Annotated in this window: 42 protein-coding genes and 2 pseudogenes; 18 read left to right on the top strand and 26 right to left on the bottom strand. The window is 72.8% G+C overall.

The window, feature by feature from the left end; all coding sequences use genetic code 11:
• Nucleotides 1–747 (bottom strand): hypothetical protein (locus L0P92_RS11985; protein WP_234762587.1); only part of this gene is annotated, 747 nt, incomplete at its 3' end.
• A 394-nt stretch (nucleotides 748–1,141) separates the two neighbouring features.
• Here L0P92_RS11985 and purB point away from each other — a divergent pair.
• Nucleotides 1,142–2,584 (top strand): adenylosuccinate lyase, encoded by a 1,443-nt coding sequence (gene purB, locus L0P92_RS11990; RefSeq protein WP_234762547.1) that lies wholly within the window; start codon nucleotides 1,142–1,144, stop codon nucleotides 2,582–2,584.
• A gap of 13 nt (nucleotides 2,585–2,597) precedes the next feature.
• Complete coding sequence (mug, locus tag L0P92_RS11995) at nucleotides 2,598–3,143, top strand: G/U mismatch-specific DNA glycosylase (protein WP_234762548.1); 546 nt, start codon at nucleotides 2,598–2,600, stop codon at nucleotides 3,141–3,143.
• A 123-nt stretch (nucleotides 3,144–3,266) separates the two neighbouring features.
• Here the strand turns inward: mug and L0P92_RS12000 are convergent, their stop codons facing one another.
• The 3 genes from L0P92_RS12000 to L0P92_RS12010 are packed head-to-tail and all read right to left on the bottom strand — an operon-like array spanning nucleotide 3,267 to nucleotide 5,389.
• Nucleotides 3,267–3,698: a hypothetical protein gene (locus L0P92_RS12000; protein ID WP_234762549.1), complete on the bottom strand. Its 432-nt coding sequence runs from the start codon at nucleotides 3,696–3,698 to the stop codon at nucleotides 3,267–3,269.
• Between the two features lie 41 nt (nucleotides 3,699–3,739).
• Nucleotides 3,740–4,465, bottom strand: a complete 726-nt coding sequence (locus tag L0P92_RS12005; RefSeq protein WP_234762550.1) for an ABC-2 transporter permease family protein — start codon at nucleotides 4,463–4,465, stop codon at nucleotides 3,740–3,742.
• 3 nt (nucleotides 4,466–4,468) lie between these two features.
• On the bottom strand, nucleotides 4,469–5,389 hold the full coding sequence (locus L0P92_RS12010) for an ATP-binding cassette domain-containing protein (protein WP_234762551.1): 921 nt from the start codon (nucleotides 5,387–5,389) through the stop codon (nucleotides 4,469–4,471).
• Nucleotides 5,390–5,497: 108 nt separating this feature from the next.
• On the opposite strand from L0P92_RS12010, the gene L0P92_RS12015 reads away from it, so the two are divergent.
• The 3 genes from L0P92_RS12015 (at nucleotide 5,498) to L0P92_RS12025 (ending at nucleotide 8,624) form a co-directional block, all read left to right on the top strand.
• Nucleotides 5,498–6,667 carry a sensor histidine kinase gene (locus L0P92_RS12015; protein ID WP_234762552.1) on the top strand — a complete coding sequence of 390 codons (1,170 nt, stop codon included), beginning with the start codon at nucleotides 5,498–5,500 and terminating at the stop codon, nucleotides 6,665–6,667.
• A 14-nt stretch (nucleotides 6,668–6,681) separates the two neighbouring features.
• Complete coding sequence (locus L0P92_RS12020; protein ID WP_234762553.1) at nucleotides 6,682–7,344, top strand: response regulator transcription factor; 663 nt, start codon at nucleotides 6,682–6,684, stop codon at nucleotides 7,342–7,344.
• Nucleotides 7,345–7,466: 122 nt separating this feature from the next.
• Nucleotides 7,467–8,624, top strand: coding sequence for an ROK family transcriptional regulator (locus L0P92_RS12025; protein WP_234762554.1), 1,158 nt, complete (start codon nucleotides 7,467–7,469; stop codon nucleotides 8,622–8,624).
• A 77-nt stretch (nucleotides 8,625–8,701) separates the two neighbouring features.
• Here L0P92_RS12025 and L0P92_RS12030 read toward each other — a convergent pair whose 3' ends face one another.
• Entirely contained in the window at nucleotides 8,702–9,463 is a 762-nt protein-coding gene (locus L0P92_RS12030) for a GntR family transcriptional regulator (RefSeq protein ID WP_234762555.1), read from the bottom strand.
• Between the two features lie 171 nt (nucleotides 9,464–9,634).
• Nucleotides 9,635–10,519, bottom strand: a complete 885-nt coding sequence (locus L0P92_RS12035) for an RNA polymerase sigma-70 factor (RefSeq protein WP_234762556.1) — start codon at nucleotides 10,517–10,519, stop codon at nucleotides 9,635–9,637.
• Between the two features lie 228 nt (nucleotides 10,520–10,747).
• On the opposite strand from L0P92_RS12035, the gene L0P92_RS12040 reads away from it, so the two are divergent.
• A complete protein-coding gene (locus L0P92_RS12040; RefSeq protein ID WP_234762557.1) occupies nucleotides 10,748–11,578 on the top strand; it encodes an alpha/beta fold hydrolase in 831 nt (276 codons plus the stop codon).
• 75 nt (nucleotides 11,579–11,653) lie between these two features.
• On the opposite strand, the pseudogene L0P92_RS12045 reads toward L0P92_RS12040, so the two are convergent.
• Nucleotides 11,654–12,526: pseudogene (locus L0P92_RS12045) on the bottom strand (DMT family transporter); the annotation flags it as partial.
• 14 nt (nucleotides 12,527–12,540) lie between these two features.
• Here L0P92_RS12045 and pdxR point away from each other — a divergent pair.
• The 5 genes from pdxR to L0P92_RS12070 all read left to right on the top strand — a co-directional run bounded on the left by pdxR (nucleotide 12,541) and on the right by L0P92_RS12070 (nucleotide 21,555).
• Nucleotides 12,541–14,001, top strand: a complete 1,461-nt coding sequence (gene pdxR / locus L0P92_RS12050; protein ID WP_234762558.1) for a MocR-like pyridoxine biosynthesis transcription factor PdxR — start codon at nucleotides 12,541–12,543, stop codon at nucleotides 13,999–14,001.
• Nucleotides 14,002–14,134: 133 nt separating this feature from the next.
• Complete coding sequence (locus L0P92_RS12055) at nucleotides 14,135–15,709, top strand: alkaline phosphatase D family protein (protein ID WP_234762559.1); 1,575 nt, start codon at nucleotides 14,135–14,137, stop codon at nucleotides 15,707–15,709.
• A gap of 145 nt (nucleotides 15,710–15,854) precedes the next feature.
• Nucleotides 15,855–17,267, top strand: coding sequence for an SWIM zinc finger family protein (locus L0P92_RS12060; RefSeq protein ID WP_234762560.1), 1,413 nt, complete (start codon nucleotides 15,855–15,857; stop codon nucleotides 17,265–17,267).
• Nucleotides 17,264–19,924, top strand: a complete 2,661-nt coding sequence (locus tag L0P92_RS12065; protein WP_234762561.1) for a DUF7824 domain-containing protein — start codon at nucleotides 17,264–17,266, stop codon at nucleotides 19,922–19,924. Before L0P92_RS12060 ends, L0P92_RS12065 begins: the two co-directional genes overlap by 4 nt.
• 179 nt (nucleotides 19,925–20,103) lie before the next feature.
• Complete coding sequence (locus L0P92_RS12070) at nucleotides 20,104–21,555, top strand: GNAT family N-acetyltransferase (RefSeq protein ID WP_234762562.1); 1,452 nt, start codon at nucleotides 20,104–20,106, stop codon at nucleotides 21,553–21,555.
• A gap of 11 nt (nucleotides 21,556–21,566) precedes the next feature.
• On the opposite strand, the gene L0P92_RS12075 is transcribed toward L0P92_RS12070, so the two are convergent.
• Nucleotides 21,567–22,778 (bottom strand): trans-sulfuration enzyme family protein, encoded by a 1,212-nt coding sequence (locus L0P92_RS12075; protein WP_234762586.1) that lies wholly within the window; start codon nucleotides 22,776–22,778, stop codon nucleotides 21,567–21,569.
• Between the two features lie 94 nt (nucleotides 22,779–22,872).
• On the opposite strand from L0P92_RS12075, the gene L0P92_RS12080 reads away from it, so the two are divergent.
• A complete protein-coding gene (locus L0P92_RS12080; protein WP_234762563.1) occupies nucleotides 22,873–23,379 on the top strand; it encodes an Lrp/AsnC family transcriptional regulator in 507 nt (168 codons plus the stop codon).
• 63 nt (nucleotides 23,380–23,442) lie between these two features.
• Nucleotides 23,443–25,131: a DUF885 domain-containing protein gene (locus L0P92_RS12085; protein ID WP_234762564.1), complete on the top strand. Its 1,689-nt coding sequence runs from the start codon at nucleotides 23,443–23,445 to the stop codon at nucleotides 25,129–25,131.
• Here L0P92_RS12085 and L0P92_RS12090 read toward each other — a convergent pair whose 3' ends face one another.
• From L0P92_RS12090 to L0P92_RS12100, 3 genes are all read right to left on the bottom strand, one after another.
• Nucleotides 25,132–25,965, bottom strand: a complete 834-nt coding sequence (locus L0P92_RS12090) for an SDR family oxidoreductase (RefSeq protein WP_234762565.1) — start codon at nucleotides 25,963–25,965, stop codon at nucleotides 25,132–25,134.
• 139 nt (nucleotides 25,966–26,104) lie between these two features.
• Nucleotides 26,105–26,626, bottom strand: coding sequence for an immunity 21 family protein (locus L0P92_RS12095; protein WP_234762566.1), 522 nt, complete (start codon nucleotides 26,624–26,626; stop codon nucleotides 26,105–26,107).
• Nucleotides 26,627–26,682: 56 nt separating this feature from the next.
• Nucleotides 26,683–27,177 (bottom strand): rhodanese-like domain-containing protein, encoded by a 495-nt coding sequence (locus L0P92_RS12100; RefSeq protein ID WP_234762567.1) that lies wholly within the window; start codon nucleotides 27,175–27,177, stop codon nucleotides 26,683–26,685.
• A 94-nt stretch (nucleotides 27,178–27,271) separates the two neighbouring features.
• Between L0P92_RS12100 and L0P92_RS12105 the strand changes: the two genes are divergently transcribed.
• A complete protein-coding gene (locus L0P92_RS12105) occupies nucleotides 27,272–27,718 on the top strand; it encodes an Lrp/AsnC family transcriptional regulator (RefSeq protein ID WP_062723023.1) in 447 nt (148 codons plus the stop codon).
• Nucleotides 27,719–27,725: 7 nt separating this feature from the next.
• Here L0P92_RS12105 and L0P92_RS12110 read toward each other — a convergent pair whose 3' ends face one another.
• The 4 genes from L0P92_RS12110 to L0P92_RS12125 form a co-directional block, all read right to left on the bottom strand.
• Complete coding sequence (locus L0P92_RS12110) at nucleotides 27,726–28,130, bottom strand: hypothetical protein (protein ID WP_234762568.1); 405 nt, start codon at nucleotides 28,128–28,130, stop codon at nucleotides 27,726–27,728.
• Nucleotides 28,131–28,209: 79 nt separating this feature from the next.
• Nucleotides 28,210–28,821, bottom strand: coding sequence for a DUF6000 family protein (locus L0P92_RS12115; RefSeq protein WP_234762569.1), 612 nt, complete (start codon nucleotides 28,819–28,821; stop codon nucleotides 28,210–28,212).
• A 212-nt stretch (nucleotides 28,822–29,033) separates the two neighbouring features.
• Nucleotides 29,034–30,407, bottom strand: a complete 1,374-nt coding sequence (locus L0P92_RS12120) for a hypothetical protein (RefSeq protein WP_234762570.1) — start codon at nucleotides 30,405–30,407, stop codon at nucleotides 29,034–29,036.
• A 60-nt stretch (nucleotides 30,408–30,467) separates the two neighbouring features.
• A complete protein-coding gene (locus L0P92_RS12125; protein ID WP_234762571.1) occupies nucleotides 30,468–32,348 on the bottom strand; it encodes a hypothetical protein in 1,881 nt (626 codons plus the stop codon).
• A gap of 107 nt (nucleotides 32,349–32,455) precedes the next feature.
• Between L0P92_RS12125 and L0P92_RS45460 the strand changes: the two genes are divergently transcribed.
• The 3 genes from L0P92_RS45460 to L0P92_RS12140 are packed head-to-tail and all read left to right on the top strand — an operon-like array spanning nucleotide 32,456 to nucleotide 37,469.
• A complete protein-coding gene (locus L0P92_RS45460; protein ID WP_234762572.1) occupies nucleotides 32,456–35,938 on the top strand; it encodes a CHAT domain-containing protein in 3,483 nt (1,160 codons plus the stop codon).
• Entirely contained in the window at nucleotides 35,935–36,504 is a 570-nt protein-coding gene (locus L0P92_RS12135) for a hypothetical protein (RefSeq protein WP_234762573.1), read from the top strand. The genes L0P92_RS45460 and L0P92_RS12135 overlap by 4 nt, the downstream gene beginning before the upstream one ends.
• 2 nt (nucleotides 36,505–36,506) lie before the next feature.
• Nucleotides 36,507–37,469, top strand: a complete 963-nt coding sequence (locus tag L0P92_RS12140; RefSeq protein ID WP_234762574.1) for a hypothetical protein — start codon at nucleotides 36,507–36,509, stop codon at nucleotides 37,467–37,469.
• Nucleotides 37,470–37,505: 36 nt separating this feature from the next.
• Here the strand turns inward: L0P92_RS12140 and L0P92_RS12145 are convergent, their stop codons facing one another.
• The 11 genes and pseudogenes from L0P92_RS12145 to L0P92_RS12195 all read right to left on the bottom strand — a co-directional run bounded on the left by L0P92_RS12145 (nucleotide 37,506) and on the right by L0P92_RS12195 (nucleotide 52,441).
• A complete protein-coding gene (locus L0P92_RS12145; protein WP_234762575.1) occupies nucleotides 37,506–38,009 on the bottom strand; it encodes a hypothetical protein in 504 nt (167 codons plus the stop codon).
• Between the two features lie 47 nt (nucleotides 38,010–38,056).
• Nucleotides 38,057–41,046: pseudogene (locus L0P92_RS12150) on the bottom strand (AAA family ATPase).
• Nucleotides 41,043–42,206: an exonuclease SbcCD subunit D gene (locus L0P92_RS12155; protein ID WP_234762576.1), complete on the bottom strand. Its 1,164-nt coding sequence runs from the start codon at nucleotides 42,204–42,206 to the stop codon at nucleotides 41,043–41,045. Before L0P92_RS12155 ends, L0P92_RS12150 begins: the two are co-directional and overlap by 4 nt.
• 253 nt (nucleotides 42,207–42,459) lie before the next feature.
• Nucleotides 42,460–44,310 carry a serine/threonine protein kinase gene (locus L0P92_RS12160; RefSeq protein ID WP_234762577.1) on the bottom strand — a complete coding sequence of 617 codons (1,851 nt, stop codon included), beginning with the start codon at nucleotides 44,308–44,310 and terminating at the stop codon, nucleotides 42,460–42,462.
• Nucleotides 44,307–46,361 (bottom strand): vWA domain-containing protein, encoded by a 2,055-nt coding sequence (locus tag L0P92_RS12165; RefSeq protein WP_234762578.1) that lies wholly within the window; start codon nucleotides 46,359–46,361, stop codon nucleotides 44,307–44,309. The genes L0P92_RS12160 and L0P92_RS12165 overlap by 4 nt, the downstream gene beginning before the upstream one ends.
• Nucleotides 46,358–47,650, bottom strand: coding sequence for a KH domain-containing protein (locus L0P92_RS12170; RefSeq protein ID WP_234762579.1), 1,293 nt, complete (start codon nucleotides 47,648–47,650; stop codon nucleotides 46,358–46,360). The genes L0P92_RS12165 and L0P92_RS12170 overlap by 4 nt, the downstream gene beginning before the upstream one ends.
• A complete protein-coding gene (locus L0P92_RS12175) occupies nucleotides 47,647–49,170 on the bottom strand; it encodes a hypothetical protein (protein WP_234762580.1) in 1,524 nt (507 codons plus the stop codon). Before L0P92_RS12175 ends, L0P92_RS12170 begins: the two co-directional genes overlap by 4 nt.
• 83 nt (nucleotides 49,171–49,253) lie before the next feature.
• A complete protein-coding gene (locus L0P92_RS12180; protein ID WP_234762581.1) occupies nucleotides 49,254–50,378 on the bottom strand; it encodes an FHA domain-containing protein in 1,125 nt (374 codons plus the stop codon).
• Between the two features lie 138 nt (nucleotides 50,379–50,516).
• Nucleotides 50,517–51,143, bottom strand: a complete 627-nt coding sequence (locus L0P92_RS12185; protein ID WP_234762582.1) for a YigZ family protein — start codon at nucleotides 51,141–51,143, stop codon at nucleotides 50,517–50,519.
• 39 nt (nucleotides 51,144–51,182) lie between these two features.
• Nucleotides 51,183–51,725, bottom strand: coding sequence for a SixA phosphatase family protein (locus L0P92_RS12190; protein WP_234762583.1), 543 nt, complete (start codon nucleotides 51,723–51,725; stop codon nucleotides 51,183–51,185).
• Nucleotides 51,722–52,441, bottom strand: a complete 720-nt coding sequence (locus tag L0P92_RS12195) for a hypothetical protein (RefSeq protein ID WP_234762584.1) — start codon at nucleotides 52,439–52,441, stop codon at nucleotides 51,722–51,724. The genes L0P92_RS12190 and L0P92_RS12195 overlap by 4 nt, the downstream gene beginning before the upstream one ends.
• Nucleotides 52,442–52,599: 158 nt before the next feature.
• On the opposite strand from L0P92_RS12195, the gene L0P92_RS12200 reads away from it, so the two are divergent.
• The gene (locus L0P92_RS12200) at nucleotides 52,600–53,007 is read left to right on the top strand and encodes a CoA-binding protein (RefSeq protein WP_234762585.1); all 408 of its coding nucleotides are present in this window, start codon (nucleotides 52,600–52,602) and stop codon (nucleotides 53,005–53,007) included.
• Nucleotides 53,008–53,071: the final 64 nt, after the last annotated feature.

The raw sequence follows: 53,071 nt of genomic DNA on the forward strand, positions 1-53,071 counted from the left end.
CGGCTTGTGCTCGTGGGGCGGCGGGGTGGGCTCGCCGGGCGATTCCTCGCCGTAGCCGTACCCGTAGCCGTCCTCCTCGGCACCGTAGCCGTGGCCGCCGGACTCCTCCTCGCCGTAGCCGTACCCGCTCGACTTCTCGTCGCCGTAGCCGTAGCCGTGGTCCCTCGGCTCGTCGTCGCCGTAGCCGTACCCGTATCCGCTCGACTTCTCGTCGTCGCGGCCGTACCCACTCGGCTCTTCCGCGCCGTAACCGTGATCCTTCGGCTTCTCGGAGCCGTAGCCGTCGTCCTTCGGCTTCTCCGAGCCGTACCCCTGGTCGCTTGGCTTGTCCGCGCCATAGCCCTGGTCGCTCGGCTTCTCGGTGCCATAGCTCTGCTTGGCCGGCTCTTCGGTTCCGTAGCCGGAGTTGCCAGATCCGGAGGCGCCATATCCGGGGGTGCTGTTTTCAGAAGTCGGCTGCGACGCACCCATGTGGCTGAATTTTTCGTTCAGCGCACCGAATTTGTCCTGCATCTCGCCGATTCTCTCGTGCATCCTGCCGAATTTGTCGTGCATGTTGGCGATTTTGTCGTCCAGCTCGTCCAGCCCGTCCGAGCCCCATGGATCCGTACGGCCCGACAGTGCGGAGGCGGAGTTCACCACGGTCCCCTGCACGCGTGGGGCCGAGGACGCGCATGTGCCGTACAGAGAAAGGGCGCTCGTCGTGGCGGCGGCCACAATCAATCCCCTGGTCAGGGCCTGTCGCATTCTCGTTTTCTCTCTCTCGGGCGGAATGGGGAAGCCGACGGTCGGTCATTGACGCGATGCCGTCGATTGCCGGGATTCACGAGGTCGTCGCAGGAGCAGTGATGCCGCACGTTCACAATCGCCACGACGTGCAGACTATGAACGAGAAAGGGAGGTCCCAGGAAGCGAGGACGCGACCACGAGCAGGGAATTCACCCGATCGCCCGCCCACATCGGCGCCCACGGGACCAAATCGCGTCGGGACCGGCGTCCGTCCCGCGGCGGCCTCGCGGTCCGATGGACGGACGGTATGCGGAGCCGTATGTGGAGCTGTATGTGGAGCGCCTCTGACCTGGGGTGCTCAGCGCTGGACGGCCGACCGGTGCCCGCCGGGCGACGGGTAAACTCCGTACACGTGACTTCTGCGCCCGCCAAGCCCCGCATCCCGAACGTCCTCGCCGGACGCTACGCCTCCACCGAGCTCGCCACGCTCTGGTCCCCCGAGCAGAAGGTGAAGCTGGAGCGGCAGCTCTGGCTCGCCGTGCTGCGGGCCCAGAAGGACCTCGGCATCGAGGTGCCGGACGAGGCGCTCGCCGACTACGAGCGTGTCCTGGACACCGTCGACCTGGCCTCCATCGCCGAGCGCGAGAAGGTCACGCGGCACGACGTGAAGGCGCGGATCGAGGAGTTCAACGACCTCGCCGGGCACGAGCACGTGCACAAGGGCATGACGTCCCGCGACCTCACGGAGAACGTCGAACAGCTCCAGATCCGGCTCTCGCTCGAGCTGATGCGCGACCGTACGGTGGCCGTGCTGGCGCGCCTGGGCAAGCTGGCCGGTGAGTACGGCGAGCTGGTCATGGCCGGCCGCTCCCACAACGTCGCCGCGCAGGCCACGACGCTGGGCAAGCGGTTCGCGACGGCCGCCGACGAGCTGCTCGTCGCGTACGGCCGTGTCGAGGAGCTGCTCGGCCGCTACCCGCTGCGTGGCATCAAGGGCCCGGTCGGCACGGCGCAGGACATGCTGGACCTGCTCGGCGGGGACGCGTCGAAGCTGGCGGACCTGGAGGACCGGATCGCGGGCCACCTGGGCTTCTCCCAGGCGTTCACCTCCGTCGGCCAGGTCTACCCGCGCTCGCTGGACTACGAGGTCGTCACCGCGCTGGTGCAGCTGGCGGCCGCGCCGTCCTCGCTGGCCAAGACGATCCGGCTGATGGCCGGGCACGAGCTGGTCACCGAGGGCTTCAAGCCGGGTCAGGTCGGCTCCTCCGCGATGCCGCACAAGATGAACACCCGCTCCTGCGAGCGCGTCAACGGCCTCATGGTCATCCTGCGCGGCTATGCCTCGATGACCGGCGAGCTGGCGGGCGACCAGTGGAACGAGGGCGACGTGTCCTGCTCGGTGGTGCGCCGGGTGGCCCTCCCGGACGCCTTCTTCGCACTGGACGGTCTGCTGGAGACGTTCCTGACCGTGCTCGACGAGTTCGGCGCGTTCCCGGCGGTCGTGGCCCGTGAGCTGGACCGCTACCTGCCGTTCCTCGCCACCACCAAGGTGCTGATGGGCGCGGTGCGCGCGGGCGTCGGCCGTGAGGTCGCCCACGAGGCGATCAAGGAGAACGCCGTCGCCTCCGCGTTGGCGATGCGCGAGCAGGGCGCCGAGCGCAACGAACTGCTCGACAAGCTGGCCGCCGACGAGCGCATCCCGCTCGACCGCGCCGCGTTGGACGCGCTGATGGCCGACAAGCTGTCCTTCACGGGCGCCGCCGCCGACCAGGTCGGTGTCGTGGTCGGCCGGGTCGAGGAGATCGTGAAGCAGCGTCCGGAGGCCGCCGGTTACACGCCCGGGGCCATCCTCTAGCGCGTCGTACGGCATGCCGCGCTTCACCGCCGAGCAGTTGGAGGCCGCTCGCGACCGTCTGGTGCCGGACGTCGTCGCGGACGGTCTCCATGTGCTGTTCTGCGGCATCAACCCCGGACTGATGACGGCCGCGACCGGCCACCACTTCGCCCGCCCCGGCAACCGCTTCTGGCCGGTCCTGCACCTGTCCGGTTTCACGCCGAGGCTCTTGAAGCCCTCGGAGCAGGGCGAGTTGCCGTCCTACGGCCTCGGCATCACGAACGTCGTCGCGCGGGCGACCGCACGGGCCGACGAGCTGAGCGCCGAGGAGTACCGCATGGGCGGGCGGCTGCTGGCGGCGAAGGTGGCGCGGCTGCGGCCGCGTTGGCTGGCCGTCGTGGGGGTGACCGCCTATCGGGCGGCTTTCGACGACCGCAGGGCCCAGGTGGGACCGCAGGAGCGGACGATCGGGGACACCCGCGTGTGGGTGCTGCCGAATCCGAGTGGGCTGAACGCGCACTGGACGGCGGCGACGATGGCGGAGGAGTTCGGGCGGTTGCGGGCCGCGTCCGAGGCCTGACCGATCACGCCGGACCTGGCGAATCACGCCGGGATCTGACGAATCATGTCGAGACCTGGCGGATCAAGCCGAGGTCCGCAGGGGCACGCCGAGGTCCGCAGGGGCACGCCGAGGTCCGCAGGGTCACGGCGGGTCGATCTCCGTGACCACGCCGAGCAGCTTCACGTCGTCGGCCTGGTCCTGGTCGGCGACGACGACCGCGACCCAACGGCCCGTCCCCTCCGCTTCCCAGACGCAGGCCACGCGGGCGCGTGCGCTGAGCGAGGCCCAGGGATCGGGTATCTTCTCCCGCTCGGTACGCAGCGAGAGGGTCTGGAGGTTGTAGGGAGCTGTCTCTCTCCAGCGGGCCGAGAACTGCTCGTCCAGCGCGTCGCGGTACTTCTCGTACTGCTCAACGGTCTCCGCACGCGTCCCACCGTCGCCGTGACTGCTCTCTAACACCACGACGTGGTAGCCGGGGCCGCTCTTTTCGCCGTCCGACGAGGTGTGCTCCGCCGCCGCGAACGGTCGGAAGCACAACTCGTCGACGAGGGCGATGTGCCGTGCGATGTTCATGCGTTCCAGTAAACCCGCCGCCACTGACAATTGGCGTGCCGTCAGGCGTCCCTCCGCCGCACGCTCCACGCCCCCGCCAGCAGGGCCGCCGTCGTCCACAGCGCGGTCACCGCCAGGCCGGACCACGGGCCGAGGGTGCCGTCGTATGTCTGGTGCAGGACGATCTGGCCGGCCTTGTCGGGCAGGAAGTCGGCCACGGTGCCCGCGGCGTCCCCGATCACGAAGGAGACCACCAGGATGAACGGGATCAGGAGCGAGAGCGTGGCCACTCCACTGCGGAACACCGCGGTCAGGCCCGCCGCGAACAGAGCCATGAGCATGAGATAGATCCCGCAGCCCAGGACGCCGCGCACCTCCTCGCCCGTCGTGATCCCGTTCGCCGCCGAACCCAGCCCCGCTCGCGCCACGACGTACGCCGTGCAGGCGGTGACGAGACCGACGAGCAGCGCCGGCACGGCGATGGCAGTCACCTTGGCGGCGAACCACCGACCGCGCTGCGGTACGGCGGCGAGCGTCAGCCGGAGCGCACCCCCGTGGTACTCCGACGACACGGCCATCGCGCCGAACGAGATGGCCGCGATCTGGCCGGGCAGCACCCCGGACAGCGCGGTGAACAGCGGGTCGAAGTCGGGATCGGAACTTCCGTCGGAGCCTGCCAGCGCGGAGAACGCGGTGGTCGCGGCGAACAGTGCGAGCAGCGCTCCCGGCAACGAGCGCAGCGTACGGATCTTGAGCCACTCCGAGTGGAGCACGGGTGTGAATCCCATGGTTCAGGCCTCCTGGCGCTGTGCGGTGAACTCGGTCTCGGACGCGGTCAGGTCGAGATAGGCCTGTTCCAATGTGGCTTCCTCCGCGGCGAGTTCGAGGAGGGGGACACCGGCCTGCGAGGCGATGCGGCCGATGTCGTCCACGCGCGCGTGGCGCACGGTCCAGTGGCCGTCCTCGTGCTCGACGGCGTCGTGACCGTGTCGGTCGAGGGCCGCCTTGAGTGCGGTGACGTCCGTGGTGCGGACGCGGACGCGGGGTTCCACGCGTGCGTCGATGAACTCGCGCATCGGGGTGTCGGCCAGCAGGCGTCCCCGGCCCAGGACCACCAGGTGGTCGGCGAAGGACGCGGTCTCGTTCATGAGGTGGCTGGAGACCAGGACCGTGCGCCCCTCCCCCGCGAGGCGGCGCAGCAACGCGCGGATCCAGATGATGCCCTCGGGGTCGAGGCCGTTGGACGGCTCGTCGAGCATGACCACCTCGGGGTCGCCGAGGAGGGCCGCCGCGATGCCGAGCCGCTGGCGCATTCCGAGGGAGTACGTCTTCACCCGGCGGCGCGCGACCGAGGTGAGCCCGGTCTCCTCCAGCACCTCGTCGACCCGGCGGACGGCGACGCGGTTGCTCACGGCGAGGGCGCGCAGGTGGTCGCGGGCTGTGCGGGAGCCGTGTGCGGCCTGGGCGTCCAGCAACGCGCCGACGTGGCGCAGGGGTTCGTTCAGGGTCGCGTAGGCGCGGCCGCCGATCGTGGCGGTTCCGGACGTCGGCCGGTCGAGGCCGAGCACGAGGCGCATGGTGGTGGACTTTCCGGCGCCGTTGGGTCCGAGGAAGCCGGTGACACGGCCGGGGAGGACGGTGAAGGTGAGGTCGGCCACGGCTCGGCTGGTGCCGTACTCCTTGGTGAGGGCTTGGACTTCGATGCTGGTCATGGCAGCAGCCTGGCCGTCGAGGGCGGGTCCGGCCCTCCCCCGCCGGTGGAGATCGTCTCCCCCGTGCGGGGGAGGCTCGTTGTCAGTGGCGGCTGGCACGATGGCGAAATGGTCCGCTTGCTGCGCCCGTTCGGCCGGGCGGTGACGTACACACGACTGCTGCATCTGTGCATCTCCATCGTGTGGCCGTCGATGCTGCTGTTCATCGAGGAGGCGTGGTGGACCTGGGTGTCGGCGGCCGTGCTGCTCGCGCCCGTGGGGCTCGTGCCGGCGATGCGCACCGTGGAGGGGCTGCAGGCGAGGCTGCTGCTGACCGGTCACCGGCATGACGGCGGAAGCACCGACATCGTCGTCACCCCGTCCGCCTCCTGGGGCGACCGGGGGCGGCTCGTGGTGTGGCTGGAGGCGCGGCTCCTGCTCGGCTGCGCGACCTCGTTGCTCACCGTCCAACTGCTGCTCACCTCGGTGGACCTGGTGTCGTCGGCGTTCGGCCGGAACGTCGAGGAGGGTGTGTTGCTCCTCCTCGACGGCCACCACTGGTGGCACGTTCTGCTGGCGCCCTTGTCGCTGGGGGCGCTGGCGTTGACCGTGCTGGGCTCCGGTCACCTCATCGCCGCCCTCGCCCACCGTCTCCTGGGCCCCTCCCCCGCCGAGCGCCTCGCCGCCTTGGAGGAGCGAACCGAGCAACTCCTGGAACGCACCCGCATCGCCCGTGAGCTCCACGACTCCATCGGCCACGCGCTGACCGTGGCCGTCGTCCAGGCGGGCGCCGCCCGGGCCGCCGGTGATCCGGACTTCACCGACCGTGCCCTGGTCGCCATCGAGGAGACCGGCCGGGCGGCCCTGGAGGACCTGGAGCGGGTTCTCGGCGTCCTGCGCGAGTCCGGGCGGCCGGTCGGCAGCCGGCCGACGCTCACGGACGCCGATCGCCTGCTGGAGTCCGCGCGGGCCTCCGGCACCAAGGTCGACGTCGACATGACCGGGCCGTTGGACACCGTGCCCGGGCCGGTCTCCCGGGAGGGCTATCGCATCCTGCAGGAGTCGCTGACCAACGTGCTGCGGCACGCCGGTTCCGTCCCCGCGCGCGTCCGTGTCGCCGTCGCGGACGGCACGCTCACCTTGGAGGTCCGCAATCCGCTGACCGACGACATACCCGGGCCCGGCAGGGGCAGCGGCCTGCGCGGTATCCGCGAACGCGCCGCACTGCTGGGCGGACAAGCGCGAACCGGCCCGGACCAGGGTGACTGGCAGGTACATGTTGAGCTGCCGTTGAGTTGATCTAGGCTGGCCGGATGCCGGTCACCGTTCTCCTCGTCGACGACGAACCCCTCGTACGCGCGGGTCTGCGGGCCGTCCTGGAGGCGCAGCCCGACATCGAGGTGGTCGGGGAGGCGGCCGACGGGGCGGCGGTGATTCCGCTGGTGCGGCGGCTGCGGCCCGACGTGGTCGCCATGGACGTACGGATGCCGCTGCTGGACGGGATCGAGGCCACGCGCGCGGTGCTGCGGACGGTGGACGCGCCGCCGAAGATCGTCGTCATCACGACCTTCGAGAACGACGAGTACGTGTACGAGGCGCTGCGGGCCGGTGCCGACGGCTTCCTGCTGAAGCGGGCGAGGCCTGCCGAGATCGTGCACGCGGTGCGGCTGGTCGCGGAGGGCGAGTCGCTGCTGTTCCCCGCGTCGGTTCGGCAGCTCGCCGCACAGTACGGCGACGACGGCGGGAACCGGGCGGCGCGGGCGGTCCTGGAGCGCGCCCGGCTGACCGACCGGGAGGCCGAGGTGCTGCGGCTGATGACACGCGGCCTGTCGAACGCGGAGATCGCCGCCCGGCTGGTGGTGGGGACGGAGACGGTGAAGTCCCATGTGAGTGCCGTTCTGGCGAAGCTGGGGGCGCGAGACCGCACACAGGCGGTGATCACGGCGTACGAGTCGGGGTTCGTGGCACCGGGGTGACCGTCGGCGGGGACAAGGGCGGTCCGACCGACCAGTAGGTCGTCGGGGTGCCCGCCTCTCGCCGGGGTGCGCCGCGGCGAGTACCATCCGCCCAACATGCGCACGAGCTGGGAGGACGGACGTTGGGGCAGCTGACCGGCGGGGATCCCTCGCTGCTGCGAAGGATCAACTCCGCGGTGGTGCTGCACGCGCTGCGTGCCACGGACGCCGCCACACTGACGGAGATCACCCGGGTGACCGGACTGTCCCGGCCGACCGTCGAGGGCGTCGTCGAAGGGCTCATCGAGGCGGGGTACGTCGTCGAGAAGGCGGCCGACGAGAGTGTCGTGCGGCGCCAGGGCCGGCCCGCGCGGCGGTTCCGGTTCCGCGCCGAGGCGGGTCATCTGCTGGGCGTGGACGTCGGCGCGCACCGTGTGGCCGCGCTCCTCGCCGACCTGGACGGCCGGGTGCTGGGCGCCATCGACAAGGACGTCGACGAGACGGCTCCGGCCGACGAGCGGCTGGAGCGGGTGCGTACGGCGGTCGCCGAACTGCTGCGCCGGGCGGGGGTGGCGCGCGGCTCGCTGCGGGCCGTCGGCGTCGCGACGCCGGGCATCGTCGAGGCCGACGGGACCGTCAGGCTGGGCGCCGCGCTGCCCGAGTGGACGGGGCTCAGGCTGGGCGAGCGGTTGAGCCGTTCCTTCAAGTGCCCTGTCCTGGTGGAGAACGACGCCAACGCGGCGGCGGTCGCCGAGCACTGGAAGGGTTCCGCGACCGAGTCCGACGACGTGGTGTTCGTGCTGGCCGGGCTGAGCCCGGGCGCCGGTTCGCTGATCGGCGGTCAGCTGCACCGGGGCTTCGGCGGCGCGGCCGGTGAGATCGGCGCGCTGCATCTGCTGGGCCGCGAGGCGACGCCGGAGACCCTGCTGTCCACCACGGACGAGCCGCTGCGCCCGCTCGACGAGCGCGCGGTCGCCGAGGTCTTCGCCCAGGCCCGCAAGGGCGACCAGCGGGCCCTGGCGGCCGTCGACCGTTTCATCCAGCGCCTCGTCCACGACGTGGCCGCCCTCGTCCTCGCCCTCGACCCCGAGCTGGTCGTGGTCGGCGGCTGGGCCGCCGGTCTGGACGGCGTGCTGGAGCCGCTGCGGCGCGAGCTGGCCCGCTACTGTCTGCGCCCGCCGAAGGTCGCCCTGTCCCTCCTCGGCGAGGCGGCCGTGGCGACGGGCGCGCTGCGGCTCGCCCTCGACCATGTGGAGGAGCAGCTGTTCGCGGTGGAGGGGACGGTGACGGGGCGGCGCTGACGACGCACCGTCCGCGTCGGTGAACGCGACGCGCCCCGGAGTGGCTCCGGGGCGCGCGGCATGTGCGGGTACGGCGGTCAGGACGCCTGGCGTTCCGGGTCCTGGTGGATCTCCACGCGGCCGGAGTCGCCGAAGGTCAGCCGGCAGGTGTCCGCGCGGTACGTGGCGACGGAGAGCGCGGCGGTGCGGCCCTCGGCGAGGTAGCGGGTGGTGACGACGAGGACTGGGGCCCCGGGGAGGCGGTCCAGCTCCTTGGCGTCGTCCGCGCGTGCCGAGCCCAGCTCGACGGCGCTCTCCTGGCCCTCCAACTCCAGGTGCTGAAGCTCGCGCAGCACGGCACGCGCGCGTGCCGCTCCGGACGGGGCGTCGATGGCGGAGAGGTCGGGCACCGACGACTGCGGGATGTAGAGCAGCTCGGCGGCGACGGGCTGGCCATGCGTCACGCGGGAGCGGCGCACGGTGTGCACGGCCTCGTCCCGGCCGCTGTCCAGGGCGTCGGCGACGGACGCGGGCGGCACCGCGGGCGTGCAGTCCACGGGCTGCCAGACGTCGTCGGGCGCTCCCGGCCAGGCGTGCTGCTCGCTGCCGACGGACACGCCCACGCGCGGCGGCGCCACGGTCGTACCGACACCGCGGCGGCGCTGGAGCCTGCCCTCCAGTTCGAGCTGTTCCAGTGCCTGGCGGAGCGTGGCCCTGGCGACGCCGAAGCGGGCGGCCAGGTCGCGTTCGTTGGGCAGAATCTCGCCCACGGTGAATTCGGAGTCCAGTGCTTCACTGAGCACGGTCCTCAGGTGCCAGTACTTCGGTTCCGGCACCGATTCGAGCTGCGTGGTCCCCACCCTGTCCTCCGCAATCGCCGTGGCCCAGCGGCGTTTTAGCGCCCTTGTTTATTAAAGGTTGTTGCACTTATCAGCGACCATAGGGCGGCCCTCACCCTTGGTCAATACCAATGGCCGGGAACGTTCACGGGACGGGCCCGGGCCGCCGCGCCCATGGCGCGGCGGCGGGAGCTACGCCGTTGCCAGCGACGTCAGCTTGTCGGGGTTGCGGATGATGTAGACCGCCTGGATCCGGCCGTCCAGGACGTCCAGCTGGAAGACGCTGTCGGGCTTGTCGCCGGAGCGCACCAGCACCGCGGGTCCACCGTTGACCTCCAAGAACCGGAAGGACACGTCGGCGACGCCCTTCTGTGCGGCGCCGACGAGGAAGCGGCCCACCTTGTCGGCGGTCTCCAGGACGCGTACCGGCGCCTTGGCCTTGCCGCCGCTGTCGCCGACGAGGCGGACGTCCGGGGCGAGCAGGGACATGAGCCCCTCCAGGTCGCCCTCCGCCGCCGCGGCCAGGAACCGTTCGGTGAGATCGCGTCGCTGGACGGGGTCGACCTCGTACCGGGGCCGCCGCTCGTCGACGTGCTTGCGGGCCCGCCCGGCGAGCTGGCGCACGGCCGCCTCGCCGCGGTCGAGCATGGCGGCGATCTCGGCGTACGGGTAGCCGAAGGCCTCCCTGAGGACGAACACGGCCCGCTCCAGCGGTGACAGCGACTCCAGGACGACGAGGACGGCGAGGGAGACGGAGTCGGCGAGCACGGCCCGCTCTGCGGTGTCCGGGACGGCGTCGCCGAAGTCGGTGACGTACGGCTCCGGCAGCCAGGGGCCGACATAGGTCTCGCCCCGCGCCTTGACCTGGCGCAGCCGGTCGATGGCGAGCCGGGTGGTGACGCGCACCAGGTAGGCGCGCGGTTCGCGCACCTCGGACCGGTCGGCGTTGGACCAGCGCAGCCAGGCCTCCTGCACCACGTCCTCCGCGTCGGCCACGCGGCCGAGCATGCGGTAGGCGACTCCCAGGAGGACGGGGCGGTGCTCTTCGAAGACGTCGGTCTCGGTGTAGGTGGTCACTGTTCCATCCCATCCGACGCGTCCGGCCGTGTCCAGGCGAAATCGAACAGCCCCGGGCGCATGGCGCTCAACCCCGAGGCACGCGGGACCGGTTGAGGACCCCACCCTCGTCGAGGATCACGGGCCACCGAGGTCTACCCGTCGGTAGCAATTGCTGACAAGCTGTCTACGGCCGTCCCGCCGGCGTGTCCCAGACTCCGTCAGTGTGTCCCAGACGAGGAGCACCACATGTCCGCCACCGTCTCCTTCCAGGTCGACTCTCCGCACGGCCCGCAGAGCGTGAGCGTCGACTACGCGCGCGTGGGCAACGGCGAACCGCTGCTCCTGCTGCACGGGATCGGTCATCACCGGCAGGTCTGGGACCCGGTGGTCGACATCCTCGCGGCCGAGCGCGACGTGATCTGCGTGGACCTGCCCGGCTTCGGGACGTCCCCCGGCCTGCCCGACGGTCTCGCCTACGACCTGGCCACGACGACGGCCGTGTTCGGTGCCTTCTGCGAGGCCATGGATCTGGAACGGCCGCATGTGGTGGGCAACTCGCTGGGCGGTCTGATCGCGCTGGAACTGGGCCGCGAGAAGCTGGCGCGGTCCGTGACCGCCCTCTCCCCGGCCGGCTTCTGGTCCGAGGCCGAGCGGCGCTACGCCTTCGGTGTGCTCCTCGCGATGCGGCACATCTCGCGACGGCTGCCGCTGCCGCTGGTGGCGCAGCTGTCCCGGTCGGCGGCCGGCCGTGCCGTCCTGACCAGCACGATCTACGCCCGCCCCGGCCGCCGGTCACCCGAGGCCGTGGTCGCCGAGACGCTGGCCCTGGCGCGGGCCACGGGTTTCGACCAGACCCTCGGCGCCGGTCGGACCGTCCGCTTCACCGACGACATCCCCGGGATCCCGGTCACCGTGGCCTGGGGCAGCAGGGACCGGCTGCTCGTGCGCCGTCAGGGTGTGCGCGCCAAGCAGATCATCCCGCGGGCCCGCCTCGTCCGGTTGCCCGGTTGCGGCCACTGCCCCATGAACGACGACCCGGCCCTGGTCGCGCGCGTCATCCTCGACGGCAGCCGCTGAGCCGCGTGGGGTAGGCACGCGTGGGGTGCGCCCGCGCGGGGCGCGCTTCAACGCGCCGGAGCCCAGCGCGACTCCGACGCCGACCAGGGCACTGCCGAGGGCCTGGACGGCGCCGTAGGAGCCGGTTCCGACGAGCGGGGCGGTGCAGGCGGCGGCCACCGGGATGAGGCCGGAGAAGAGCGTGGCGCGCTCGGCGCCGATCCGCTGCATGCCGATGTACCAGCACACGAAGCCGACGACGGTCACGATCACGGCCTGCCACAGCAGAGCCAGCGTCTCGACGGTGTCGGGCCGGCGCAGCCACCCGGTGCCGTCGAGGAGCAGCCCGGCCGCCGCCGACTCCACGGCGGCGATCCCGCACACCACGGCGGACAGCAGCCGCGGGCCCAGAGGGCGCAGTACGGGCACGGCCAGGACCGCGAAACCGACCTCGCCGACCAGCGCGCACACGGAGAACGCGATGCCGGCGCCGTCCGTGCGTCCCCAGCCCTGAACCGTGAACGCGCCGACCGCGACGAGCGACGCCCCGTACAGGACCGTCCGTTGCGGCCGCCGCCGCCCGTCCAGCAGGGGCACGACCACGGCCACCACCACCGGCGCGCAGCCGACGAAGACACCAGGAACCGCCGGTTCCGCTGTCCGCTCGGCGGCGATGACGGCCAGGTTGAAGCCGACCATGCCGACGGCGGCGAGGACGACGAGGCGGGCCCACTGACGCGTGGCGAGCGCGCGCAGCTGGGCCGCCGCGTACCGCCCGGCGAGGGGGACGAGCAGGAGACAGGCGAGGCCGTAGCGCAGGAACTGGCCGCCGGCGTACGGGTAGTCGCCGAGGAGGCTGTTGGCGGTGAAGGATCCTCCGACGAGGACGCAGGCGAGCGCGGCGAGGAGGGCTCCGCCCGTGGTGGTGGCGTTCATGGGAGCGACGCTAGGAACTAGTGCGGCCCGCATTAAGGTCCACTTTCATGACGTCATCGGAGACCAATCCGGCCGGGGGCCCGGAGCGGCAGGTGGGCTCCGCCGCCTGGGAGTTGCTTCTGCCGGCCGCTTCGGCGCCCGCACGCACGCGTGGACGTTCGCTGCAGGCGGCGTTGCGTGAGGCGGTGCGATCGGGGCGGCTGACGCCGGACACGCGGCTGCCGTCGAGCCGGGACCTCGCGGCCGACCTCGGCGTGTCCCGCGGGTTGATCACCGAGGCGTACGAGCAGCTGACGGCGGAGGGCTATCTGCGCAGCGGCAGGGGTGCCGGGACCTGGGTGGGCGGCGCCGTGCGGTCGGCCCGGCCACGCGCGCGTGACCTCGCGCCGCGAGCCACCGATGCCCGCGCCGACTTCGTTCCCGGTACGCCGGACCTGTCGATGTTCCCGCGCGCCGCGTGGGCGGCCGCGCAGCGCGGGGTGCTGGCCGAGCTGCCGCACCACGAGCTCGGCTACCCCGACCCGCGCGGACTGCCGCGACTGCGTACAGCGCTCGCCGAGCTGCTGGCACGCCGCCGGGGTGTGGTCGCGGATCCCGAGCGTCTGGTGGTCGTCTCCGGGGTGGCGCAGGCGACGACGCTGCTCGGTTTCGTGCTGCACGCGCGCGGGCTGCGCGAAGTCGGCGTCGAGAACCCCGGAAGTCCGCAGCACGACGCCCTCTACGCCGCCGCGGGCGTCATGACGGTGCCACTGCCGCTGGACGACGAGGGGCTGGTCATGGAGCCGCTGCGGGAGTCGGGCGTACGGTCCGTGGTCACGACACCGGCCCACCAGTTCCCCACCGGCATCGCCTACTCCGCGCGCCGCCGTACCGAGTTGCTCGACTGGGCGCGGTCCGTCGACGGTTTCGTCCTGGAGGACGACTACGACGGCGACTTCCGGTACGACCGCGCGCCCGTCGGCGCGCTTCAGGGCCTGGACCCTGAGCGCGTCGCCTACGCGGGCTCGGTCAGCAAGTCCCTCGCTCCAGGGCTGCGGCTCGGCTGGCTGCTCGTACCGGAGGCGCTCGCCGAGGACGTCGTCGAGCGCAAGCGGACCATGGACCTCGGGCACCCCACGCTCGACCAGGCGCTGTTCGCCAGGTTCGTGGAGCGCGGCGACTACGACCGCCAGCTGCGTCGGTGCCAGCGCGCGTACCGGGAGCGTCGCGACGCCCTCGTCTCGGCGCTGGAGGAGCACTTCCCGGGCGCGGAGGTGACGGGGATCGCGGCAGGCCTGCATGTCATCGCCGCCTTGCCGGAACGGTACGGGCCGCGGGAGCGGTTCCTCGCGCGCGTGGCCGCGGCCGGTGTGGCGGTGCGCCCGCTGGCGGACTACGCGCACGTGCATGGCAGGGAGGACGGGCGGCAGGGCCTGCGGCTGGTGCTGGGGTACGCGCACCTGCCGCCGACCCGGATCCGGGCGGGCGTACGGCTCATGGCGGAGGCCGCCGCAGCTGGTCACCGCTGAGCACGACTCGCCGATGGCGCGCCGGTTCCCTTGCGGATGCGGTCAGTTGTTCACTTGTGGTTTCCGTGTGCGCTGCGGCGCACCAGTAGTTGTGGCACTGCACACTGGCCGGATCCCGCCCCTGGAGGCCTCCATGTCACACCGTTCGTTCCCGGGTCGTCGCAGCGTTCTGCGCGGCTCGCTCGCCGCTTCGGCGGCGCTCACCCTGCCCACGGCGCTCGGCTCGGCACCGGTGTTCGCCCTGTCGGGGCGGCCCAGGGCGGGATGGGGCGTACAGACGGGCGACGTGACCTGCGACTCGGGGCTGGTGTGGGTGCGGTCCGACCGTCCGGCCCGGATGATCGTGGAGACCTCCGCCACCGAGTCGTTCCGCGCACCGCGCAGATGGCACGGCCCGCTGCTCGGCGCGGACACGGACTTCACCGGCACGACCCGGCTGCGCGGCCTGCCGTCCGGCGAGCAGATCCACTACCGCGTGCTGCTCGCCGACCCGGACGACCCGCGCCGCACCGGCGAACCGGTCACCGGCACCTTCCGCACGGCCTCCGCGCGGCGGCGCGACGGGGTGCGCTTCGTGTGGTCGGGCGACCTCGCCGGTCAGGGCTGGGGCATCAACCCGGACTTCGGCGGCTACCGGATCTACAACGCGATGGCCGCGCTGGACCCGGACTTCTTCCTGTGCAGCGGTGACAACATCTACGCCGACGGCCCGATCTCGGCCTCGGTGGCGCTGCCCGACGGCAGCACGTGGCGGAACATCACCACCGAAGAGAAGTCCAAGGTCGCCGAGACCCTGGCCGAGTTCCGCGGGAACTTCCGCTACAACCTGCTCGACGACAACCTCAAGCGGTTCAACGCCCAGGTCCCGTCCATCATCCAGTGGGACGACCACGAGGTGACCAACAACTGGTACCCCGGCGAGATCCTGGCCGACGCCCGCTACACCGAGAAGAACGTCGACGTCCTGGCCTCGCGCGCCCGGCAGGCGTTCTCGGAGTACTTCCCGATCTCGACGCTGCGCCGCCCCGACGGCCGGGTCTACCGCGTGGTCAACCACGGTCCGCTGCTGGACGTGTTCGTGCTGGACATGCGCACCTACCGCAACGCCAACTCCACGGACGACCAGGCCACCGACGCGCAGGGCATCCTCGGCGCCGAGCAGCTGCGGTGGCTCAAGCGCGAGCTGGCCCGCTCCCGGGCGGTGTGGAAGGTGATCGCCTCGGACATGCCGCTGGGCCTGGTGGTGCCGGACACCGGCGACGGCAAGCCGAACGTCGAGGCCGTCGCGCAGGGCGACCCGGGGGCACCGCTCGGGCGGGAGCTGCAGATCGCGGAGCTCCTGCGGTTCATCAAGCACCGCGGGATCACCGGCACGGTGTGGCTGACCGCCGACGTGCACTACACCTCGGCCCAGCACTACCAGCCGTCGCGGGCGGCCTTCACCGACTTCGAGCCGTTCTGGGAGTTCGTCTCCGGTCCGCTGAACGCGGGTGCCTTCCCGGCGAACACGCTGGACAACACGTTCGGTCCGGACCGGGTGTTCATCAAGGCGCCGACGACCGCGAACGTCTCGCCGGCCGGCGGCTACCAGTTCTTCGGCGAGGTCGACATCGACGGCGACAGCGGCGAGCTGACGGTCCGGCTGCGCGAGTCCGACGGCACCGTGCTGTTCACCCAGGTCCTGCAACCGGGCCGGGTCGGTCAGTAACTCCCGTAGCCTGGACCTCGTGCCGCGTACCGGTGTCATCCCCCGGTGCGCGGCACGGTCGTACCCGGCCTGCCGAACTCCCCGTCCGTGAGCCCGTTTTCGCAGGTCAGAACTGATTGTCAGTGGTCGCCTCTACGGTTTTTCCATGACGCGATCTTTGCAGGCCGTGGCCTATTGCCGACCCTCCGTGCTGGAGTCCGCAGCGGACGGACAGCGCCTGGGACTCGAGACCTCCCGGGGCGTGACGCCCTCGGGTGTCGAGGACCATCCGCGGTTCTTCGCGGGCTTCCTGACGTCCCCTCAGGTGGCCTCGGCCGGCCTGCTCGCGGTGGCCGACGTGGCGGCAGCGCGGTACTACCAGCGGCAGCTGCGCGCCTCCCTCGACCCGGTCGTGACCGGCAACGGCGACCGGCTGCGCTTCGAGTCGTTCTCCGGCTGCTGCGGGGTGTACGCCCGCCTGGACGTGCTGGAGCCGGGCCTGGACGGCGGCGAGGTGGGACACGGCACGACGAACGTCGACGTCAACAACCCGCTGCGCGAGGCACTGTCCAGGATGGGCGCGGACGATCCGCTGCATCTGCGCGTGGGTCCGCAGGAGATGGCGGTGACCACGCTGGACGGTCCGGTCGTGGAGAAGAAGGTGCCGCTCCCGGACCGCTGGCTGCGGGGCTTCGCGGAGGCGCAGGTCATAGCGGCGGGCTTCGATCTGCGGGCCGAGCTGTCGGCCGCGGAGGCCGTGCGGTTCCTGCGGGCGCTGCCGCGCGGTGGGGCGCGCGGCGCGTCGGTGGGCGCACGGTGGGTGGTGCCGTCGGGGAGCGGCGGGCTGCGGCCGACCACGCGCGCGGTGCCCGGCGCGGTGTGTCTGCCTGGGCCGGAGCGGCTGGTCGCGCTCCAGCGGGTGCTGCGGCATGCCACGGCCCTGCGGGTGTACGGCCCCGCGGTCACCGGCGGCGCGGCCGCAACGGCCAGTGCCTGGGAGGTGGTGCTGCCGGGCATGCGGCTGACGCTGACCCTGTCGCCCGACGCCTCGCGCGGCTTCTCCGGCGAGGGCGGCGTCCTCGACGCGCTGGCCACCGACGAGGCCGCCGAGGACGCGGAGCTGATCGCGGTGCTCCTCGCCTGGGAGCCCCGTGTCGACGTGGCCGACCTCGCAGCCGCGTCGGGCCTCACGGCCGAACGCGTGAGGGCGGCCCTGGTCCGCCTGGGCACGTCGGGGCGGGTCGGGTACGACACGGCGGAGGCGGCGTACTTCCACCGGGAGCTGCCGTACGACGCCGAGCGCGTGGAGCGGCACAACCCGCGGCTGCGTTCGGCCCGGGCGCTGGTGGCGGCGGGCGCGGTGACGTTGGACGGCGCCGTCGGGACGGTGACGGCGGAGGACGGGCATGTGCACCGGGTGCGCGACGAGGCGGGCGTGCTCAGTTGCAGCTGTCTGTGGTGGGCGAAGTACCGGGGTGGGCGCGGGCCGTGCAAGCACGCGCTGGCGGTACGGATGGTGCGGCGTGGCATCGCCGCGGCGGAGCGGGACATGGCACGAGTCGACGGGGGTGCGCGATGAGTTCTCTGATGGACGCGGTAAGGGCCGGGCGGACGGCCGAGGCGGTGAGTCTGCTGGACGGGATGACGGACGCCGAACGGCGGGCGTGTTTCCCCGAGTTGAAGGCTCTGCGCAAGGAGCTGAGGGCGGACCAGTGGACGTCTCAGGCCCGCCGCGCCTATCCCGCCCTGCATGCGGCGGGGACCGCGTGTCAGACCGGTGCGGCCGGCGTGGCGAGCTGGCTCGCGGCGTCCGACATGCGCTGGTGGCCCGCGTCACCGGGGGTGCTGATCGACCTCCTGGGCGACCGCTCCCCCGGCTGGCTCGGTGACGTGGTGCACCGCCTGGCCGAGCGTCCCGTCAGTTCGCGGGTGCCGTATGAGCTGATGGCGGGCCTGGTGAGGCTCTCCGGCTGCCCGGTACCGACGACGGAGGCCTATGTCCACGGGTGGGTGGAGCACGTCGGCCACGTCTGGCAGCGCGGCGACACGGTCCTGGACCGGTTGCGCAAGGATCCGCACCTGGGGCGGCTCGCGGCGGCGCTCTTCGAGACGAACGACATCGGCGGCAGGCTGGCCTGGACCGCCGCCGAAGGTCCGGACAGCTGGACGGAGTCGCTCGCGCGGCTCACCGTCGAAGGTGTCCTGGATCGCAAGGCGACGGTCGACGCGTGTCTGGCGCGGCTGCTGCGGGGCGGCCCGGCCGCCGACCACCGGGTGTTCCTGCGCATGCTGAAGGCCTTCGCCCTCACCCGTGACGAGGAGCTGGAACACGCGGCAGACTGGCTGGCGCTGGCCTCCGACGCCGCGTCCGTCGTGGCGGCGCACGCCCAGTCGGTGCTGGCGTCGCTGGCTCTGGACGGTGAACTGACCGCACGTCAGCTGGCCGAGATGTCGGGCGCCGTCCTCTTCCGCACCGAGAAGAAGCTCGTGCGGGCCCAGCTGGTCCTGCTGGGCAAGGTGATCGCCCGGGACGCGTCCACGGCCGACGAGTTGCTGCCCGCCGTGGCCCAGGCCTTCGGGCACGAGGACTCGGACGTGCAGGAGCGGGCGCTGAAGCTGGTGGAACGGCATGTCCGAAAGGCCGGCACCGCCGAGGTGCGGGAGGAACTCGCCATGGCGGCCGGACAGTTGATCCCCACCCTGCGGACGCGGGCGGCCCAGTGCCTCGGTGCCGCCCCGGTGGGAGCGGAGCCGGTGACGTACGAGGAGGTCCTGCCACCCGCACCGGAACCGGTGCGTCTGCCGCCCGCGCCCGAGTCGGCGACGGAACTCACCGAGGAAATCGGGGCGCTGCTGGCCACGGACGGTGACGTGACGGCGTTCGAGCGGGCCCTGGACGGACTCGTGCGGCATGCGTACCGCGACCGGGACACGCTGCTTCAGGCCCTGGAACCGGTCGTCGCGGGCCGCTGGTGGGACCGACGGGATCCGCAGCACGGGTTCAGCGCGGACGACCATTTCACCCGGAACCACGGCCTGATCAACGCGGCCCACGCGCTGGAGTTCCTGCTCGCGACACTGCGGGGAAAGCTGCTGACCGCCACACTCCACAAGGCCCTCCGACGCTGGACGAACACCACCGGCTGCGGTCACAGCCCGCTCTCCCAGGCCTTCGAGGCCCGCATCTGGGAGATCGCCTACCGGATCCGCACCGAGCCGCTGCCGTTCCTGTTGTCCACGCCCACCTGGGGCACGGGTCTGCTGGAGCCGGACGAGCTGGTGGCACGGCTGGACGAGTACCGGCGCCTCGGGGCACGGGTGTCGGAGGCCGACTTCGCGCAGGCGCTGCTGCGGGTGCGACGCGGCGACCGCGCGGCGGCCGAGGCGGCTGCGGCTCGGGCGGTGGCGCTCGGCACTCCGGAGGGGACGCGGCTCGCCCAGTGGCTGGCGTCCGGAGCTCCCGCCATGCCGACGTTCCGGCGGCGGACGGCGGAGAACCGCATACTCGTGGAATCAGCCGAAGTGGCCGAGTTGCAGGGGGACTTCCCGCCCGCCTTCCGCCCGTTGGGGCGGCCCGTGACCGTCTACCGGGATCGCTGGCACTGCTACCACTGGAGCGACGGTATGCGACAGCACTGGCTGGCCCTGCTCCCCGAGCAGCGCGAACTCGTGGCGGTCAGGATGCTGAGCGACTTCTCGGCGGTCGCCGTCCACGACACCCGAGGCGATGCGGCGGTCCTGCCTCTGCTGGCCGAGTCGGGCGGCGAGGCCGGTGAGGCGGTCCATCTGTCCGTGGCGTACGGGCTCGGAGCACGGCATCCGGAGGACCGGCTCGCCGCTGTGGACGCCCTGCTGGTGCTGGCGGCGCGCGGCCAGCTCGACGGGGAACGGATGGGCGCGGATCTGGGGCAGTTGGTGCGACTCGGGGCCGTGAAGCCGTCGCGGCTCGTGGAGTCGATGCGGACGGCGGCGGCCACGGGGGCGAACGCCACCCTATGGGGGATGCTCCGGCACACCGTGCCCGTGCTGCTCGCGGACCTGACGACCGGAGGTGCTGCCGCTCCGGCCCGGGGACTCGCGGATCTGCTGGCCGTCGCCGCGGAGTGTGCCGAACGGACGGGGGCGCGCGAGGAGATACCGCACCTGGCGCGGACGGCTGAGCGCCGTGGCTCGTCCCGGCTGGTGACCCAGGCCAGGCGACTGCACAGCGCGCTGGCGGAGGGGGTGGCCGCCTGACGAGACCCGTCACCGTCCCGGCCGGCCACCAGCCTCGCGCCGGCCCACCACACCCCGCCGCACCCCGCCGGGCACCGGGCAACATAATTGAAGAGACGACAAACCCGGCATAAGCCTTCTTTACCGCCCGGTCACAATGCGTTCGTGATCACGCAACACCCTTCCTTCACAGTGGCTGCATGAGTCGAGACATATCTGATGTGACGCGGGCGAAGCACGGGCGCCCCGTGCACCACTGGCGACGCAACGTCATCCACCTGGCCGCCGTGCTCACGGCGGTGGCCGTGGTCGACGGCGTGACGCACCTGACCGGGAAGGGGCCTCACGGGGCGGCGGCGTTGCTGCTGGTTTCCGCGACGATACTGGTCGCCGCGGCGGGGTTGCGCTCATGGTGGTCACGCCGCCACGGTCACGCGCCGCCGACGAGCGATACCGATGCCCGGCCGCCCTCCGCAGAGCAGGCCGGGCCGTCGGAGCAGTCGCGGGAGCCGTCCGCGACAGTGCCCGAGGAGAGCGCGCTGTGGCGGATGCGGACGACGGTGAAGGACGCGCCGGGGTCGCTGGCGGCGCTGTGCACGGCGCTCGCCGGGCTGCGGGTGGACATCCTCAGCCTCCAGACCCATCCGCTGGCCGAGGGCACGGTGGACGAGTTCCTGCTCCGTGCGCCCGGTGGGCTCACGGCGGCCGAGCTCACGGAGGCGGTGTCGGTGGCCGGCGGTGCCGGGACCTGGATCGAGCGGGCCGACGCCCATGACCTGGTGGACGCGCCGACCCGGGTGCTGGGCCTCGCCACCCGCACCGCCCTGGACGCGGCGGAACTCCCGCTGGCCCTGCGGCAGTTGCTGGGACGCTGCACCATCCGTTCGCTGCCGGCGGCGCCCGCAGGGGGCGGCCGGGGACCGAAGGCGGTGCCGGTGGAAGGAGCGCTGGAGGACACCGTGATGCGGCTGCGGGCGCCGGAAGGTGGAGTGATCACCGTGGAGCGGCCGTATCTGCCGTTCACGCCGACCGAGTTCGCGCGGGCGCGGGCCCTGGTGGAGCTGGACGCCCGGCTCGGTCCGCGGGTGCCGCGCAGCCAGGACGTGCTGACACTGCCCGAGGGCCATGACATCACCGTGCGCCGCGCGGACACCGGTGACCTTCGGGCCGCGAAGGAGATGCACGAGCGGTGCTCCGCACGGACGCTCGGGATGCGGTACCACGGGCCGGTCGGTGACGCCGACCGCTATCTCGGTCACCTGCTCAGCCCGAGGTTCGGGCGGACGATCGCCGTGCAGACCGCGTCCGGGCGCATCGTCGGGCTCGGTCATCTGCTGTGGGACGGGGACGAGACGGAGGTCGCGCTGCTCGTCGAGGACGCGTGGCAGCGACGTGGCATCGGGGCCGAGTTGCTGCGCAGGCTGGTGGGGATGGCGGTGGAGGCGGGGTGCGCGAGTGTGTACGCCGTGACGCAGTCGTCCAACACCGGGATGGTCGCGGCGATGCGGGGGTTGGGACTCCCCCTCGACTATCAGGTCGAGGAGGGGACCCTCGTCATCACGGCGCGGTTGGCTCCGCCGGTTCGGCCGGAGGACGGCGCGGTCGAGGTTACGGAGCGAGTGTCGAGCGTCGGTGAGCCGGGGAAGGCCTGAACGTCGTAGGGCTAGTGCCGGGCGGCTGCCGCGGGTTCGTTGTGGCGGGTCGCGCGGTTCCCCGCGCCTCTTTCGGGGCGCGCTCCCAGTGCCTCATCCAGGTCGGCCCACAGGTCCTCCACGTCCTCCAGGCCCACCGACATCCGCAGCAACCGGTCGCTGACCCCGGCGCCCCGCCTGTCGTCCGCGTCCACGATGCGGTGGCTGATGGACGCCGGGTGCTGGATGAGGGTGTCGACGCTGCCGAGGCTCACGGCCGGGGTGATCAGGCGGACGCCCGCGATGGCCTCGTGCGGGTCGCCGTGGACCTCGAAGGCGATCATGGCGCCGCCGATGCGCGGGTAGTGGACGCGGGCGACGCGCGGGTCGGCGGTGAGGCGGCGGGCGAGTTCGGCGGCGGTCTCCGAAGCGGCCCGGACGCGGACGGGGAGAGTGGAGAGGCCGCGCAGCAGGAGGTAGCCGGCCAGCGGATGCAGGACGCCGCCTGTGGCGAACCGTATCTGCCGGAGCCGTCCGGCGAACTCCTCGTCGCAGGCCACCACGCCCGCCATCACGTCCCCGTGCCCGCCGAGGTACTTGGTGGCGCTGTGCAGGACGAGCCGTGCACCGTGCTCGGCGGGGCGCTGGAGTACGGGCGTGGCGAAGGTGTTGTCCGCGAGCAGCGGCACGGATCCGCAGTCGTGGGCCACCGCGCGCAGGTCCACCTCGGCGAGCGTGGGGTTGGCCGGGGACTCGACCATCACCAGGCCGGTGTCCGGACGCAGCGCCTCCGCGATGCCGGCCGGGTCGGTCCAGGTGACCTCCGAGCCCAGCAGCCCGGCGGTGAGCAGATGGTCGCTGCAGCCGTACAGGGGACGTACGGCGACGACGTGGCGCAGGCCCATGGAGGCCCGTACGAGAAGGACCGCGGTCAGTGCCGCCATGCCGCTGGCGAAGGCGACCGCGGCCTCGGTGCCCTCCAGGCGGGCCAGGGCGGTCTCGAAGCGGGCGACGGTCGGGTTGCCGAGGCGGCCGTAGACGGGCGGGCCGTCCGGTTCGGCGCCGGTGGTCGCGAAGGCGTCGATGCGGGCGGCCTCGCCGCGGCTGTCGTAGGAGGGGTAGGTGGTGGACAGGTCGATCGGTGGGGCGTGCAGTCCCTGCCGGGCGAGGTCGTCGCGGCCGGCGTGGACGGCCTCGGTGGCGAGTGCTCTGGATGCGGTGCGTACCTCGTCGTACCCGTGCATACCGGCGTATGCCTCCCTGCTCGCTGGGTCCATGCAGCGGAAGACTGAACAGTGAGCGGGCCTCGCGGGTCGGACTCCGTGTTACGTTCGGCACATGGCCGAATCTGTCGTACTGGATCCGGTGGACCTGCATCTGCTGCGGCTGCTGCAGAACGACGCCCGGACCACGTATCGCGACCTCGCCGTGCAGGTCGGGGTGGCGCCGTCGACGTGTCTGGACCGGGTGACCCGGCTGCGACGTTCGGGCGTGATTCTCGGCCATCAGCTCAGGCTGGACCCGGCCAAGCTGGGCCGCGGGCTTCAGGCGCTGCTGTCCGTGCAGGTCAGGCCGCATCGGCGGGAGTTGGTGGGGCCGTTCGTGGAGCGGATCCGGGCGCTGCCGGAGTCGCTGACCGTGTTCCATCTGACCGGGCCGGACGACTATCTCGTCCATGTCGCGGTCGCGGACATGGCGGATCTCCAGCGGCTGGTGCTGGACGAGTTCACCTCCCAGCGTGAGGTGGCGCGTGTGGAGACGCGGTTGATCTTCCAGCAGTGGGACTGCGGGCCGCTGCTGCCACCCGGCGCGCCGGAGAACAAGCCCTCAGCGAAATCCGGCTGACGCGGGCGGGCACCGGCGAAACCGGGCTGACGCGGTGGCGGTCGCCGTACGAGGATGGCCCGTATGTCTGATACCCACAGCCCGCTGCCCCGTGAGGTCGCCGACGCGTATGTCGACGAGCTCATCGCCCTCGATCCGATCACCGGCACGTACCTCGGTGTGAAGGAGAGTTCGAGCCGGCTCCCCGACCTCTCGCCCGCGGGCCAGGAGGCACTCGCGGAGCTCCAGCGGGCCACTCTCGCGCGACTCGACGAGGCCGAGCGCGCGCCCGGCGCGGACAGTGACAGCGAGCGCCGGTGCGGGCGGCTGCTGCGCGAGCGGCTCACCGCGGAGCTCGCGGTGCACGAGGCCGACGAGGGCCTGCGCTCGGTCGGCAACATGGCCACGCCCGCCCACTCCATCCGTGAGGTCTTCACCGTCACGCCGAGCGGGACCGACGAGGACTGGGCCGCCATCGCCGAGCGGCTGCGCGCGGTGCCGACCGCGTACGCCGGGTATCGCGAGTCGCTCGCCCTGGGGCTGGAGCGCAAGCTGTACGCGGCCCCTCGGCCGACCGCCACCTTCGTCGAGCAGCTCACCGAGTGGTCCGACACGGGTGAGGGCCACGGCTGGTTCGAGGACTTCGTGTCGGCCGGTCCCGAGGCGCTGCGCGCCGAGCTGGACGAGGCCGCCCGCGGTGCGACGGCCGCGGTGGCGGAACTGCGGGACTGGATGCGCGACGTGTACGCGCCGGCGATCGAGGGCGCGCCGAACACGGTGGGCCGTGAGCGGTACGCCCGCTGGGCGCGCTACTTCAACGGCACGGACCTCGACCTCGACGAGGCGTACGCGTACGGCTGGGCCGAGTACCACCGTCTACTCGGCGAGATGAAGAAGGAGGCGGAGCGGATCCTTCCGGGCGCCGGGACGCCGTGGGTGGCGCTGGCGCATCTCGATGAGCACGGCAAGCACATCGAGGGCGTCGACGAGGTCCGCGACTGGCTTCAGGGCCTGATGGACGAGGCGATCGAGAAGCTGGACGGCACCCACTTCGAACTCGCCGAGCGGGTACGGAAGGTGGAGTCCTGCATCGCCCCGCCCGGCGGCGCGGCCGCCCCGTACTACACGCCCCCGACCGAGGACTTCTCGCGCCCGGGCCGTACCTGGCTGCCGACGATGGGCCTGACCCGGTTCCCGGTCTACGACCTCGTCTCGACCTGGTACCACGAGGGCGTGCCCGGCCATCACCTCCAGCTCGCCCAGTGGGCGCACGTCGCGGAGAGCCTCTCCCGCTACCAGGCCACCGTCGGCCATGTCAGCGCCAACTGCGAGGGCTGGGCGCTGTACGCGGAGCGGCTGATGGACGAGCTCGGCTTCCTCACGGACCCCGAGCACCGGCTCGGTTACCTCGACGCGCAGATGATGCGGGCGGCCCGTGTCATCGTCGACATCGGCATGCACCTGGAGCTGGAGATCCCGGCCGACTCGCCGTTCCACCCCGGTGAGCGCTGGACTCCGGAGCTGGCGCAGGAGTTCTTCGGCTCGCACAGCAGCCGTCCGGCGGACTTCGTGGAGAGCGAGCTGACCCGGTATCTGACGATTCCGGGCCAGGCCATCGGCTACAAGCTCGGCGAGCGGGCCTGGCTGCTGGGCCGCGAGCAGGCCCGCGAGCGGCACGGCGACGGCTTCGACCTCAAGGCGTGGCACATGGCGGCCCTGTCCCAGGGGTCGCTGGGCCTGGACGACCTGGTGGACGAGCTGTCCGCGCTCTGATCAGCGCCGGAAGCCGCCCTCGGAGTTGATGACCTCACCGGTGATCCAGCCCGCCTCGTCCGTCGCCAGCCAGGCGATGAGGCGGGCCGGGTCGTCCGGCATGCCCCACCGGCCGGCCGGGAAGGCGGCGGCTACGGCGTCGTACGCCTCGCCGGTCAGGTAGTCCGTGTCCACGGGGCCGGGGTTGACGGTGTTCACCGTGATCCCCTGTGCGGCGAGCGTGGTCGACAGGGAGCGGGTGATCGAGGCGAGGGCGCCCTTCTGGAGGGCGTAGGCGATCTCGCCGGGCATGCCGCCCGCGATGTCCTGGCCGGAGGTCATCATCACGACGCGTCCGCCGGGGCCGGCCGGCCTCAGCCGGGCGTGCGCCTGGACGAGGAGCAGTACCGCGCGCGTGTCGACGGCCCAGTGCGTGTCGAGCATCGTGACGTCGATCTCGTCGAGGGTGCCGTCGGAGCCGCTGACGGCATGGTTGGCGATCAGGATGTCGAGCCGTCCGCCGAGCGCCTCGGCGGCCGTGGCGATCAGTTCGGCGGGCGCGGCCGGGTCGGAGAGGTCGCCCGGTCCGGCGACGACCTGGGCATCGGGGTCACCGACCGCCTCGCGTACGGAGGCGACGACCTCCTCGGGCCGGTCGGCTCCCCAGGGCATGGCGGCGTCGTGCGGCACATGGTGGTGCAGATAGACGCTCGCCCCGTAGGCGGCGAGCCGCCGGGCCACCGCATGCCCGATGCCGGCACGTCTGCTGGCCCCCGTGACCAGGGCGGTCCGGCCGCGCAGGGGCAGGGGGTCGCGGCGCAGGTCTTCGGGGGCGGGGTGCGGGAGTCGGGGCATGACACACCATCATGCGGAACGGCCGGATCCGGCGCACCTGGTTATTCGGGGTACGGCGACACGCCCGCTGGACAAGCCCCCCCCAACGCACGCTGGACAAGCCGCACCCGGCAACTCGGAGCGCGGCAACCACACCCAGCTAGTCGGAGCGCGGCAGCCGTTCCAACTGGACGAGCCCCAGCCATGTCTCCGGTCCGGGCCGGACCTGCGCGGCGCGTACGGCGTAGGCACCCGGTTCCAGGGCCACGCGCAGATGGTCGGTCCGCTCGGTCTCGGGTCCCGGCCAGGCGGAGTCGAAGAGGACCACCGTGCCCGGTACCTTCCAGCGCACCTCGTGTTCCCAGACGGCGCCGGCGAGGGCGGCCGGAACCCGGGCCAGCAGTTCGGCCTCGGAGTCGGCCGCGCACCAGCGTACGAAGACGCCGTGTTCGGGCAGATAGGCGGTCGAGGCGGGTTCGTCGCCCAGCACCAGGGCCGCGCTGTCGCCCACGGGCAGCAGGCCGACGAAGCCGTCGACCTCGCAGGCCCGGTCGTAGTCCGAGGCGGTCTCGTCGCCGTCCGCGCCCGCCCAGAACGGCAGCACCGTCTCCGGTACCGCAATCAGCGGGCCGCCGCCCGACTCCACCCACCGCACCGCGCCCGGTTCCGCGTATCGCACCATGGCAGCAGAACCTACACGCACAGCGGGCTCACCGGTCACCGTGCCCAACTCGCGGATCAGCAGCCGCAGTTCTCCGCGTCCACCGGCGCCGTCAACGGGTCGGCGGCACGCCGCTCGCGGCCCTCCCAGGTCTCGTACGCGAAGCCCTCGCGCGCCCAGTACTCGAAGCCGCCGAGCATCTCCTTGACCTGGTAGCCGAGTTCTGCGAGGGCGAGGGCGGCGCGGGTCGCGCCGTTGCAGCCGGGACCCCAGCAGTACGTCACCACGGGCACGGACCGGTCGAGGAGTTGCTCGGCCTGCTCGGGGATGAGGGCGGTGGGAAGGTGGATCGCGCCCGGGATGTGACCCTGGTCCCAGGACTCGGTGGAACGGGAGTCCAGGACGACGAAGCCGGGGTCGCCGTCGGCCGCGAGCGCTGCGGCGACGTCGGAGACGTCGGCGTGGAAGACGAGGCTCGCGCGGAAGTAGGCGGCGGCCTCGGCGGGGGCGGCGGGCGCGACGCGCAGGACGGGGTTGGCGCTGGCGGCGGTGGCGGTGGCAACGTTCGTCATGCCCATCAACCTACGGCCGGTGATCCACTTCCAGAAGCCACGATCCCCGGCACCCCCCTTGATCCACCGGGGATTCCCCTGCTATCCCTCCCCCATGACCACGTTTTCCCCGGACGCCACCGACTGGCGCATCCTCGACGTCCTCCAACGGGAGGGCCGGGCCAGCTTCGCCGAGCTCGCCCGTGCCGTGTCCATGTCCGCGAGCGCGGTCACGGAGCGGGTGCGCCGCCTGGAGGAGGCGGGCGTCATCCAGGGGTACGCCGCCGTGGTCGACCCCGAGCGGCTGGGGCTGCCGATCCTGGCCTTCGTACGCCTTCGGTATCCGAACGGCAACTACAAGCCCTTCCACGACCTGGTCGCGGCGACGCCCGAGATCCTGGAGGCCCATCACGTCACGGGTGACGACTGCTTCGTCATCAAGGTCGCCGCCCGCTCGATGCGGCACCTGGAGGAGGTGTCCGGAAAGATCGGCACGCTGGGCTCGGTGACGACGAGCGTGGTCTATTCGTCGCCTCTGCCACGGCGCCCACTCGGTCAGTGACCCCGCCTCAGCCGGCGTCGGTGCCCGTGGCTCTGACGGTGATCCGCGCGTAGTCGTACCCGCCGGGCTCGGGCGACGGGTTGTAGGTGATCGTGAACGTCCGCCGCACGTCACCGAAGTGGTCGGAGTACGTCACCTCGGACGGGCTGGTGCGCTTGGGCTCGGCGGTGATGCCGTATGTGCGAAGGAAGTCCTCCACGCTGGAGTCCTGGCCGTCGCCCACCTCGTACCGGAGCACCGCGGTGCCGTCCTGCTCCACCTTCGCGTACGTCGGTATGTAGTAACGCCCCGCGGATTGATGCTGATCGTGGTGCATTCCCGCCGTGCGCTCCACTGCCTCCTGGGGATCGTCACCGACCGGCGTGAGCAGCGCGACGGCTGCCCAAGCGAGCGCGCCGAGTATCAACACCACGCACGGGGCCAGGAATCCGCGTCGTAGTCGTAGTCGTAGTCGTAGTCGTAGTGATGGTCTCAGCCCGTTCAACGACGCCTCACCCCGCCTCGGCGCACTCGTCCACGAAGGCGCAGACCCGGCGAAAGCCGCTCACGTACGAGGCGAGGCCCGTGGTCTCCCGCATGTGCGGGGCGTCCTGGAGCCACTGGGGCCACAGGCCGCCCGGGGCCAGGAAACGGGCGGCTCGGTCCTCCTGGAGGTTCAGGTCGAGGAACAGGAGGGCGCCCATGGCCACGGTCTGGTCGTATGCGAGGTCGGGGCGGCGAAGGTAGCGGTCCAGGTAGGCGACCAGCAGTTCGGAGTCTCGGGGCGTTCCGAAACTGGCCAGGGCCGCACAGTAGGACGGGCCGGCACAGCAGACCTCGCTGGCCAGCAGCAGTTCCCCGAGGCGCTCGCGGAACTCGGTCCGGCGGGACACGGCCACGAGCCATGCCGCGGTCCTCCGCTCCCGCCACCCGCCCTCAAGGAGGGTGGTGATCTCGTTCGCGGTGATGACTGCCGCGTCCGCGCCGAGGTTTCGCACGAATCGGTCGTACTCAGGACCGCGCATGCGCAGCATGCTGCCGCCGAGCTTCAGATAGCGCCGCTCGGGTGTGACATAGCGGCGAACCAGGGCCAGCAGTTCGGGATCCTCGTGGGCTTGGCGCATCACAAGGCCGGTCCTGTCGGGCTGGTGGGCAATGAGGTCCCCCTTCTGGGGATGCGCGAAGAGGCGACGAGGGCAGGATTCGAACCTACGTCCACCCGGGATTAGAGCCGGGCGCTCCTCCGCAGAGCTTCCTCGTCGCCACCGTGATCATTGCCCGGGCCGGTGCGTGGGTCAACCGATTTGAAGGGCCCGCGTGCGTGGATCTCCGCCGGTCACGCCCACTCCTGAGCGGCGGCACGCTTGCCCTTGCCGGAGAAGACGCCTGCCGACCGGAGCGCGCTGGCCATGAGGGGGTCGGCGACGGCGACTCCGTGCACCAGCTCGGGTGTCCGCCGGAAGGCGACGGCCTCGACTGCCGGCCTGGCAGCGGTCCAGGCGCCCGCTGTCGGGTCCACCCGATAGCGGGCGCAGACGGCTTCGACGAGCGAGCGTGGGCATTCCTTCTCGCCCCGGAGGACTTCCCAGGGCAGCGGGAGTTCGGCCCAGACGTAGGTGTCCGGGTGCAGTCCGCCCCCGCTCATGCGGTGCCAGTACGCCACGTCGGCCGCCATCAGGCGCGGTACCTTGCCCGGGCAGATCCGATCCAGGACATGGTCCTGCCCCAGCTCGGTCAGCAGCGCGAACCAGTGGGCCCGGGCCGTGTTCCATGCCTGTGCGGCCTGGTTCCACGTCGACGAGTCGTCACCACGGCGCACGATCATCGTGTCGCGTTCCAGCGGATGCCGGTTCCAGGCGTCCTCCAGCAGACCCGCGACCTGGCGCAGGAATCCGTTCCATCGGACCAACAGCCGTGTGAGGTCCTGGTCGGACACCTGCGCCAGTACTTCAGCCGTGGGGTGCACATGCGCGACCGCGTACCAGCAGGTCCGCTCGGGATGGTTCCGCAGGCGCTGGAACAGGGCCTCGGCGACCTCGTCGTAGACCTGACGCTGGCGGCCGTTGGTGAAGACGCTGCGCATGTAGCCGCGTGCCGTGACGTAGGCGATGAAGGCCGCGGTGTCCGGGTCCGTGGCGAACAGCTCGTACGGGAGGGTGTGGGCGAACGCGCCCTTGCCGGTGATGGTCACTTCGCGGCGGCGCTGCTCGTGGACGAGCCGGGCCAGTTTGGCCTCCATGCGGCGCAGTAGCCGGAAGCGCTTGTTGTACTGGCGTTTGGAGATCTCGCCGAGGCCCGCCGCCGCGCGCTCGTCCCGGTTGAGGCGGTCAAGTCCGAAGTCGTTCTGCCCGTACGCGCGGCCGATCTCCTCACCCGCTCGCCGGATCACCGCCTCGATCCGGGCCGGATCGTCCCCGGTGTCGTCCGGCAGGTCCGGCACCCTCGTGAACAGGCTTGCCGCGCGGGCGAGCTGGCGCTGTGCGCCCACGGGGCGGGCGAATTCCTCCCACATGGAGGTGTAGCCGTGCCAGAGGTTGCGCAGCGAGTGTTCCGCAGCCTTGGCGAGCGCCGCCTCGGTCGCCGTGTCGAGGTCGGAGCCCAAAGCGGCGTACAGATCCTGGATGAGCCGGGCCACGTCCTCCGGACGCTTGCGCAGGGTGAGGGTGGCGTGCAGTTCATGGAGGAGCTGTGCAGATGTGGGCGACGACATGCGCCTCACCTTGTCATCGCCATGATCAGGGCTCCACTGCTTTATCCGCGCACTACGGCACTACGTGCTCGCGCGCGTGCCGCCCAGTTCACGGTCGAGACGAAGTTCGGCCGTCACCATGGCACTTCGGGCGCCCTCGGCGAAGGACGGGAAGGCGATCTTCTCGGCGGCGAGGGCCCTGCGGAAGTCGGGAGTGGTGCGCTCGGGAATGTCTCTCGCGGCGGTCACCAGAGCGCGGGCGGCGGCGGTGCGGTGGGCGTGGTGCGCCGAGGACGCCCGGATGACGAGCAGGAGTCGGCGGATGACCGGGGGGAGGTCGTCCGGGATGTCGGCGAGCAGGGCGGCGGCGGTTTCGTGTTGGCCGCGGCTGGACAGCCGGTCGGCGGCGAAGACGCGCACGACGGCGGCGTGGGACGGGGCGTCGATCGCGGCGTAGTGGTCGGCGGCCTGGTTCGCCGCGGCGACGGTCCCTTCGAAGTCGTCCAGGTACTGGGCCACTTGGCTGCGGTGGGAGGCGACGTCGGCCCGGGCGACCTGTTGTGCTCGGTGCAGGCCGGTCCCCGGTCCGTATCGCGTGGGCGGGAAGGCGGCGTCCACGTGGTCCAGGATCTCCTCCGCCAGGCTCAGCAGCCCGGCAACGGCCCTGTGGTCCAGTCTCACCCGGCCGCCCCAGGGCAGGTGTACGTACACGCCCGCGGTGGCGACCGACGACTGGGCGCTGAGTTCGGCCAGTGTCGCCGCCATCCGCGGTAGCGAGTAGTCCCAGGGGCGCGGGATCAGCCATCGCCTGCGCCGGTAGAAGGTGTCGGTCACCCATGCCTTGAGCACGCCCTCCCGATGCAGGGGGGTGGCGTCGAGCAGGATGAGCACGTCCGCGACGTGACGTGTGCTGTAGGCCGCGTAGAGGGCGGAATTCGCGCCGTAGGCGAATCCGGCGACCAGAGCCAGGGTGGATGCCTTCGTCAGCTCCGGCGTCGGGTGGAACACGCCGCCGACCAGGTACGGGAAGGTCGCGGCGACCAGCATGATCTGGGGGATGCCGTAGAAGAACCGCATCGAGCGGTTGAGCAGCCAGGCCAGTCGCCGCCCGTCGAAGCGTGGCGTGACCAGGGGGGCGATGACCGTGGCGAGGATGGCGAACAGGGCCACACGCCACTCGTCGACCGACGGGTGGGCGGCCCACCACCGTGCCAGGGACTCGCCCAACGGCCCGTATGCCACGACCAGAAGAGCGAGGAGCACACCGAGGTCCGTCATGCGGGCGAGCCGGCGATGCGGCATCAGCAGCGGGCGCCGGGCCAGGTCGTAGGCGAGGAGTGTCGCCCCCATGATCAGCGCGCAGACGATCCTCGCCTTCAGGTCCTCGTCTCCCGAGGCCGGGATCAGGAGCACCAGCAGGAGAGGGACGACGCACACCAGCCTGGCCGTCACTCCCCAGAACACGTCGGAGGGGCCGGGGAACGTGGGATGCATCCCGCCCGGCAGCGTCTGGATGCGCCAGCGCACCGCTCGCAGTTCCGACCGCCACAACGCGTCCGGCGAGGCCGGAGTCCTCGGCTCGGGGCGGATCCCGCGCAGGGCCGCGCCGACCAGCAGTGGGGAGACGAACCACGCGAGCACGCTCGTCCCTCCGCCGCCCAGGGCGAACACCGCGGCGGTGGCGAGGCCGGTGGTGGCCAGGCCCGCCAGTCCCGCGACCAGGCCGGCCGCGAGCGGGATCAGCGCCGACCGCCGGGCCAGTTCGGTCACCAGATCGCCGAAGGGTCCGGAGGCCGACACCAGGGCGAGCGCCAGCACCAGGTCGAGGGCGTAGAGGCGCGGTCCCCGGCGAATGGGCGCGCGCACCTCGCGCAGCCGCAGCAAGGCGTACACGACGCCGGTGCCCACCAGTAACGCCCGTACGAGCTCGGTCGGTTCCGAGCCGGTTGTCCCGACGGCCACGTACGCCTCCCCCGCTGGACTCCTCACTCGTCCGATCGTCAGCAACGTACTGGTCTTATTGTGGGCCTGACAGTGGGTCGGGGATGATGAGCCTCGTGGGACGCGGCGTGCGACACATCCTGACCCTGTCGGCAGGCGTGCTGCTCGGCTTCACGGGGATGGCCGAGGACCTCGGCGGCAACGCGCTGGGGCTCGTCCTGCTCGTCGTCTTCGCGGTGGTGACGGGCTTTTGGGCCCCTGAGCTCGCTCTGGGGTACGCGGTGACCGCCGCGATCCGGGACTCCGACCCGGGGTTGCCGGTGTGGTGGGTGCTTCCGGCGATCGGCGCGTTCGCCGTGCGGCTGCTGGCGGCCAGCGATCCCGGGTGGCGGCTGCGGCAGCGGTTTCGGTATCACAGCCGTCTGAAGGCCGAGTTGTCCGGTGTGCCCGGCCGACCGGTGGAACCGGTGGGCCGACTGGTGTCGGCGGTGTCGTGGCTGCTGGTGTGGCTGCCACTGTCGGCGGCCGTGGCCGTGGTCGTCCTCGGCAGTCCGCTGCACCCGGCCCTCATGCTGGCCGCGGGCGGGCTGGCGACGGCGGCGTGCTGGGCCGGTCGAGCCGCCACGCGGGCGATGAGCCGCTATGACCGGCGCGGGTATCTGACCGTCGACATCGGGACCCACCTGGGGCTGCTGCTGGTGGTGACGGCCGATCCCGACGCGCTGCCCCGTGACGCGTCCGACTTCGCCGTCACCACCCTCGCGATGGTGTTGACACAGGTGCTGGTCACCACGGTGCTGAGCTGGCCGGCGAGGTGGGCCTGGCCGGTGGCCCGGGGCGTCGGCAGCATCGTCGGCGGGACCTGGCTCGCCTATGCCTGCGTGGTGCAGCCCTCGACGCCGGCGGCATGGGCGTCCATCCTGACCTCGCTGGGCGCACTGGGTGAACTGACGGCACGTCAGATACCTGCGGACGCCTCACCGCTGTGGTGGACCAGGGTGCTGTCCGCGCAGAACTTCCGCCGGGACAACACGTCCTACGACGCCCATGTCGCACAGGCCTGGCTGAACGACGAGGTACGCAGCCCCACCGGTCTCGCGCTGCCCCACACCATGGCCGCACTGGCCGTGGTCTGCCTGACCGGCCGGTACGGCAAATACCGTTGGCCGGAGTACGCGCAACGCCGCTGGCCGCCCGCGGACGCGGCGATCTCCGAAGGGAAGGCCTGGCTGGACGCGGCCGACGACCTGGTCGACGCGGCCGAGCCGTACGCGGCGCCGGACGCCGTCGTCCGGGCACGGGCGGACTGCGCGCTCAGCAGGGGCCAGGTGCTGGAGGCGGAGGCTAACTGGACGGGAGCCGAGGCCGCCTATCGCACGGCCGCGTCCGGGTTCACCGAGGCGGGACTGCCCGACTTCGCCGCCCTCGCCAGGCTGTTCCGGGCCCGAGTCCTGGCCGAGCGGCTGGACCGTGTCGCCGAGGCGGAGACCGAACGCGGTGCCATCGCCGCCGACTCCGCGCTGCTCGCGCCGACGCGTCGATGGGCGGGCGCGAAACTGCCCGAGTTCGAGGACCACCCGGAGTACCGGAAACTGGAACGGGCCGCCGACCGGCCGCCGATCATCGACCTCGGTCGACGCACGCCTCCCTGGTCACCCCTGGTGTCCGCGGCGCCGCCGGTCACCGCACCGGCCGAGGCCGGCGGCATCGCCCCCTCCCTCATGCCTGCCGACGGTCCGGCCCAGCGGCTGGTGGACCGGGGCATGGAGCGCTGGCGCCGGGGCCGGCACGCCGAGGCCGCCGAGGACCTGCGCACCGCCGCCGAGCTGCTGGAACGCAACTCCCAGCAGTTGATCGCCATGGACGTCCTGATGGAGCTGGCCAGGGTGCAGACGGACGTCGACCCGTCGGCCGCCTTCGACACCCTGGAGGTGGCGCTACGGCTGCAGGAACGCTTCCGCGACGAGGTCGTGGACGAGCGTCTGCGGTTGCGGATCAACGGCTGGTTCGAAGTGCTGCACACCCGGCAGATCGCCCTGCTGGCCACCGCGTCCGGGGCCGGGTGGCCCGAGCGGCCCGCGGTGGCCGCGTTCGACCTGGCCGAACGGGCCCGGTCGCGTCTGCTCCTCGAGCAGCTCGGGGACACCGCGGATCTGCGTGCGGACGCCCTGCCGACGGCGTTGGTGCGCCGTGAGCGCGATCAGCTGGCCGAGGTCCGACGGCGGCGCGCGGCCATGGGCACACCGGGCGAACGGGTCCGGGCGCTGGCCGCGGTGCGCGCGGCCCGCGAACGACTGGCGGAAACCTGGAGGGAGGTGGCCGCCACCGGCGCCGGCGGCGCGGAGTACGCCCAGATGCGGCGCGGCGACCCGTTGCGGTTCGCGGAGGTGGAACCGCTGCTCGGACAGGCCCTGCTGGCCGAATATCACGTGACGGAGGACGCGGTCGTCGTGCTGCTGGCCCGCGCGGGCGCGGTCGAGCCGACGATGGTGCGGGTGCCGCTGGCCCGTGCCACGCTGGCCCGCGTCGTGGGTGACGTGTTCAGCGCGGTCCACACCGCCGAGCCCTCCGACTGGCAGGTGCTGAGTCCGCTGGTCGAGCCGCTGGTGCGGCACAGCTCGCCGGGGCAGGTGATCTGGATCGTGCCGCACGACGTGCTGCACGGTGTGCCCCTGCACGCCTTCGAGGCCGACGGCGAGCCGCTCGTCGCACGCAACCCCGTCTGCTACACCTCCGCCGCCGCCGTGATGCGCTACTGCCAGGCGAAACGGCGCACCTCGGCGAGCGGGTCGGTGGTGCTGGCCGACTCCCGCGCCGAGCAGCCGTTGTCGCACTCGCGCGCCCAGAGCGGCCTGCTGTGCACGTTGCTGGACCGCCCCACCCGGCTCGTGGGCCCGGACGCGACCGTCGCCCGGATGACGGCGGCAACGCGCGGCGGCGTGTCGGTGCTCCACCTGGCCTGTCACGGCGAGTTCGACGCCGAGCGGCCCGCACGATCCCGTGTGCTGCTCGCGGCGGACGGCTCCGACGACGGCCTGCTGACGGCCGAACGCATCCTGGGCATGGAGCTGTCGGCGGACCTGGTCACCCTCAGCGCCTGCCGGAGCGGGCTCGCGCATCGCCGACCGGGCGACGAACTGTTCGGTCTGACAAGGGCGTTGATCTACGCGGGCGCCTCGGCGGTGCTGGTCAGCCTGTGGGCGGTGGACGAGGTGGCCACCGGGCTGCTGATGTACTCCTTCTATCGGGCCAGGCGGGCCGGCGAGGGCAAGGCCGCGGCGCTGCGCACGGCCCAGCTCGCCGTCCGGGAGGCCACCCTCGCGGAGGTCGTCGGCTACTGCACCCGCGTCGGCGGTGAACACCGGGTGCTCGCACGGGAGTTGGCGGACGCCCGGTTCCGCGCCCGGGACTTCGCCGCCGCCGCGGACGCCTACGCGGAGCTGCTGGAATCGTCCGACGGCGACAGCGAGGACGACCGGAGGCTACGGTCGGCGCTCGCGAGGGCCACGCTCGCGCGGCAAGGACACGCCGAAGGGCCCGACCACACCAGGAGGATCTATGCGCACCCCTATCACTGGGCCGGATTCGTGCTGATCGGAGACTGGCGTTGAGGCCCACGGATCCGGTCGCCAAGCATGCCGACCATGACATCGCCGTCCTGCCCGCCGAGCTGACCCCGGCCGAGGCCAGGGCACTGCTGACGGGCGTCGCAGTGGTCGTCGCCGACGACGGCGGCGTGCTCGGCACCGTGACGGCCGCCGAACTGTCCGGCGTCGGCGCCGGCACCCTGGCCGACTGGCGCGAGCTGCCCCCGGCGATCGAGGTGGACGCCGACCTCGCCCTAGTGGAACTCGCCAACTCCCCTGCCGTCACCCTCCTGTTGCTGGGTGTCCCGCGCTTGGTGCTCATACGTGACGGCAAGCCGGTCGCCGTACTGGCGGTGTCGCGCGTGGCGGAGTACCTCGCCTCGGGCGAGCATCCGCTGCCCGGCAACGAGATGGGCCCGATGGGTGCCTCCGCCGACGGCGCGCTGCCCGGCCGGATCCGGCTCGCCGCGGCACACGTGGCCTGCGCGGAGTGCGGCCACCGCAACGCGCTCGAGTACTGGAACCCGCGCAGACCACCACGGTGCGCCAATCCCGATCGTCCTCCGCACGACCTCACGCTGGAGGGCTGACCGTGCTCGGCGCCGTCGTCGGGGAGACCAGCGGCCTGTTCGACCGCCGGTTCCTGCTCAACGCTCTTCTGCCGGTCCTCATCACCCTGAGCCTCCTCGCCGCGGTGGTCATCGGCACGCTCACCGACCCGGGCAGGATGCTGCGCGAGTGGAACGGCCTGGACGCCACCGTGCGGGTGCTCGCGGGCACCGGAATGGTGATCGTCGCCGTGGTGATCGCGGCTGTGGTGTCCGGACGCGCGCAGTCGCTCGTCCGCTGTTACGAGGGACTGTGGCCGGGACGGCTCGGCCGTGCCGTGACGCTGCCCGGCCGCCGCTGGCACCGGCGACGCGCCCGGCGTCTCGGCTTCGACCGAGCGGCCGCCGACTATCCGCCCGACGCGCGGGACATCATGCCCACCCGTCTGGGCAACATCCTGCGCGCCTGCGAGAGCTACCCCTACGAGCGCTACGGCCTGGACGCCGTGCTCACCTGGCCACGGCTGTTCCCGCTCCTCCCGGACGGGCTCACCGCGACGCTCACCGCGGCCCGCGCGGAGATCGAGTTCCATCTGACGATCTCCGCCCTGGCGGCGTTCTTCGCGGCCGGCGCGGGCGGGTGGCTGGTCGCGGTCGACGCCCCGGCGTGGCTGTTCCTCACCTGCTACTGGGCCGGCGCCGCCACGGCCTGGCTCACCTATCGCGGCGCGCTGGCACCGGCCCGCTCGTACGGCGAACAGGTGCGGGTCGCCTTCGACCTGTACCGGCGGGAACTGCTGACCCACTTGGGCGTCGAGGGCGCGGAACGCGAGCAGTGGGCGCGGCTGAACCAGTTCTGGTACCGCAACGTCCCGCTGGACGCACCGCTCCTGCCGGAACCCGACGACGACGGGCCGGAGGAGCCGTCGGGGCCGGCCGTATCGCTGCAGCTGCTCACCTGGACGCTGATCGTCTCGAGCGGCCTCTTGGCGGTGTGGCTGCGCTGAGCCGCCCGCACCGCGGGTCGAGGACCTGGCCGTCGATCACCCGGCGGGTTCGATACGCAGGACAGCGGCGGCGGCACGGACGTCGACGACCTCCAGGCTCATGGCGTCGTTGATGGTCGCGGTCGTCCCCTCGTCGCAGCTCAGCCCGACGCCTCCGCCGCCCGCCGAGGACACGCCGCCGCCACCGGAACAGCCCGCGACGCTGTACCCCGACCCCGTCAGCGGCGCGACCATCTCGACCCCGCGTCCGGTGATCGCCGTCACCTCGATCGGCCCGAGGCCGTACCTCTCCGGCACGGTCACCACGTCCCCCACCGCGACCTCGATCTCGCACGTACCGTCGGCACACGGCCCGGTCGGCGAGGGCGACGCCGTGGGTGACGGAGTGGGGTCGGGCGCCGGTGGCCGGGAGCCGGACGCGCCGGGCCGGGCCTCGGCGGGAGACCTGTCCGGGGAATCCGAGGAACACGACGAGAGAGCGGCGACCACGGCGGCGACAGCAACGGCGACGACGACGACCGATGACGTTCTACGCATCATGGCCGCCATGAAACCCCACCCCGACCGGGACCCGTCCCGGCCCGGCCTCACGCCCCCCGCTGCCGCAGCGCCGACCCCGACCGGCCCTTCACGACCTCCAGCTGCGCGTGGATCCGCCGCCGCAGATCGGCGACATGGCTGACGATGCCGACGCTGCGGTCGCGTTCGCGCAGTGAGTCGAGGACGTCGAGGACCTCGTCGAGGGTCTGGTCGTCGAGGCTGCCGAAGCCCTCGTCGATGAAGAGGGTGTCCAGGCGGACCCCGCCGGCCTCGTCGGTGACGACGTCCGCGAGGCCGAGGGCGAGGGCCAGCGAGGCGAAGAACGTCTCGCCGCCCGACAGCGTCGCCGTGTCCCGCTCGCGCCCGGTCCAGGCGTCGACGACGTGCAGCCCGAGCCCGCTGCGGCCACGGCCGGCCCGGTCGTCGGAGTGGACGAGGGTGTAACGGCCGGACGACATGCGCTGCAGGCGTACGGTCGCGGCGGCGGCGACCTGTTCGAGACGCGCCGCCAGCACATACGACTCCAGGCGCATCTTGCGTTCGTTGTCCGCCGAGGTGCCAGCGGTGAGGCCGGCGAGGCGGGCCACTCGGTCGTACTCCTCGCGCAGCGGGGCGAGTTGGCGTACGGCGGCGGCCGCCCGTGCGGACAGCCGGTCGAGTTCGGTGCAGCGCCGGGCGGCCGCGTCACGCGCGGAGGCGGCGTCGCGGGCCCGCTGGGCCGCCGCGGCAGCGACCCGCTCGGCGGTCGCCACGTCGGCGGGCGCCTGCTCGGCGGCGGCCGCGGTGTCGGCTTCGGCGAGGACCGACCGTACGGCGGCCTCCTCCGACTGCCAGGCGTCCAGCCGCCGTTGGAGTTCGCGGTGCCCGGCGTCGTCGAGGAGCGCGGCGGCCGCGGCCTGCGGGGTGTCGAACCCGGCGCGGAAGGCGGCGTCCGCGAGGCGGGCGTCGGCGTCCTTGAGCCGCTGGGCGGCGTCGTCGGCGGTGCGCGCGGTGTCGGCGGCGTCGGTGAGGAGCTGGGCCTGCCGCTGGAGTTGGGCGGCCCGTGCGGCCACGCTGTCGGCGGCGCCCCGGGCCTCGGCCAACTCCGCCTCCACAGTGGCCCTTTCCCGGTCGAGGCGCTCGCGGTGCCCGACCCGGGAGGCCACCCTGACCGCCGCCTGCTGCCGGTCGGCGGTCCGCCGCTCGTACTCCGCCTCGGCCCGGCGCAGCTCCTCGTGAGCCGGGTGCAGGGCGGACGCGTCCCGGCGCGCCTGCGCGTAGAGGCGCTCCAACTCGTCGCTGTGCGCGGCCAGTTGCCCGGTCGGTGTGTCTCCGGCCTCGGCGGTGGCGGCGGCGAGCGCCTCGCGTACGACGCCCAGGTGACGTTCCTTCTCGGTGTGCCGCTCCTCCGCCTGCTGGTAGGCGGTCAGCGCGTGTTCCTCCGCTTCCCGGTCCACGTGTCCGGCGTCCTTGCGGGCGGGGCGGGGTGGTCGGTGGCGCCGCAGACCGCGCAGGGTGCGCCGTCCTCCAGTTGGGCGGCCAGTTCGGCGGCGATGCCGTTGAGCCGCCGCTCCTTGACGTCGAGCCAGTGCGCCTTGGCCGCCAGGGCCTCTTCCTGGGCGAGCCGGGCCTGTTCGGCCGCCGCGTCCGTGTCGCCGGCCAGCTGGTCGCGCAGTCGTGCGGCGCCGAGTCTCCGCTGGGCGGGCTCGCGCTGTACGGCGAGCTGCTCGGCGCGGGTCGCGGCCTGCTGGGCGGTGTCGATACGGCTCTGGAGCGCGGCACGGCTCTCCTCCCACCCGGCGAGCCAGTCCTCGGCGTCCTGGAGCAGGCCCTCGTCGGCCCGTTCCTGCCGGTCCAGCTCGGCGCGCTCGCCGACGAGGTCGGCCAGCCGCTGCTCGGCGCGGCGGGCGGACTCCAGTCCGCCCAGTTCCTCGGCGGCCCGGCGCGCGGCGGCGGCGAGTCCGGCGGCCCCGGCTTCGGCGAAGGTCTCCGGCAGCAGTCCACGCGCGCGTGCCTCGGCGCCGGCCGCACGCCTGTGCTCCTTCTCGGTGGCCTCGCGCAGCTCCAGCGCGGGTGCCACGGCCTCCGCCTTGCGGGCTCGCTCCATCCTGACCTGCGCGTGCCGATAGCCGTCCGCGCGCTCGTCGAGCACCCGGGCCCGTTCCCGCGCGTCGGCGAACCGCCGCTGGAGCCGGGCCGTTTCGCGTACGTCGTCCAGGGCACGGTCGGCGGCGGCCTGCGCCGATTCGGCGGCGAGGAGGCGGCAGTGGGCGACGGTGGCCTGTTCGCGGGCGGTGCTGCGGGCGACGGCCGCGGCGCCGAGGACGGTGTCGGCCAGGCCCGGCTCGCCCGGTGCGAGGTCGGGCAGCGCCATGGCGTCGCCCGCCGCCTGCTGCATCCGGTGCGCGTCGGCGAGCAGCGCGGCGTCGCCGTCGCGCACCTGGGCCTCGGTGGCGCGGCGGCGCTCGGCGAGGCGTTTTTCGACCTCGGCGAAGCGGTGGGTGTCGAAGAGGCGGCCCAGCAGTCTGCCGCGGGCCTCGGCGTCGGCGCGCAGGAAGCGGGCGAAGTCGCCCTGGGGCAGCAGCACGACCTGGCAGAACTGCTCGCGGCTCATGCCGAGGAGCTGGGTGATCTCCTCGCCGATCTCCTGGTGCGAGCGGCTGAGGTCCTTCCACGTCCGGGCCTGCGGGTCGTACTCGCGCAGCCAGCTCTGCGCCTTGTCGAGCGTCGTGCCCGTACCGCGCTTCTTCGGGCGCTCCCAGGGCGGCTGCCGGGTGATCTCCAACCGGCGTCCGGCGACGGTGAGTTCGAGGCGGACCTCGGTGCGGGTGCCGGCCGCCGCGTGGTCGCTGCGCAGGTTCATGCCCTGGCCGCTCTGGCGGGCGCCCGGCACCGAGCCGTAGAGCCCGTAGCAGACGGCGTCCAGGACGGAGGTCTTGCCGGCGCCGGTGGGTCCGTGCAGCAGGAACAGGCCGGCCAGGGACAGCGCGTCGAAGTCGACGCTCTGAGAGCCGCCGAAGGGCCCGAAGGCCGTCACGTCGAGACGGTGGAGCCTCATCGCGCCACCTCCCGAACGGCCTCGTCGGCCCGCACCGCGTCGAAGGCGTCCCGCAGGACGCCCTGTTCGTGCTCGTCGGGTCCGGCGCCGCGCACATGCGCCACGAAGTCCTCCGCGATCTCCTGGTCGCTTCTGCCCGCGAGCCGCCGCGCATAGGACACGTCGGGGTCGTCGGGCGCCCGCTCGGGGTCGAAGACGAGGCTGAGGGTGTGCGGGAAGCGTTCGGCGAGGCGGGCCATCGGGTCGGCCGGGCGCACCGTGTCCGTGAGCGTGGCCTCGACCCATGCCTCCTCGTGCCGGGCGAGCCCGGGGTCGGCGAGCAGTTCCTCCAGCGTCCCCCGGATCCGGGCCAGCGCGCGCGGCACCGGACAGTCGACGCGTTCGGCGGTGACCGCGCCGTCGGCGTCCAGGTCGACGAGCCACATGCTCTTGCGGTGGTCGGCCTCCGAGAAGGAGTACGGCAGGGGCGAGCCGGAGTAGCGGACGCGTTCGGTGATGGTCTGGCAGCCGTGCAGATGGCCCAGTGCCGCGTAGTCGACGCCGTCGAAGACCCCGGCGGGCACCGCTGCCACCCCGCCGACGGTGATGTCCCGCTCGCTGTCGCTGGCCTCGCCTCCGGTGACGAAGGCGTGCGCGAGGACGACGGACCGCGTGCCAGGCGGGCGTGCGGCGAGGTCGGCGCGCACGCGGTCCATGGCGGCGGCGAGCACGGCCTCGTGTCCGGGCCTGTCGACCCCGAACTCGTCCTTGACCAGGGCGGGTTCCAGATACGGCAGCCCGTAGAAGGCCACGTCACCGAAGTCGTCCGGCAGCACGACCGGCGTACCGCACGCCGCCGCCTCGGTCCGCAGATGGATGCCCGCGCGACCGATCAGCCCGGCTCCGACACCGAGCCGGCGCGCCGAGTCGTGGTTCCCGGAGATCATCACCGTGGGCACACCGAGGTCGGCGAGCCGGTGCAGCGCGTCGTCGAACAGCTCGACCGCGGCGAGCGGCGGCACCGCCCGGTCGTACACGTCCCCCGACACGACCACCGCGTCCACGCCGCGCTCCCGCACGGTCGTGACCAGGTGGCCGATGAACCCGGTCTGGGCGCCGAGCATGTTCACCCGGTGGAAGGCCCGGCCCAGATGCCAGTCGGACGTGTGCAGAATTCTCAAGACGCCGCTCCGACCCGCACGCTTCCCCCTACTTCACCCCTGGACCCGGCACCGAACCGGCACGGTCCTCGCTTTCCGCACCGACCACGCTAACGCCTGTCGGCACCTGGACCATCACAGGCTTCGGACCGTCATAGGCATCTGTTGTCAGATATCGGCAGATGTCCGGGTACCGGAGTCGAGCGACCGGCACAGCGCCGACACTCGGCCGGGTCCCCGACCCGCTCAGCCCGACCCGCTCAGTCCTCCCCGCTCAGTCCTCCCCGATGATCCGGAGCCTCTGCACCGGCCCCTGTGATCCGGTCCACTCCTCCCAGACGGACCGGGGCCCGTCGTGGGTGAGCCAGACGGCGAGCAGGCGGCCGTCAGCGGTGCGGGTCAGCCGGACCCGGTGAGCGGTCTCCCCGATGCGCCAGGTGCTGGAGTCGGTGGACGTGGTCACGGACACGGTGAGTCCGTCGGAGGCGGCGTCGGCGCGGGCATGCAGGCGGCGGTCCCCCAGCAGGGCGACATCGACCGTGCCGGGCCCGGCGGCGCGTGACTCCTCCATGCACAGCCAGCCGTCGGCGAAGTGGTCGCACCAGATCTCCCGGCTGCCGTCCGGACGCAACAGGGCGGCCTCCAACTCGCCCCACACGTTGAGGGCGAGGGCGGCGCGGGTGGCCGGGGCGTCGCTGACGGGGCGACGGTGGGGCGGTCCGCCCGGGGCTTCGGGCCAGCTCCACAGTTCCACCAGGTCCGGGAGGCCGACCAGGAGGCAGGGGTGGCCTTCGCGGTCGCGGGATGCGGCCAGCACCTCGGCCGGGGCTCCGGTCGAGACCGACACCCGGCTCGGCGCCGGCCGGGGTTCGGCGTCACCGCCAGGGGTCCAGCGGTAGAGGTGAACGCCGACATCGTGTCCCGCCCAGAGCAGCGCGGGCATTCCGTGCGTGTTCAGGGCGACGACGCTGCGCACGTCCCCGGCCAGCTCACGCCATCGGTCGGCGGTGCCCAGCCAGAGTGCGCCGCGCGCGTCGACCGCGGCGATGCCCGGCCCATCGTGGGGGCCGGAGAGGCAGGCGACGTCCCGTACTCCGCGCGGAGCGCCCACGGCGAACGACGGGCGGTGCGCCGGCCGTTGCCCCGGTGGGCCGTACCAGCGGAGTCCGGAGGGTCCGCCGGTCACCACCAGCGGATGGCCGGTCCCTTCCGGCAGGATGTCGACGCAGATGTGCGGGGCGTCCTGTTCGGCGACCAGAAGGTCCCGCAGTTCCTCGGCCCAGGCCGTCAAGGGTGCGGGGCGCCGTACCGGGTCCGGGTCGAGGGCGCGCACCAGGCAGTCGGCCACCTGCGCCGAGTAGCCGTACGACACGAGTTGACGGTGTGTCATGCGCGCCGCGTCGTGGTCGCCCATGGGCCCGAGGTCGGGCAGCAGCAGCGCGCGGGCCACCGCGCCGACAGAGAACCGGTCCCGGGCGGGGTCCGGGCGCACGCTTCCGCGTTCCGTGGGCTGGGGGGCGTAGCCCGGTGTGTAGGGGGTCTGGGTCAGTTCTCGCTCCAGCGGGGCGAGGAAGGTGATGTCGATCAGCTGGACCTGTCCGTCGTCGGTGACCAGGACGTTGCCGCCGGAGATGTCCCGGTGCACATAGCCGAGGTCGTGGAGCCGGTCCACGATCACGCACAGCGCGCGCAGCACCTCGGCCCGGGCGACCGCGTCGGCCGTCGTGGACCTGGCCCACAGGTCGGCAGGTGTGCCGTCGTACCACGGCGAGACCAGGTAGAGGATCTGCGCACCGGAGGGAGGCTGGTGCGCCGGCCGCGGCACCGGGCCGACGAAGTACTGGTAGGGGGTGGCAAGGCCGGGGATGTCGAGGCCGAACCGCCGGTGCACGCTGTCGGCCCAGCGCTCCCGCCAGGCGGCGCGCTGTTCCGGCGTGACGTCCCCTTTCGACGAGGTGAGGATCTTCAGCGCGCAGTGGCTCTCGCCGCCGTCCCGGAGCCGGCGGGAGGCCCGCCAGACCTCGCCCTCACCGCCGGTGTGCAGATGGCTGACGAGGGTGTACTCCTCGGGTCGCTCCGGAGGCCCGCACCGCCAGTCCGGTTCCCAGCGGGGTACCCGGCTCACTCCTCACCCCGGTAGCGGAACAGGGGTGTGGTCGTCGGGGTCTGCCGGTCCGGCTCGGGGGCCGTCGGGGTGGAGGCCGCGGGGGCCGGTACGTAGGTGCCCGTCTCGGTGCTGTCGTAGCCGTCCCGGGGTGGGACGGGGGCCGGGGTCGCGCCGTGAGGGTCTTTCGGCGGCTCCTGGGCGTGTGCGTCCGGCGCGCTCGCGAGTGGGGCGGTGTTCGCGGGGGCACCGGGCGGGTGCCGTACGTCCGGCAGGGTCTTCAGGGCCACCACCAGCGCGTCCATCGCCGTGGCGAGCTCGGCCACCCACGCGATACGGCGTGCGGTGTCCCAGGCGCCGTTCTGCCGTGCCGCGCGCAGCTGTTCCAGGAGCGTGCCGAGGGTGTCCAGTGGCTCGGTGAGCTCAGGGGGGACGGTGGCGAGGCGGGCGGGGCTGAACGCGGACGCCAGGTCCCGCTCGAAGGTGGGGTGCGGTCGGGTCTGCAGGGTGACGACGGCCCTGTTCACCGCGATCAGCACCGGCTCCTCCCGGAACAGGGCCCTGCCCAGGGCGCGTCGGGACTCGCCGATGGCGACGCCGGTGGACTCCCTCAGCCGCTGGCCCAGGCTTCGCGCGTCGTGCGTCTCCTGGTGGGCGGCGCCGGCGGCCGTGTTCACGCGGTGCTGCCGGGCGAGCAGGCGCAGCGCCTCGCCGAGCCGTGGCGGCAGGGTCTCGTCCGGTCGGTGGCGACGGGCGCGGCCGAGGGAGACGCGGCGGGTCATGCCCGCCCCGAGTCCGGAGAAGTAGCGGGCCAGCACGTCGAACCCGCCGATCGCCGCGGCGTCGCCGCCGCCGACCCTGACGAGCTGTTGCAGCAGTTCGTGGTTGGGCTCGAACACCTCTCCGCCACGGTTGCCCGCGGCGATCCAGCGCCGGTACATCGCCATGGTGCTGACGCCCACCGCGTGCAGCCGCACCTTAGTGTTGACGTGGAGGTACTCCATGAGGCTCACGGGCTCCCGGTCGGCGTACACCACCTCACCGACGCCGTCGTTGCCGCGCCGCGACCAGTGCGCCCCGTCGCTGACCAGGACGATGAGCCGCTCGTTGCCCGGTTTTCCGTGCAGGTACAGGAGGTTGGCCGCCTCGTGGAGGGCGTTGCCGATGTCCGTGCCGGCGTCCTCGGGACGCAGCACCGCCACGGCGTTGCGGAACTCCTCCACGGCGGGTCCGGTGGAGCCTGCGTCGAGTTCGGCCATGCCGCCGTCGCGGGGGAAGACGTGTTCGGTGACGTGGGTGAACTTCAGCATCGCCAGCCGCGAGACGCGCCCGCTGATCCGCAGCCGCATCTCCAGCAGGTCGTTCAGGGCGCTGCGCAGGACGTCCATGCGCGGGCGGCCACGGGTACCCCCGTGAGTGGAGTACCCGCTGTAGGCGCTGCCCTCGCTGTACTCCGGGATGTCGGGGACGCTCATCGATCCGGAGCAGTCCGCGAGGATGACGATGTCGACGCCGTTGCGGGCGCTGGAGACGAACAGCTCCACGTCGGTGCGCTCGCCGATCTCGACGAGGACGCCGCGCCGGCCGCCCGCCTCCAGGGCCCGCACCCGGAAGGCGGCGGATCCGGGGACGTCGATCCAGAGTTCGGCGTCCTCCTGCGACGGGATCCACAGCAGGGTTCCCTGCAGGCCCGCCTCGCCGATCTCGCGGGCCAGCACGTCGAACGGTGCCTCCACGGAGGATTCCAGCGTCACCGACTTCACCGGCTCGACCGGTACGGCGTCCAGCCGCCAGTCCCGGCCCTCGCTGCCCTCGTCGAGTCCGAGCCGCGCGGCCAGGTCCTCGTTGACCGCGACGACACCGTCGGGCACCGCGGCGAGCGGCACGAGCCGTACGGCGGCGGAGACCGGGTCGACGGCGGAGTTCAGCGTGAGCAGGGCGGGCAGGCCGTCCTGTCCCGTGGCTGCGGGCAGGGTCGCCGCCGGGACACCGATCCGCTGTCCGGTCAGGGGCCCCTCGGCGGGCACGAGGTGGAGCCGGTGTCGGTCGGCGCCGGGCATCGGCACACTCATCGTGACGTCCTCCTGCGGCCGTGCAGGTCGACCTTGAGGCCGAGGCGCGCGGTGTAGTCCTTGATGCGGGAACCCTGCGGCCCGATGAACTTGCCGATCAGATGCTCGGGCACCCGCACCCACAGCCCGCCGCCGAACTCCGGCGGACGTGGGGGTTTGTACTCGGCGAGGGTCAGCCCGGCCGCGATCTCGGCGCCGAAGCGGTGGTCGAGTTCGCGTACGAGTACACGGAGCCGTTCGACCAGCACCTCGCCCTGCCGGGCGGTGCCCATCAGGTCCTCCAGCTGACGGTCCCAGTCGGGCGTGGCCCGCTCCACGGCGCGCAGCGCGGGCGACGGCGCCACGGCGCGCAGCCTGGTGTGCAGCGCGGCGAGGCGGGCCCGGATCGAGCGGTAGTCGACGGCGAGTTCGACGTGCCTGGCGGTGCGCAGGTTGTGCCCGAAGGCGGCGAGGGACGGCATGCGCTGCCCGCGGCGGCGGCCGGCGGTGCCGCAGATCTGCCAGAGGATCTCGTCGGCGGTCAGGGAGTGCACCCGGTCGTGCTGCCGGCACAGGCCGATGCCGACGCGTTCGTATCCGAAGACCTGCCAGCGGCGGGCGTGCCGGGTGCAGGCCGAGCGGCCGCACGCGTGCCCGGCGGGGTCGAGCCAGTCGCACTGCGCGGTGCCCACCGCCTGGCAGCCCTGCTGCTCGCAGACCGGGAAGGCACGCCGGTAGCAGTCCGGGCAGTAGTCGGTGTCGGGGTCCTGCGGGTGCCGACGGCGGTGCTCCTCGCACCAGGCCACCGTGGCCCGGCAGTCACGGCCGGCGCACCAGAACACGGCCGTGCGGGCGCAGCCGCGGCACGAGGGCCGGTGATCGGGGCAGGAGGGCAGCAGCGCCCCGTCGAGAACCACCGCGTGGTCGACGCAGATACGGTCGGGACGGCCGGCGTCGGCACAGCCACGGCAGCGGAACGAGCCGTACCCGGAGCGGTCGCCGCGGTCGCACACGGCGCACCTGTACACCAGGGCCGAGCGCTGTCGTACGGCCGCGATGGCGAAGTGCGTGTCCGCGCTCGCCCGTTCCAGCCGCGCGTCGACGCGCACGATCTCCACCGTGATGCGTCCGCTGTCGGACTCCCAGACGTGCACGCTGCCGGCGGCGAGCGGCTTGGCGTGCAGCGCGGGCTCCAGCTGCTGCCAGAGCCCGACGAGGGCCTCCTGGCCGTCCGTGGGGGCGGGCCAGTGACGCAGGTCGAGTACGACGTCCACCTGGCTGTCGGGAACGACGGTCGGTGCTGTGGTCACGTATCACTCATTCCGCTGCGGGGCGTGCCGGGTTCCGGTCCGGCCGGGCCGCCGGGTTCACGGCCGCGCCGGCTGTCGCGGGCGGTTGCGCCCCCGTCGCCGGAGCCGCCGCGGGTGCGCTGCTGCCCGCCCTTGCGGTCGCGTCCGCGGTCCTGGTCGCCCCGGTTGCGACGGGGGTTGCCCCGCTGGTTCTGCCCGGTTCGGTCCGGCCTGCCCGAGCGCCTGCCGTGGTTGCCGGAGGCCGTGGCGCGGTCGGATCCGCCGCGGGGCGTCTTCTCGCCGCGTTTCTCACCGCCCTTGCGGCGGCCTCCGCCGGAGCCGGAGCGGCGGGTGTCCTCGGCCCGTGCCAGGCGGCGGGTCCAGGAGCCCAGCAGCAGCTCGATCCCTCCCGGGGCCTCCTGGCGCAGGGACTCCAGCAGCAGGCCTCCCGGTCGGGGGTCGAAGAGCAACAGCTCGGCCCGGGCGGCGAGTTCGTGCGGGCCGCGGCGGGCGGCGGCGGTGAGGACGTCCTGGCTGCGGGTCGGCGGGAGCCCGGTGTCCGGGCCCTCGACGGGCACCAGCAGCGGGACGAGTTCCTCGGGTGCCGCCTCCAACCGGCCGAGCGGAAGCAGCAGTTCGTCGAGGAGCCGTCGCACGCTCTCCCGGGCCGGAACGGTGTCGGCCGCCCGGCCGGCGCGGTCGCCCTCCGGCAGGAACCGGGCCCGCAGGCCCTGGGTGACGGCCCGGGCCCGGTTCTTCTCCAGGACGGCCTGCGGGATGTTGCCCTCGCGGTTGCCCGCGCGCACCTTGCGGCGTGCGTACAGGGCGAGGGCGGCCAGCAGCAGCGCCTGTGCGCGCAGGTCGGTCACGGACAGCTGGGCGTCGATGCACCGGACGAGGACCGCCGCGGGCCTGCCGTCGGTCTCGGGCACGGGGGCGACGTCCATCCGCGTCAGGTCGGCGATTCCGTCGCGGCGCCGGATGTCGGCCCGTACGTGTTCCAGGTGCCGGGGGTCGGCCGAGGCGAGGTAGCGCGTGGTGAGGTGCTCACGGGAGTCGGTGAGCCAGCGGGACCCCACGCGGTCCGGCTGCGGTCCGACGGTGCCCCGGCCGCAGAGCGCGATGAGCGCGGGGCTGTACCGGCGCAGGAGATTGACGAGCACTTCCTGCTCCGCCGCGTCGGTGACGTACAGGGTGTGCGTGTCACCCGCGGCGGGGGGCGAGGAAGGGCCGAGCGACACGCCGGGTGCGTGCAGGACTCCGCCGAGCCGTCGGGCGGCGTCGGCGAGGGCCTGTAACTGCGCCAGCAGATAGCCGAAGGCCTCGTCCCGAGCGGCGGGGCTGCCGAGCCACAGGCCCTCCTGGGTCACCCGCACCAGCCCCGGGTGACGGGGATCCGCTTCCGTGCGGGCCGTCAGGCCCGGTGGGGCCGCCGGCGGCCATGCGGAGGCCACCACCGCCTGGGCATCCGCACCTGTCACGGCCAACGTCTTGGTGAACGACTGGCGGGCCGCCCCCACCACAGTCAGGCTTACCAGCACCTTGTCACGATATCCGAGTCCGGTGAGCCGTGAGGAGTGGTCACACGTCAAACCCTGCTGGAGTGACAGAAGTTGAGGAAGTGTCAGTCGGCGAGCTCGGTGGTGGCGGCGACGGACCCCGGGGACGACGGCAGGCCCCGCTCCCCGGGGAAGTGCAGTCGGCCGGACAGTCTGAGCCGTACCGATCCGGCGAGCACCAGCGCGTCGTCGGGTCCGAGGACCGTCTCCTCGCCGGGCACCAGCGCCTCGGTCCGGCCGCCGGCCCCGGAGGGCTCCCGTACGGTTCCGTTGCTGGAGCCGAGTTCGGTGACGGCGAGGCGACCGCCCCTGCCGGGGCCGTGGACGCCGGACAGCGACAGCATGACGTGCCGGCGGCTGACCCGGCCGGTGGCCGCCGGGTGCGGCAGGTCGGGTGCGGCCAGGTTCACGCCGTGCGGGAGGGAGCCACGGCCGACGAGCACGGAGGTCTCCGTGGCCAACGGGAAGCGCAGGATCTCCTCGTCCGTCGACGCCTCGGACACGACCACCACGCGGACGGGCGGCCGGGGGCCCTTCGCTTCCAGGGGCGAGCCACAGGTCGGGCACAGCGCGCTGCCGTCGCGGCGGGCGATGTCCGGCCACAGCAGCAGACGGTCGGGCCAGAGCATCGCCTGGAAGCAGGCGGCCGACACACAGCGCCAGTCCTGCTCCATCACCCGGGCGTGATCGGCCCGGCGCAGGTCGACCCCGCTGCCGCGGATGAGTTCCTTCTGCTCCTCCGCCCGGGACTTGCGCTGCTCGGGCACCTCGCGTACACCGCTGCGCACGAAGCGCAGGCCGTCCGGCCCCTGGCGCCAGGCGAGGAACCGTGAGGCAGCGGACGGGATCCAGGGATGGGCGCGCCTGAGATCGACGAACTGGTCCCTGCTGATCACGTACAGCCCCGAGTCCCGGGCGAGCGTGAGCAACTCCGGGTCGGCGGTGGGCGCCAGCCGGATCTCCCCGGCCCGCACCATGGCGTCCAGGCGTCGCCGTTCCGCCGGGGGGATCTGGCGCCGTAAGGATTCGTCCGCGATCAGCGTCAGCTCCGCCGAAGCGCCTCTGCCGCGGCGCCACGCGTCACGGAGCAGGTCCAGACGACCGAGCCGGGGACGCCGCTCGCCCAACGGGGCGATCTCGTCCGACCAGCACACATTGGACACATCGATGACGGCTCCGACCTCGCTCACGGACACCCGGCTCCTCGCGTCACGTTCCGTCCTGGCAGGGCCGACCGGACCCACTCGGCGTCCAACCCGCCGTGCTCCCTTGGGAGAAGGTCGTACCGGAGACGTGGACGGTTGCGCAACGCGCCCCTCTCGGCGCTCTCACGCGTCCCCGTACGCCTCTCCCCCGAGCTCGAACCCCGCCGAACCGGCCGTCGCGTCCGCGAGCCACGCCCGGAACGCCTCCACGTCGGCGTCCGGGAGGCCGATCTCGATGGTGACCGCCTCGCCGTACCGCACGTCCCGCACCTCGCGCCCGGTCGACCGCAGGTCGTTCTCCACCTTGCCGGCGCGCTGGTGGTCGACGGTCACCGTGGCCAGTCGGAAGCGTCGGCGGGTGAGGGTGCCGAGGGTGTCCAGCGCCTCGCCGACCGCCCCGCCATAGGCCCGGATGAGCCCGCCCGCGCCCAGTTTGACGCCGCCGTAGTAGCGGGTGACGACGGCGACGACGTACCGCATGTCGCGGCGCAGCAGCATCTGGAGCATGGGGACCCCGGCCGTGCCGCCCGGTTCACCGTCGTCGCTGGCCTTCTGGACGGCGGCGTCGGCACCGATGACGTAGGCCCAGCAGTTGTGGGTCGCGTCCGCGTGCTCCTTGCGGACGGCGGCGACGAATTCCTGTGCCTCCTGTTCGGTGGCCGCCGGGGCGAGCGCACAGATGAAGCGTGAGCGGTTGACCTCGGTCTCGTGGACGCCCGCGTGGGCGACTGTGCGGTACTCGTCCTGCATCGGGCCAGCCTATGCCGACCTTCCGGGGGAGCCGTCCGCTCAGTGCTTCCTGCCCCGCGCCACCATGACGCCCGTCAGCAGCGCCGTGCCGGGTTCGAGGGCCGACCAGGAGGTGCCGTGCCAGGCCAGTACGGCGATGGCCGAGGTCGGGAACTTCGTACGGACCTCGTCCAGGGTGTCGTCGAGGCCGTCCCCGGCCAGTTCGAGGACGAGTTCCTCCAGGCCGGGGTTGTGCCCGACCAGGAGCAGTGTCCGGACGGCGGCGGGCACCTCGCGCACGACGGCCAGGAGCTCTGACACGTCCGCCGCGTACAGCCGGGGGTCATGGCGTACGGGCGGCGGTGTGCCCCACTGGGCGGCGGCCAGTTCCCAGGTCTCCCGCGCGCGTACGGCGGTCGAGCACAGGGCGAGGTCCGGCAGGCAGTCGTTCTCGGCGAGCATCCGGCCCGCGACCGGGGCGTCGCGTTGGCCGCGCGGGGCGAGCGGGCGCCGGTGGTCGGCGACGCCCTCCGGCCAGGCGGACTTGGCGTGCCGCAGGACGACCAGACGGCGGAGCGGGCCCGCGCCGATGCGCGCGGTCACGCCGGGGTTCCCAGGTCATGGGCGAGGTCGAGGCCGAGGAGGCGGTCGGCGTAGGCGTACGTCTCGAAGCGGGCGCCGTCCGCCAGGTCCGGCGCGCTCGCCACCCGGCGCAGGACCCCGAGCACCCCGGGTACGTCGAGGTCGTCCTCCCAGGCGGTACGGAGCTGTGCCCGCACCTCGTCGGGGATGGGCCGTGACGGCTGCCGCGCCCAGCCGGCGACGGCACGGCGCCAGCGGACGAGGGTGTCGTGGGCCTCGGCCAGCACGGCCGCGTCGAGCCGTACGGGCACGCTTCGACGCCCGGAGAGCAGCGCGAGGCGCAGGGCGGCGGGGTCGGCCTCCTCGGGGGGTGCCTCGGAGTGCACGGCCGCGACGGCGACCCGTACGCCGTCGGGTTCCGCGCCGCCCTCGCGCACGACATGGAGGACCTGTGCCTCGCCGAGCCCCGCCGCGGCGTCCCTGCCCTCCTCGAAGGGCCGGATGCCCAGCGCCGCGGCGCCGGCCCGGAGCTCGGCCCGCCGCCGTTCCTCGTCGAGGAGCGCCCAGACCGGCGTGCCGCCGAGCTCCAGCGCCCGGACCAGGAGATCGGCGACGAGCAGCACCCGCAGGGCGGTGACGTCGAAGCCCTCGGTATGCGCCTCGATGCGGGTCAGGCCCCGGCGGGCGGGCGCGGCGTCGACGGGCTCGCCGGTTCGGGCGTCGATGATGCGCAGCACGCAGCGAGCGTAGGCGGCCGCGCGCTCTTCCGCAGCAATCCGGCCCGCATTCCGGTCAGCGTGGCGGGCGGCGGGGGAATCCTCGGGGGCCGTCGGCCGTTGTGGGTCTTGTGGGCGGCTGGACGGCAGCTGTCCGAGGCGAGCACGGGAGGCCGAGGGTGTACGGCGACGAGGCGACGGTCCGCAGGATCCTCACGGAACTGGGCGACACCTGGGCCGTCGTGGGCCTGTCGTCGAACCGGCGACGGGCGGCGTACGGGGTCGCCGAGGTGCTCCAGCGCCACGGCAAGCGCGTCGTGCCGGTCCACCCGAAGGCGGAGACGGTCCACGGCGAGCGGGGCTATGCCTCGCTGGCGGACATCCCCTTCGACGTGGACGTGGTCGACGTCTTCGTCAACAGCGACCTCGCAGGACCGGTCGTCGACGAGGCGGTCGCCAAGGGTGCCCGGGCGGTCTGGTTCCAGCTGGGCGTCATCGACGAGGCGGCGTACGAGCGCGCCCGCGCGGCGGGCCTGGAGATGGTCATGGACCGCTGCCCGGCGATCGAGATACCGCGCCTGGGCTAGGGCCGCCTCGCACCGGAGCCCTCCCTGTCTCTTATACACATCTGAGCTGCCGACGAACAGCTAT

This window comes from Streptomyces muensis, assembly GCF_021474425.1.
GTDB classification, from domain to species: Bacteria; Actinomycetota; Actinomycetes; order Streptomycetales; family Streptomycetaceae; genus Streptomyces; species Streptomyces muensis.

Coding starts and splice junctions, on each gene's coding strand:
- mug (WP_234762548.1), top strand. CDS start 2,598: ATGCCGCGCTTCACCGCCGAGCAGTTGGAGGCCGCTCGCGACCGTCTG.
- L0P92_RS12000 (WP_234762549.1), bottom strand. CDS start 3,698: ATGAACATCGCACGGCACATCGCCCTCGTCGACGAGTTGTGCTTCCGA.
- L0P92_RS12005 (WP_234762550.1), bottom strand. CDS start 4,465: ATGGGATTCACACCCGTGCTCCACTCGGAGTGGCTCAAGATCCGTACG.
- L0P92_RS12010 (WP_234762551.1), bottom strand. CDS start 5,389: ATGACCAGCATCGAAGTCCAAGCCCTCACCAAGGAGTACGGCACCAGC.
- L0P92_RS12015 (WP_234762552.1), top strand. CDS start 5,498: ATGGTCCGCTTGCTGCGCCCGTTCGGCCGGGCGGTGACGTACACACGA.
- L0P92_RS12020 (WP_234762553.1), top strand. CDS start 6,682: ATGCCGGTCACCGTTCTCCTCGTCGACGACGAACCCCTCGTACGCGCG.
- L0P92_RS12040 (WP_234762557.1), top strand. CDS start 10,748: ATGTCCGCCACCGTCTCCTTCCAGGTCGACTCTCCGCACGGCCCGCAG.
- pdxR (WP_234762558.1), top strand. CDS start 12,541: ATGACGTCATCGGAGACCAATCCGGCCGGGGGCCCGGAGCGGCAGGTG.
- L0P92_RS12055 (WP_234762559.1), top strand. CDS start 14,135: ATGTCACACCGTTCGTTCCCGGGTCGTCGCAGCGTTCTGCGCGGCTCG.
- L0P92_RS12060 (WP_234762560.1), top strand. CDS start 15,855: ATGACGCGATCTTTGCAGGCCGTGGCCTATTGCCGACCCTCCGTGCTG.
- L0P92_RS12065 (WP_234762561.1), top strand. CDS start 17,264: ATGAGTTCTCTGATGGACGCGGTAAGGGCCGGGCGGACGGCCGAGGCG.
- L0P92_RS12070 (WP_234762562.1), top strand. CDS start 20,104: ATGAGTCGAGACATATCTGATGTGACGCGGGCGAAGCACGGGCGCCCC.
- L0P92_RS12075 (WP_234762586.1), bottom strand. CDS start 22,778: ATGCACGGGTACGACGAGGTACGCACCGCATCCAGAGCACTCGCCACC.
- L0P92_RS12080 (WP_234762563.1), top strand. CDS start 22,873: ATGGCCGAATCTGTCGTACTGGATCCGGTGGACCTGCATCTGCTGCGG.
- L0P92_RS12085 (WP_234762564.1), top strand. CDS start 23,443: ATGTCTGATACCCACAGCCCGCTGCCCCGTGAGGTCGCCGACGCGTAT.
- L0P92_RS12090 (WP_234762565.1), bottom strand. CDS start 25,965: ATGCCCCGACTCCCGCACCCCGCCCCCGAAGACCTGCGCCGCGACCCC.
- L0P92_RS12095 (WP_234762566.1), bottom strand. CDS start 26,626: ATGGTGCGATACGCGGAACCGGGCGCGGTGCGGTGGGTGGAGTCGGGC.
- L0P92_RS12100 (WP_234762567.1), bottom strand. CDS start 27,177: ATGACGAACGTTGCCACCGCCACCGCCGCCAGCGCCAACCCCGTCCTG.
- L0P92_RS12105 (WP_062723023.1), top strand. CDS start 27,272: ATGACCACGTTTTCCCCGGACGCCACCGACTGGCGCATCCTCGACGTC.
- L0P92_RS12115 (WP_234762569.1), bottom strand. CDS start 28,821: ATGCGCCAAGCCCACGAGGATCCCGAACTGCTGGCCCTGGTTCGCCGC.
- L0P92_RS12120 (WP_234762570.1), bottom strand. CDS start 30,407: ATGTCGTCGCCCACATCTGCACAGCTCCTCCATGAACTGCACGCCACC.
- L0P92_RS12145 (WP_234762575.1), bottom strand. CDS start 38,009: ATGATGCGTAGAACGTCATCGGTCGTCGTCGTCGCCGTTGCTGTCGCC.
- L0P92_RS12165 (WP_234762578.1), bottom strand. CDS start 46,361: ATGAGTGTGCCGATGCCCGGCGCCGACCGACACCGGCTCCACCTCGTG.
- L0P92_RS12185 (WP_234762582.1), bottom strand. CDS start 51,143: ATGCAGGACGAGTACCGCACAGTCGCCCACGCGGGCGTCCACGAGACC.